This window comes from Salinispora cortesiana, from assembly GCF_000484695.1.
Taxonomy (GTDB): Bacteria; Actinomycetota; Actinomycetes; order Mycobacteriales; family Micromonosporaceae; genus Micromonospora; species Micromonospora cortesiana.
Genome location: NZ_AXVR01000017.1, coordinates 1 through 57,671 on the forward strand (window position 1 = coordinate 1; position 57,671 = coordinate 57,671).

At 68.7% G+C, this 57,671-nt stretch carries 46 protein-coding genes, 1 pseudogene and 1 riboswitch (1 of these 48 running past the window's edge); of the genes and pseudogenes, 18 read left to right on the top strand and 29 right to left on the bottom strand.

The window, feature by feature from the left end; genetic code table 11:
- Positions 1-1,760 precede the first annotated feature (1,760 nt).
- The 3 genes and pseudogenes from K228_RS28250 to K228_RS0110250 form a co-directional block, all read right to left on the bottom strand.
- Positions 1,761-2,000 (bottom strand): annotated as a pseudogene (locus K228_RS28250) (type II toxin-antitoxin system RelE family toxin).
- Positions 1,997-2,296 carry a type II toxin-antitoxin system Phd/YefM family antitoxin gene (locus tag K228_RS0110245; RefSeq protein WP_188116186.1) on the bottom strand — a complete coding sequence of 100 codons (300 nt, stop codon included), beginning with the start codon at positions 2,294-2,296 and terminating at the stop codon, positions 1,997-1,999. The pseudogene K228_RS28250 and the gene K228_RS0110245 overlap by 4 nt, the downstream one beginning before the upstream one ends.
- Positions 2,297-2,490: 194 nt before the next feature.
- Positions 2,491-3,786 (bottom strand): MFS transporter, encoded by a 1,296-nt coding sequence (locus K228_RS0110250; protein ID WP_025618364.1) that lies wholly within the window; start codon positions 3,784-3,786, stop codon positions 2,491-2,493.
- 72 nt (positions 3,787-3,858) lie between these two features.
- On the opposite strand from K228_RS0110250, the gene K228_RS0110255 reads away from it, so the two are divergent.
- The gene (locus tag K228_RS0110255; RefSeq protein WP_025618365.1) at positions 3,859-4,764 is read left to right on the top strand and encodes a LysR family transcriptional regulator; all 906 of its coding nucleotides are present in this window, start codon (positions 3,859-3,861) and stop codon (positions 4,762-4,764) included.
- 58 nt (positions 4,765-4,822) lie between these two features.
- Here K228_RS0110255 and K228_RS0110260 read toward each other — a convergent pair whose 3' ends face one another.
- The 5 genes from K228_RS0110260 to K228_RS0110280 form a co-directional block, all read right to left on the bottom strand.
- A complete protein-coding gene (locus K228_RS0110260) occupies positions 4,823-5,530 on the bottom strand; it encodes a cation efflux transmembrane domain-containing protein (RefSeq protein ID WP_025618366.1) in 708 nt (235 codons plus the stop codon).
- Positions 5,527-5,907 (bottom strand): ArsR/SmtB family transcription factor, encoded by a 381-nt coding sequence (locus K228_RS0110265; RefSeq protein WP_188116187.1) that lies wholly within the window; start codon positions 5,905-5,907, stop codon positions 5,527-5,529. The genes K228_RS0110260 and K228_RS0110265 overlap by 4 nt, the downstream gene beginning before the upstream one ends.
- Positions 5,908-5,989: 82 nt before the next feature.
- Positions 5,990-7,861 (bottom strand): hypothetical protein, encoded by a 1,872-nt coding sequence (locus tag K228_RS0110270; RefSeq protein WP_025618368.1) that lies wholly within the window; start codon positions 7,859-7,861, stop codon positions 5,990-5,992.
- Between the two features lie 214 nt (positions 7,862-8,075).
- Positions 8,076-8,930, bottom strand: coding sequence for an alpha/beta hydrolase family protein (locus K228_RS0110275; protein WP_025618369.1), 855 nt, complete (start codon positions 8,928-8,930; stop codon positions 8,076-8,078).
- Between the two features lie 187 nt (positions 8,931-9,117).
- Positions 9,118-10,392, bottom strand: a complete 1,275-nt coding sequence (locus K228_RS0110280) for an SGNH/GDSL hydrolase family protein (protein WP_025618370.1) — start codon at positions 10,390-10,392, stop codon at positions 9,118-9,120.
- Positions 10,393-10,794: 402 nt separating this feature from the next.
- Between K228_RS0110280 and K228_RS0110285 the strand changes: the two genes are divergently transcribed.
- Both K228_RS0110285 and K228_RS0110290 read left to right on the top strand, forming a co-directional pair.
- A complete protein-coding gene (locus K228_RS0110285) occupies positions 10,795-12,894 on the top strand; it encodes a DNA gyrase/topoisomerase IV subunit B (RefSeq protein WP_025618371.1) in 2,100 nt (699 codons plus the stop codon).
- Between the two features lie 71 nt (positions 12,895-12,965).
- Positions 12,966-15,449 carry a DNA gyrase/topoisomerase IV subunit A gene (locus tag K228_RS0110290; protein WP_025618372.1) on the top strand — a complete coding sequence of 828 codons (2,484 nt, stop codon included), beginning with the start codon at positions 12,966-12,968 and terminating at the stop codon, positions 15,447-15,449.
- Position 15,450: 1 nt separating this feature from the next.
- Here K228_RS0110290 and K228_RS0110295 read toward each other — a convergent pair whose 3' ends face one another.
- Genes K228_RS0110295 through pseB form a run of 6 tightly spaced genes read right to left on the bottom strand, consistent with a single transcriptional unit; the run spans position 15,451 to position 22,025 of the window.
- The gene (locus K228_RS0110295; protein WP_025618373.1) at positions 15,451-16,515 is read right to left on the bottom strand and encodes a PseG/SpsG family protein; all 1,065 of its coding nucleotides are present in this window, start codon (positions 16,513-16,515) and stop codon (positions 15,451-15,453) included.
- Positions 16,512-17,243 (bottom strand): cytidylyltransferase domain-containing protein, encoded by a 732-nt coding sequence (locus tag K228_RS0110300; protein ID WP_025618374.1) that lies wholly within the window; start codon positions 17,241-17,243, stop codon positions 16,512-16,514. The genes K228_RS0110295 and K228_RS0110300 overlap by 4 nt, the downstream gene beginning before the upstream one ends.
- On the bottom strand, positions 17,240-19,003 hold the full coding sequence (locus K228_RS0110305; protein WP_050580972.1) for a class I SAM-dependent methyltransferase: 1,764 nt from the start codon (positions 19,001-19,003) through the stop codon (positions 17,240-17,242). The genes K228_RS0110300 and K228_RS0110305 overlap by 4 nt, the downstream gene beginning before the upstream one ends.
- A gap of 32 nt (positions 19,004-19,035) precedes the next feature.
- Entirely contained in the window at positions 19,036-19,887 is an 852-nt protein-coding gene (locus K228_RS0110310) for a hypothetical protein (RefSeq protein WP_025618376.1), read from the bottom strand.
- A 9-nt stretch (positions 19,888-19,896) separates the two neighbouring features.
- Positions 19,897-21,051 (bottom strand): DegT/DnrJ/EryC1/StrS family aminotransferase, encoded by a 1,155-nt coding sequence (locus K228_RS0110315; RefSeq protein ID WP_025618377.1) that lies wholly within the window; start codon positions 21,049-21,051, stop codon positions 19,897-19,899.
- Complete coding sequence (gene pseB, locus K228_RS0110320; protein WP_025618378.1) at positions 21,048-22,025, bottom strand: UDP-N-acetylglucosamine 4,6-dehydratase (inverting); 978 nt, start codon at positions 22,023-22,025, stop codon at positions 21,048-21,050. The genes K228_RS0110315 and pseB overlap by 4 nt, the downstream gene beginning before the upstream one ends.
- 244 nt (positions 22,026-22,269) lie before the next feature.
- Between pseB and K228_RS0110325 the strand changes: the two genes are divergently transcribed.
- From K228_RS0110325 to K228_RS0110345, 5 genes are read left to right on the top strand one after another with little or no spacing between them, the layout of a single operon-like run.
- The gene (locus K228_RS0110325; protein ID WP_025618379.1) at positions 22,270-22,512 is read left to right on the top strand and encodes an acyl carrier protein; all 243 of its coding nucleotides are present in this window, start codon (positions 22,270-22,272) and stop codon (positions 22,510-22,512) included.
- Complete coding sequence (locus K228_RS0110330; protein WP_025618380.1) at positions 22,493-23,245, top strand: SDR family NAD(P)-dependent oxidoreductase; 753 nt, start codon at positions 22,493-22,495, stop codon at positions 23,243-23,245. The genes K228_RS0110325 and K228_RS0110330 overlap by 20 nt, the downstream gene beginning before the upstream one ends.
- Positions 23,242-24,639: an AMP-binding protein gene (locus tag K228_RS0110335; protein ID WP_025618381.1), complete on the top strand. Its 1,398-nt coding sequence runs from the start codon at positions 23,242-23,244 to the stop codon at positions 24,637-24,639. The genes K228_RS0110330 and K228_RS0110335 overlap by 4 nt, the downstream gene beginning before the upstream one ends.
- Entirely contained in the window at positions 24,633-25,682 is a 1,050-nt protein-coding gene (locus K228_RS0110340) for a LuxE/PaaK family acyltransferase (RefSeq protein WP_025618382.1), read from the top strand. Before K228_RS0110335 ends, K228_RS0110340 begins: the two co-directional genes overlap by 7 nt.
- Positions 25,679-26,902 carry an acyl-CoA reductase gene (locus tag K228_RS0110345; protein WP_025618383.1) on the top strand — a complete coding sequence of 408 codons (1,224 nt, stop codon included), beginning with the start codon at positions 25,679-25,681 and terminating at the stop codon, positions 26,900-26,902. The genes K228_RS0110340 and K228_RS0110345 overlap by 4 nt, the downstream gene beginning before the upstream one ends.
- Positions 26,903-26,914: 12 nt before the next feature.
- Here the strand turns inward: K228_RS0110345 and pseI are convergent, their stop codons facing one another.
- From pseI to K228_RS0110360, 3 genes are read right to left on the bottom strand one after another with little or no spacing between them, the layout of a single operon-like run.
- Positions 26,915-27,967 (bottom strand): pseudaminic acid synthase, encoded by a 1,053-nt coding sequence (gene pseI, locus K228_RS0110350; RefSeq protein ID WP_025618384.1) that lies wholly within the window; start codon positions 27,965-27,967, stop codon positions 26,915-26,917.
- Complete coding sequence (locus K228_RS0110355) at positions 27,964-28,467, bottom strand: GNAT family N-acetyltransferase (protein ID WP_025618385.1); 504 nt, start codon at positions 28,465-28,467, stop codon at positions 27,964-27,966. The genes pseI and K228_RS0110355 overlap by 4 nt, the downstream gene beginning before the upstream one ends.
- Positions 28,464-29,567, bottom strand: coding sequence for a glycosyltransferase family 2 protein (locus tag K228_RS0110360; protein WP_025618386.1), 1,104 nt, complete (start codon positions 29,565-29,567; stop codon positions 28,464-28,466). Before K228_RS0110360 ends, K228_RS0110355 begins: the two co-directional genes overlap by 4 nt.
- A gap of 632 nt (positions 29,568-30,199) precedes the next feature.
- Positions 30,200-30,334: riboswitch (cyclic di-AMP (ydaO/yuaA leader) on the top strand.
- Between the two features lie 227 nt (positions 30,335-30,561).
- Between K228_RS0110360 and K228_RS0110365 the strand changes: the two genes are divergently transcribed.
- Positions 30,562-31,437 carry a C39 family peptidase gene (locus K228_RS0110365; protein ID WP_025618387.1) on the top strand — a complete coding sequence of 292 codons (876 nt, stop codon included), beginning with the start codon at positions 30,562-30,564 and terminating at the stop codon, positions 31,435-31,437.
- A 141-nt stretch (positions 31,438-31,578) separates the two neighbouring features.
- Here the strand turns inward: K228_RS0110365 and K228_RS0110370 are convergent, their stop codons facing one another.
- From K228_RS0110370 to K228_RS0110390, 5 genes are all read right to left on the bottom strand, one after another.
- Entirely contained in the window at positions 31,579-32,904 is a 1,326-nt protein-coding gene (locus tag K228_RS0110370) for a polysaccharide pyruvyl transferase family protein (protein ID WP_025618388.1), read from the bottom strand.
- Between the two features lie 15 nt (positions 32,905-32,919).
- Positions 32,920-34,617 (bottom strand): CDP-glycerol glycerophosphotransferase family protein, encoded by a 1,698-nt coding sequence (locus K228_RS0110375; protein ID WP_025618389.1) that lies wholly within the window; start codon positions 34,615-34,617, stop codon positions 32,920-32,922.
- Between the two features lie 42 nt (positions 34,618-34,659).
- A complete protein-coding gene (locus K228_RS0110380) occupies positions 34,660-36,171 on the bottom strand; it encodes a bifunctional cytidylyltransferase/SDR family oxidoreductase (RefSeq protein WP_025618390.1) in 1,512 nt (503 codons plus the stop codon).
- A gap of 124 nt (positions 36,172-36,295) precedes the next feature.
- On the bottom strand, positions 36,296-37,099 hold the full coding sequence (locus K228_RS0110385) for an ABC transporter ATP-binding protein (RefSeq protein WP_025618391.1): 804 nt from the start codon (positions 37,097-37,099) through the stop codon (positions 36,296-36,298).
- Entirely contained in the window at positions 37,086-37,988 is a 903-nt protein-coding gene (locus tag K228_RS0110390) for an ABC transporter permease (RefSeq protein ID WP_025618392.1), read from the bottom strand. Before K228_RS0110390 ends, K228_RS0110385 begins: the two co-directional genes overlap by 14 nt.
- Positions 37,989-38,144: 156 nt before the next feature.
- On the opposite strand from K228_RS0110390, the gene K228_RS0110395 reads away from it, so the two are divergent.
- From K228_RS0110395 to galE, 4 genes are all read left to right on the top strand, one after another.
- The gene (locus K228_RS0110395) at positions 38,145-38,777 is read left to right on the top strand and encodes a TetR/AcrR family transcriptional regulator (protein WP_025618393.1); all 633 of its coding nucleotides are present in this window, start codon (positions 38,145-38,147) and stop codon (positions 38,775-38,777) included.
- 145 nt (positions 38,778-38,922) lie between these two features.
- Complete coding sequence (locus K228_RS0110405) at positions 38,923-40,032, top strand: DegT/DnrJ/EryC1/StrS family aminotransferase (protein WP_025618394.1); 1,110 nt, start codon at positions 38,923-38,925, stop codon at positions 40,030-40,032.
- Complete coding sequence (locus K228_RS0110410; RefSeq protein ID WP_025618395.1) at positions 40,029-41,048, top strand: Gfo/Idh/MocA family protein; 1,020 nt, start codon at positions 40,029-40,031, stop codon at positions 41,046-41,048. The genes K228_RS0110405 and K228_RS0110410 overlap by 4 nt, the downstream gene beginning before the upstream one ends.
- Complete coding sequence (gene galE / locus K228_RS0110415) at positions 41,045-42,052, top strand: UDP-glucose 4-epimerase GalE (RefSeq protein WP_025618396.1); 1,008 nt, start codon at positions 41,045-41,047, stop codon at positions 42,050-42,052. The genes K228_RS0110410 and galE overlap by 4 nt, the downstream gene beginning before the upstream one ends.
- An 86-nt stretch (positions 42,053-42,138) precedes the next feature.
- On the opposite strand, the gene K228_RS0110420 is transcribed toward galE, so the two are convergent.
- The 3 genes from K228_RS0110420 to wecB are packed head-to-tail and all read right to left on the bottom strand — an operon-like array spanning position 42,139 to position 46,849.
- Positions 42,139-44,274 (bottom strand): glycosyltransferase, encoded by a 2,136-nt coding sequence (locus tag K228_RS0110420; RefSeq protein WP_025618397.1) that lies wholly within the window; start codon positions 44,272-44,274, stop codon positions 42,139-42,141.
- On the bottom strand, positions 44,271-45,767 hold the full coding sequence (locus K228_RS0110425) for a glycosyltransferase (protein WP_029723467.1): 1,497 nt from the start codon (positions 45,765-45,767) through the stop codon (positions 44,271-44,273). The genes K228_RS0110420 and K228_RS0110425 overlap by 4 nt, the downstream gene beginning before the upstream one ends.
- The gene (gene wecB / locus K228_RS0110430) at positions 45,767-46,849 is read right to left on the bottom strand and encodes a non-hydrolyzing UDP-N-acetylglucosamine 2-epimerase (protein WP_025618399.1); all 1,083 of its coding nucleotides are present in this window, start codon (positions 46,847-46,849) and stop codon (positions 45,767-45,769) included. Before wecB ends, K228_RS0110425 begins: the two co-directional genes overlap by 1 nt.
- A gap of 592 nt (positions 46,850-47,441) precedes the next feature.
- Between wecB and K228_RS0110435 the strand changes: the two genes are divergently transcribed.
- The 3 genes from K228_RS0110435 to K228_RS0110445 all read left to right on the top strand — a co-directional run bounded on the left by K228_RS0110435 (position 47,442) and on the right by K228_RS0110445 (position 52,236).
- Positions 47,442-49,007, top strand: a complete 1,566-nt coding sequence (locus K228_RS0110435) for a glycosyltransferase family 2 protein (protein ID WP_025618400.1) — start codon at positions 47,442-47,444, stop codon at positions 49,005-49,007.
- Positions 49,008-49,011: 4 nt separating this feature from the next.
- Complete coding sequence (locus tag K228_RS0110440; RefSeq protein ID WP_025618401.1) at positions 49,012-50,295, top strand: nucleotide sugar dehydrogenase; 1,284 nt, start codon at positions 49,012-49,014, stop codon at positions 50,293-50,295.
- A gap of 192 nt (positions 50,296-50,487) precedes the next feature.
- Entirely contained in the window at positions 50,488-52,236 is a 1,749-nt protein-coding gene (locus K228_RS0110445) for a CDP-glycerol glycerophosphotransferase family protein (protein WP_025618402.1), read from the top strand.
- A gap of 65 nt (positions 52,237-52,301) precedes the next feature.
- Here K228_RS0110445 and K228_RS0110450 read toward each other — a convergent pair whose 3' ends face one another.
- The gene (locus K228_RS0110450) at positions 52,302-52,841 is read right to left on the bottom strand and encodes an acyltransferase (RefSeq protein WP_025618403.1); all 540 of its coding nucleotides are present in this window, start codon (positions 52,839-52,841) and stop codon (positions 52,302-52,304) included.
- 179 nt (positions 52,842-53,020) lie between these two features.
- Between K228_RS0110450 and K228_RS0110455 the strand changes: the two genes are divergently transcribed.
- Together K228_RS0110455 and K228_RS0110460 are read left to right on the top strand one after the other, a co-directional pair.
- Positions 53,021-53,677 carry a response regulator transcription factor gene (locus tag K228_RS0110455; RefSeq protein WP_025618404.1) on the top strand — a complete coding sequence of 219 codons (657 nt, stop codon included), beginning with the start codon at positions 53,021-53,023 and terminating at the stop codon, positions 53,675-53,677.
- 6 nt (positions 53,678-53,683) lie between these two features.
- A complete protein-coding gene (locus tag K228_RS0110460; RefSeq protein WP_025618405.1) occupies positions 53,684-55,189 on the top strand; it encodes a sensor histidine kinase in 1,506 nt (501 codons plus the stop codon).
- Here K228_RS0110460 and K228_RS0110465 read toward each other — a convergent pair.
- The 3 genes from K228_RS0110465 to K228_RS0110475 all read right to left on the bottom strand — a co-directional run.
- A complete protein-coding gene (locus tag K228_RS0110465) occupies positions 55,139-56,092 on the bottom strand; it encodes a TAXI family TRAP transporter solute-binding subunit (protein WP_025618406.1) in 954 nt (317 codons plus the stop codon). The genes K228_RS0110460 and K228_RS0110465 overlap by 51 nt on opposite strands.
- A gap of 84 nt (positions 56,093-56,176) precedes the next feature.
- A complete protein-coding gene (locus K228_RS0110470) occupies positions 56,177-56,848 on the bottom strand; it encodes a hypothetical protein (protein ID WP_025618407.1) in 672 nt (223 codons plus the stop codon).
- A 146-nt stretch (positions 56,849-56,994) separates the two neighbouring features.
- Positions 56,995-57,671 carry the 3' portion of a hypothetical protein gene (locus tag K228_RS0110475; RefSeq protein ID WP_025618408.1) on the bottom strand. The gene runs 937 nt beyond the window's last position, so 677 of the gene's 1,614 nt are visible here — the last part of the coding sequence; the start codon falls outside the window, past its right edge; the stop codon is at positions 56,995-56,997.

A 57,671-nucleotide genomic window follows, 5' to 3' on the forward strand; every position in this document is an offset into this window, starting at 1 on the left:
GGATGCCGCAACCCCCGTAGCCGACGCGGGTCCGGCACCTGCCGCAACCGCCGCATCAGCGACGACACCGCCGACAACGGATCGACACCGTCCGGGGCCGCAGCGAGTTCAGCCTCCCACAACGCCAGATCAGCGAGGTGGTCAACAACAGGGTCGATCAGAGAAGATGACAACACGAGCGCGACTCCCGAAACGATCTTAAGGCGTAGACACCCGAAAGATCATCAGAGTCGCGCTCGTCCCACAACTCCCGCCCGACCGGTCATCAACACGGACAGAACACCTCAAGCCGGAACAACGCCGGGGCCGTGCCTAATCAAGAGCGCCCGGCTACGCCGGACGCACGCGACAGGTTCCGGGGATCAACGCCACGCCGCTACGCGGCACCCACCGAGCAGCCACACTCTCTGCGTCCGAGCTGAGGTTAGATTGCTATATTTAACTACGCGTCATTTTCTGACATCAGCCGTGACAGCAACCGGGGCGCACAGCTACAACCAGCGCCGCACAGTGGAGCGGCATCGTCACGGCAGACCCAAACGCTCGGCGATATACCGAGACCGATTTCAACTAACGCGATGATTGATCTACGGGGAACGGCAGATGGCTAACTAAACGACGCAGATCCTCGGGAGCGTCTGCCAGGAAAGCGTCAACGGCCCGCCGCACCAATCGCGACGCCACAACTACCTCGACATCGGTCCCTTCGTCAAGCGCATCAGACAGAACACCCAGGGGCGTGACGATGGCCGACTCGATACTCTCTGGCAGCGCGTCGAGATAGCCTGTGTCCTCGGTCAAGACCAAGTCTACAAGTTCTTGCGCGCGCAAGCGAATCGCCGAAGCATCAGATTTCCGCGATTCCGCCTCGGCCCCCGCCCAATCTGGTAGCCACGAGGGCAGACCGACTACAGCCATAAGCTCCCACCCTTCGAGCATCGAAAGCTAGGTCCCAGTCCAGTTAGACCGCGCCAGGACGAGGTCGGCTGGCGACACGAACAGCGCCGGCCCGCCGACCCATCCCAAACTAGCATGACCTTACTTTGCCCTAATTCTTAAATATTCAGCAAAGGTTGACACGCATTCGGGCAGGGGCCGATCGGAGTGCCATGTGCGTTGCCTTGCGAATTGAGACCGCGCACTCGTACAGCCCTCATCGATCCACCTAAAATTCCGGCAGCACCTTCAGCAGCCTCCGCCTGAATCAGACACATGACCTCTGCGCATCCACCATGGTGGCCCGAATCCACAAGCGCTCTTTCCAAAGCACCCCCAGGCTGCGGCGACAATCCATGGCCGTTGTGCCCGTAATAGGTGCTACCAGACGGCGAGGTGTACTCCGCCGCTACGTGGGGGCCCTTCTTGGTGGCGCCGGGCCGAAGGGAATCCGCATAGTTCTGTAGCGCGTCCTCACCACAGTTGTGTACGAGCACCGGCGTGTTGCCGGCTATCACATAGTACGTGTGGAACCGGCGGCGACGTCACGCTAGGTAGTGACGGGCCTCACCTGCACGTTCGCCCACGGTTCAAGCCGCCGAATGTCGACATCGTCGATGGTGACAGCAGTCATGACAGCAACACCGACGCACACTCGGCTACAGGTACGAGCCGTTGACCCGGACCACCACCCGTGAGCGCCAAGCAACGGGACCACCTTCCGGCTCAATCGCATCGCCCCGGCGTCACACCCCGCTCGGGTGAGTGGTGGTCCTTGGCCGTGAGCCCATTGCAGCCGGATACGGATGCGGGGCCCGGACGGCTCATGAGTAGACGTCTTTGCGGTGCCCGACGGCGTGGATGGTCAGCTCGTCGCCGTCGAGGCGGTAGAGGACGCGGTAGTCACCGACGCGCAATCGACGCCCGGATCCGTCTCGCATCTCGGTCGAGTTCTGTGGCGCAGGGTCGGGGACCAAGCCGAGGGATCGCGCTCAGGACGGTCAGGAAGGGCGGGGCTGCTTGTGCAGCCACACCAGCACATCCCGGTCGATCTGAACCTTCACGCCGCCGCACCGCCGGCCCGGACGGCCAGCAGCGCCTCCACCTCACGAGGATCCACCCCGAGCGACTCAAGAGCCGCCGACAGCGGCACGAACTCACCCTTGACACGGGAACGAGCGATCACCACAGCGTCCCGACGATCCCGGAACGCCTCGATCTCCTCCCACTCGTCGATACCGACCAGGACGGCCACCGGCCGCTCGTACTTCGTGATGATCACCGGCTCATCGGTGCGCTCAACCCCGTCCAGCACCCGACCCGCGCCATCACGGAACTCCCGCAACGTAATCCTCGTCATGTACCACACCGCACCATGCGGTGCCATTCGGCAGAGAAGAAGCGGTGCAGCCCCGAGGCCCCGGCCAAGTGAACCCGCCGCCGACGGAGCCACTGGGCTAAAAAGTGCTTCACCTAATCAAGAGGGCCCGGCCGACGTCGGGCCGCGCGCGCGGTGACCCAGGTCCTGGCGCCGCGCAGCCAGTTCAGGTGTGCTCAGCGGTGGAGATGCCCGGTCCGGGCTTTGGAGCCCCCGGTCGAAGTAGCGGCCTTGGCCTGGCCAGGGGCCAAGTGGGTCACCGTGACGGGTCTCCAGGCCCACCCGGCCGCGCCGAGTGCGGCGGCGATCTGGAGGAGCCCGGTGGTCAGGAGTACGGCCTCGGATCCTGCCCAGCCGATCAGGGCTCCGCCAGCCAGCAGCCCCAGGGAGGTGCCGCCGGAGTGCAGGACTGTCTCTGCGGTGAAGGCCGCCCGGCGTTCGGGGCCGTGGGTCTGCTCGCTGATCAGAGCGTTCAAGGCGGCGATCCCCCACGGCATCGCGGCTCCGCCCACTGCGGCCACGGCGGCGACACCGGCCAGGCTCGGTGCTACCAGTGGCAAGGCGACGAACACGGCACCGAGCACGACCCAGGAGAGCAGCATCGCCGTCATCCGCGGTAGACGGTCGATGACCATCGGCACCAGCAGGGAGGCGGCCACGGATGCGGCACCGTACCCGCTCATGCCCGCGGCGATGAGTGCGCCGGGCAGGTCGTGCTCGACCCCGAGTACGGCCAGGCCCAGGCTGAATCCGAACCAGCACACCCCGCCAACCCCAGCCATGAGTGCACCGGCCGCGATCTGCGGGCGGGAACGTAGCACCGCCAGAGCGGAGACTGGCCGTCCCGGCGTGGCCGCTCCCGGAACGCCGCCCTGGCCTTCGTGCGGTGTCGTTTCGCGGGCGGGGACGGCCAGGAAGGCGATCGCGGCCAGAGTGACCACGGCGGTCTCGCACCACAGCAGCGCGCCCGCACCCAACATGGTCACGGCCCAGGCCCCGGCGGGTGGGGCGAAGATCATCGAGACCCGGTGGGCGAGGTCCTGCCAGGCCAGCCACTTCGCTGGTCCGGTCCGGCCGCCACGTTCGACGTGTTCGTCGGCGAGGTCGGAGACCAGGGATCGCTCGGCCGGGCCCAGCAGCGCGCCCGCGACTCCGGTCACCAGGCCCGAGGCGCACAGCGCGACCGCGCCGACCTGACCCACCAGGGAGGCCACGGGGACGATGGCGAGCCCGGCGGCGTTCACGCCTGCCACCACCGCCAGGGCTCTCCCATCGGTTAGGCGGTCCCGCAGCCCCTTGCCCCACCAGCCCACCGTCAGCAGGGGCAGCCCGGCCATCCCGCCGACCAGCCCGGTGGTCCAGGCCTGCCCGGTCTCCTCCAGTGCGACCAGGGGCAGGGCGACGGCGGTCATCCTCGTCCCGATCCAGGTCACGAACGTGATCACGGTTAGTAGCAGCAGTCCTCTCCGCACGCACCGATCCTCAACCGCGCTCCTCCGACCGGGTAGAGATCTCTTCGCCTAGCTGGCTCATACACTGGGGGCATGAGACCCAGCCTGAAAGCCGAGGACCTGGTGCTGGTCGAGGCCGTGTCCCGGCACGGCTCGGTCGGAGCCGCGGCCAAGGAACTGCTGACCACCCAGCCCTCGGCCTCGCGTCGACTAGCCGCGCTGGAACGCCGCCTGGGGATCAGGTTGTTTGAGCGGGATACGACCGGGGCCCGCCCGACCCCGGCCGGGCGGGAGCTGGCCCGGCGAGCCGTACGCCTGCTGGCTGACCTCGACGCCCTCCCCGCCCAACTCGCCGCTGCGATGCAGGCCCCGTCGTTGAGCTTGGGCACGATCCAGGCGCTGGCCCCGATCGTGTTCACCGCCGCCCGGATCGAACTCGCCGGCGTGACGCTCCAGGCCGAGGTCGAGCACGGCCCCACCCTGATCGGCCGGGTCCACCAGGGCCTGCTGGACGCGGCGATCGTCACGATCGCAGACCAGGCCGTCCTGCCCCACGGCCTCCAGGTCACCGGGCTCGGGGCCTCCCCGCTGGTCCTCGTCCTGCCCGCGGACACCGCACCCCTGGCCCCGGGGAAGAGGGCGTTGGCGGGAAGGGAGGTGCTGTACTCCTCGATGGACCTGGCCGGCGAGCACCTGCTCGCAGGGTTGACCGGGCTCGGCGCGCTCCCGCAGCCGGGCCCCACGATCGAGGCCACCCTGCGTATCGCCCGGCACCGCAAGGTCCCGGCCGTGGTTCCTGACCTAGCCGCCCGCTGGTGGGATGACCGTACCGATCGCCTGCTGCCCTCCCCGGTGCCGGGGAGGGTCATGCTCTCGCTGGTGACCCGGCCCCCGCGACCATCTCACCTGGCACAGGTGCTGCCTGCCCTGACCGCGCGGATCCTGGGCGCCCCGCAGGACGCACGGGGCAGGCCCGAGCTGGGCGTGGCTCGCCGGTAGCTGTGGCTCGGCAGCCGCTCGTCCCTGGCCTGCCGAGCACGGCACCGCTGGAGAGCGGCTACGGCTGGGGTGCGGCCGCGTCGGACTGGCACCCGTCGGTGCAGCTCGGTGCCGGGTCGGCGGTGGCGGTGGCGCGGGTGGGCGGCGCGCAGTCGTCGCACTGATCGCCCCGCCACGCCGCGATCCCCTCCCGCACCGCGACGGCCGCGATGATGAGCGCGGCGATGGGGTCTGCCCAGGACCAGCCGAGCCCGGCGTTGAGGAGCAGACCCACGAGGAGCACCGCGGAGAGATACGTGCAGAGCGCGGTCTGGGTGGAGTCGGCCATGACGGTGGCCGAGCCGAGCTCCCGGCCGGTGCGTCGCTTGGCGCGGACCAGGAGGGGCATGACGATCAGCGAGGCGACGGCGATGCCGATGCCGACCGGGCTGGGGCTGGCGTCTCCGTCGCTGAGTAGCGAGCGCCCCGCGTCGACGGTGATCCAGGCGGCCAGGGCGAAGAACGACACGCCGATCAGTCGCAGCGCCAGCCGTTCCCGCTCCTCCGGCACCCGGGAGCGGAACTGCCAGATCACCACGGCCGCGCTGGACACCTCGACGAACGAGTCGAGGCCGAAGCCGATCAGTGCGGTGGACGAGGCCGCCGCGCCGGCGGCGATCGCGACCAAGCCCTCCAAGAGGTTGTAGCCGGCGGTGGCGTACGCCAGCCAGAGGCTGCGGCGGGACAGCAGCGCGCGCCGCTGGGGGGTCAGGGTGGAGGTGGTCACGCGTCGTCTCCTCGAACCGTGGACGAGCCGTATGTCGGGCAGAGGGCAACTGCCTCGCCGGTGGCGGCGAGGAGCTGTTCGGCCGAGCGCAGTAGCGCGGGCAGCTCCGGCCGGGCCAGCGCGTAGAACGACTGGCGACCCTCGACCCGGAAGTCGACCAGTTGACAGTCCCGCAGGCAGGAGAGGTGTTTCGAGACGGTTGACTGCGCCAGTCGCAGCTCACGGGTCAGGTCCACCACCCGGGCCTCACCCCGGGTGAGTCGGAGCAGGATGGCCAGCCGGGCTGGGTCGCCGAGGGAGCGGAACAGCGCGACGGCCGGCGCGAGGTCGGGGGAGCAATCAATCGCCACCAAGCGATGATAGCACCGCTGGTGCATCACTCTGTCGGACGGTCGGTCCGGGTCGCGGTGCCCTGGTCGGCGCACCGCGACCCGTGACCGGCGGTCAGCGGCGCGGGGGTCAGTCGACCGGGTATTCGGTGAGATAGACCGGCTCGCCGATGCGGGTGGTGTCGGCCGCCGCGCCGATCCCATTGACCACGTGGTCGATCGTGCCGGCGTTCAGGTTTACCGTCATCACGCGATGTAGCTGCACTCCGGGGCGATCCGGCACCTCGAATCCGTTCTCCGTGTGGATCGACGGGTTGTTTCGGTTGTACACGTACACCCCGCCGCCGTACAGCGTGTGGTGCCGTACCCGGTCGTCGACCTTGTATCCGGCCCAGCCCTGTACGTCGCCCTTCATCCAGTCGGCCTGCGTGGGCGGGTCGTAGGGCAGCTCGTTCTGGTAGAGGATCGTGGTGCCGTGCTCGCCGTTCCACACCGTGTTGTGGCGCTGGAAGTGCTCGACGAAGAGGCCGGTCGCGGTGACCCGGTCGCCGTTGATGATCGCGCCGTACCGCCCGGTATTGGTGCGCCAGCGGTCGGTGTCGCCCTTGACCCCCTCGGTGAAGTCCTCCACGCCGTGGTCACCCCGCCACACCCAGGTGTGGTCGATCAACACGTCGTCGGCGTTGACCTCCAGTGCGGTGTGGGTCCGGCCGATGTGGGGACCACCGACCCGGAAGTACACGTCCGAGAGCGTGATCGGGTTCTGCGGGGTGCTGTGGTTGCGTCCGTGCCGTTTACCAACCCGGAGTAGAACCGGCGACTCGTCGAGCCCCGCATCGATGGTCACCCCGGCCACCACGACACCGGGAACGCCGGCGACGTTGAGCGGCGCGGCACCGTCCACGGCGGTCAGCGTGGCGTGCCCCAGCCCGAGGACGACCGTGTCCGGCCGGCGGATCTCGATGCTGCGGGCGATGTCGTACCGGCCGGGGGTGAGCAGGAGGTGCTTGCCCCGCGCCAACTCCCGGTTGATCGTCCGCACCGAGTCTCCGGGGCGCGCGAGGTAGAAGTCGCGGATCGGGATGGTCCGCCCGGGGGTGAGGCCCGCCCCCCAGGAGATGCCCCGGGTGTCGCGGCGAGCAGCCGGTACCCGTACCTGGTAGCGGCCCCGATCATCGACGAATAGGTATGGCTTCTCTCGGCTCAGCGGGGTGGTGTCGAGCGTCGTGTACGGCGGGTCGGGGAAGCCGTCGTCGGCTGGCGCGCCGTCAACGCCGGTGAAGACCTGGTTCCAGACGCCGTTGGACCAGCTGTCGATCTCGCTGTTGCGGGTCAGCCACTGCTGTTGCGAGCCGTTGACGACCTCGGGGAGCCGGGAGTCGGCGATGAAGCCGCCGCTGGCGTACTGCGGGCCGGCGGTGCAGTAGTCCATCAGGGACAGGGTGCCGCCGCTGACATCCAGGCGGCGCATCGACACGGCCTGCGACACCGCCCAGAAGTTCGCCGAGGAGCGGCAGTCGTCCTGCCCGGCGGGGTCAACCCGTAGTGCCAGGTTGGACAGGGTGCGCCAGAAGTTGACCAGTGCCAGACAGTTGCTGCTTCCCTCGTCGTCGAGGCAGCGGTTGTAGACCTCGATCTTTCCGTTGACCTGGACGTCGGTGGGGGTGGCGCCGAGGCCGGAGACCTGGGTGTAGTAGCCGAGCTGCACCTGCAACGGCTGGTCGGCGCTGCCGTATTCGCCGGGCAGGAAGAGGTAGGCGTGCCGGTCCGTGCCCATCTCGGCGTCCACCTGAGCGGCGTGTCGCGCATCCATGGTGGCCTGAATCTCGTCGATGGGCGTCTCCGGGCTGAAGATCGTCACGTTGGGGCCGAAGTCGGGAGCGCCGGACCGGGGTCCGCCGGCGCTGGCGGCGCCGGGGGCGGTGGCGGTGACGGCGACCACCAGCGCGAGGCTGAGCCCCAGGGCTCGGCGTACGCGTCGTCGTGGGTGGGGAAGGGTCATGCGTTCGTCCTCTCGTCACGCGCTGGGAGAGAGCGCTCTCTCGGTGTTGCGGGGGGACGGCCTGGACGGGGTGGGGGTTGACCCCGTTTCTACCGGGTGAGCAGGCCGGAGGGAAGGGGGTCGATGGCCACCGGTTCACCCGGCTCGGGTGAAGGCCTCACCCGAGCCGGGTGAACCGGCCATTCTTGCTAGCGGGGACAGACCTCTTCCCGGGCTACCCCTGGGTCGCGAACTGGGCGATCCGGGTGGCCAGCGGGCTCGCTGCGGTGCGCGTCCAGCTGAAGTGGTCTAGTCGGCCGCCGCCCGGCTCGGCCCGGTGGCGCTCGCGGGTGATGGGAGCGTTGGTGAGCTTGGCGCAGAGGTGGTCGAGGGTCTCGTGCGGGGTGTACTGATCGTTGTCCACGCTGACCGCCAGCACCGGTGTGTGGAGGTCGCGTAGCGCCGTCTCGGCGTCCACCCCGTCCAGTCGGGGGAAGCGGCCAGTGCGTGCGGTGTAGGCCCAGTCCCGGACCACCCCGCGTGCCAGCCGGCCGCCGAAGCCCCAGCCCGGCCAGACCCCGAGCAGCCGGGTGGTGGCGGCGATCGTCTGGGTGAACGGGAGGACGCCGTAACCCCGCGGTCCGGGCGGATAGGTGCGCCACCAGGGGAGTCCGACGGCGACCAGGGCCAGACCGTCCACATCGTGCCCGGGGTTCAGCGCCAGGTGTAGCAGGGCCGTCTGGCCGCCCAGGGAGTGTCCGAGTAGGAGGGTGCGTCGGCCGTTTCGGTGTTCCTTCAAGGCCGTCAGCACCGCGCCGACGTCGGTGGCCAGCTCCGCGTACCCGTAGCGGCAGCGGCGACTCGGGCGCGGTGTACTCACTCCGGTGCCGCGGAGGTCGGCGACCGCGACGGCGAGCCCGGCGGCGCGGAGCGCGGTGGCGAACGGGCGGTAGTACCGTGCGGAGACGCCCATGGCAGGGGAGATCAGCACCAGTGGGGCGTCGGCGGTCTCCGCCGGCTCCGGATAGATCTGCAGACCGAGGCGGGCTCCGTCGACCTCGACGAACTCTTGCTGGAAATCCGCATTCACCAGCTCAATCTACGACTCGGATCTATCGACAGGTAACCAATCGGTGACTGCCGTCACGTCGATCCGGACCGCCGTCTCCAGGGCGACCGCGAAAGGGGTCGGGTTGGCGTCGGCGGACCGGGAAGCACAGACACCTCGCGGCTCCGTCCGGTGCACGGATCCGCGAGGCGTCGGGCTGGGGTAGGGGTCAGCTCACCGTGATCGTGCCGTTCGGGGAGCGGACACAGGAGACCTCACGGGAGTTGGTGGACGCGGCGCCGGTCAGGCACTGCCCGAGCGCCAGGTGGCCGGCGGCGTTCGGGTGCCACGACTCCTGACAAGTCTGGAAGTAGTCCACGCAGGTGTTGGCGATCCGGCTGATGTCGAGCTTGTTCGCCCCTTCGAGGCTGGTGACGTAGGTGCCGCTGGGTCCATCCATCAGGCGGACGGCGGTGGCGAGGGCCTGCTGCGGACCGCCCGTGGTCTCACAGAGCCGGGCCCCGTCGAAGGCCTGCTGCACGTTGAGCAGGACCACGTCGGCGTTGGGGAACCCGGTGGTGACGTCGGTGTAGACCTGGCTCACCATGGTGCCCAGACCCTGCGAGAAGCGGTGGCCGGGGGCGAGGCTGGCGCGGTGAATCGGACACCCGGCCGCGTACCGCTCGCGGCCGAGGTCGCGGAACTTGTCCCGCGTGTCGTCGCGGTTGTCCTCGGTCCAGTAGGCATGGGCCAGCTCCTCCGGCAACGGGTTCGTGTAGTCCTGGAGGACAACCCGGTGTTCGCCGTCGGCGTCCACCTCGGCGAGCGTGCTGAGGACCTGCTGCACCGCGGCACTGGTCTCCGCGGTCGCCGCGGCGAGCTCCGCGGCGGTTGCCAGGTCGGCGTCGGAGCAGGGATCCTGTTCCACCGCCCAGGGCTCCGCCCAGAACTCCCACCAGCCGATCCAGGCGTCGGCGATGAACCGGTTCGCGCACTTCTCGGCCACCTTGCCGAAGGTGAACGAGCTGTTGTTCGAGCCTACCCCGACGAGGACCAGGTCGATGTCGTGGGTTTCGGCCACCTCGCGGAGCTGGTCGAGCTGGGCGGCGACCTGGCGCCCGTTCGCCCGGTCGGCGGAGGCGTTGGCGAAGTCAGCCGGCTGTCCGCCGGAGCAGGCGAGGTTGAAGCGGTCCTCGATCCCGGGCAGGTTGGCGCGGTGGAGTGAGGCGTTCGCCGAGCGGTGGCAGAAGTAGGCGGCGCTGTTCGGCGCGGACCATCCCGGGAAGGTGCTGGTCTCCCCGTCGATGTCGACCACGGGAGAGTACGCCCCGGCGCCCTCTCCGCTGATGAAGCTGTCTCCGAGCGCTACCGCGGCGGTGGGTGGTGCCTCGGCCGGAGCGGTGGGCGGTGCCTCGGCCAGCGCCGGCGATGCGGCTGTCGCAGAGACTGTGGCCGTGGCGACGGCGATTCCCGCCGCCAGGACGGTACGACCCAATCTGGACATGTAGTGATCACCCCTATCGAGATGTGAAAGATCCTCTGGGTTTGGGATCAGATCACCTTTTCTGCGCGGGCGTCAATGATTTGCGGTCGCAAGGTTTTGATGGTGAAAGATTTCCCCAGTTCGGCGCGGTGGTGTGGGGGTGTCCGGCTGGGTTGGGGCCGCTACCGACCGGAGGCCGCCGGCCGTGCCTAAGATGCCGGGCAGGATGTCGGCCGGTCCGGCGCTCTCGGGTGTCGGCTCCGGCCTGGCGGTGCCCGGGGCGACTGTCGCCTGGGTCACGGCCGGAATCGCCCGGCGGCCCGACCCGTTACTCCGGTTGTGGTCGGGCGAACGGGCCCGGCAGGGCCCGTCGGGGCCTACGGCTAGGCTCGCTGCGGCGTGCCGCGCCGGCCAATACCTGTCGTGCGTGGCACCATACCCGCCGAGACCTGGGAGTTCGACCAGTTGACCGCAGAGCCTGAGACCCTGTATGAGGCCGACGACCTCACGCATCTCGAGGGACTGGACGCTGTCCGTAAGCGTCCGGGGATGTACATCGGCTCGACGGACAGCCGTGGCGTGGGTCACCTCGTCAACGAGATCCTCGACAACTCCACCGATGAGGGGGTCGCCGGTCACGCGACCTCCATCGAGGTGACGCTGCACGCCGACGGATCAGTGCAGGTGGACGACGACGGCCGTGGTATCCCCACCGACGTGCACGCGAAGTCCGGAATTTCGGGGGTCGAGCTGGTGCTCACCCGGCTGCACGCCGGTGGCAAGTTCGGCGGCTCCGGCTACAAGACCTCCGGCGGCCTGCACGGCGTCGGCGCCTCGGCGGTCAACGCCCTCTCGCGCCGGTTCGACGTGACGGTCCGTCGTGGCGGCAAGATCCACACGATGTCGTTCCGGCACGGTGTGCCGGGCGTCTTCGACGGCGACGGGCCGCAGGCGCCCTTCACGGCCGGCCCCGGCCTGCAGGTGATCGGTGCGGCGAAGCGTCAGCAGCGCACCGGCACCTCGATCCGCTACTGGTACGACCCGCGTTACTTCGAGGTCGGTGCCGCGCTGGACGCCGACGCCGTGCGGATGAAGCTGCGCAATACCGCCTTCCTGGTCCCCGGGGTCAGTTACCTGCTGCGGGATCACACCGGAGCGGAGCCGGTCGAGGAGCGGTTCCACTACCCCAACGGCCTGACCGACATGGTGGACTTCCTCGCCCCGGCCGGTGACCGGCCGGTCTCCGGCACCCTGCTGGTCTGCGGCGAAGGGGCATACCGGGAGAACGCCGCCGACGCCAACGGCGTGATGCAGGCCAACGTGCCGCGTCGCGCCGAGGTGGAGGTGGCCTTCCGGTGGGGCACCGGTTACGAGCGGACCGTGGAGTGCTTCACCAACACCATCCGCAATGCGCACGGCGGCACCCACCGCAAGGGCTTCGAGCGGGCCCTGACGCGGACCCTCGCCGAGGCCATCCGAAACACCCGTGGCCTGCTCAAGGCCAAGGAGGACCCGCCAACGCTGGACGACATCCTCGAGGGCCTGACCGCGGTCGTGCACGTGCGCATCCCGGAGCCGCAGTTCACCTCCCAGACCAAGGATGAGCTCTCCACCGCCGGTATCACCAAGGTTCTCCAGCGCCTGGTCGAGCAGCACCTCAAGGCCTGGCTGGAGGAGCGCAAGACCAAGACCGAGGCGCGGACGGTCCTCCAGAAGATCGCCGATGCCGCCCGGGTCCGGCTCACCCAGAAGCAGCAGAAGGAGGCGGCGCGGCGCAAGACCGCCCTGGAGGGCGCGTCGATGCCGGCGAAGCTGGTCGACTGCCGGTCCACCGGGGTGAAGCGCAGCGAGATGTTCATCGTCGAGGGGGACAGCGCCCTCGGCACGGCGCGGTTGGCCCGTTCGTCGGAGTACCAGGCGTTGCTACCGATCCGCGGCAAGATCCTCAACGTGCAGAAGGCGAACCTTCAGCAGGTGTTGGACAACGCCGAGTGCGCCGCGATCGTGCAGGTGCTGGGGGCTGGGTCGGGGCGTACCTTCGACCTCTCCGCCGTGCGGTACGGCCGGGTTCTGATCATGGCCGACGCCGATGTGGACGGCGCGCACATCAGGACGCTGCTGATCACGCTCTTCGCCCGGTACATGCGACCGTTGATCGAGGCCGGCCGGCTGTACGCGGCGATGCCACCCCTGCACAAGATCACCACAAAGGGGCGCAAGCCGCAGACCATCTACACCTACACCCAGGAGGAGATGGAGGCGACCGTCCGGCGACTGGAGCAGGCGGGCAAGCAGATCGTCACTCCGATCCCACGGTTCAAGGGTCTGGGCGAGATGGACGCCGAAGAGTTGTGGGAAACCACGATGAACCCGGCCGGCCGGGCGGTCCGCCGGATCACTCTGGAGGACGCCGACGAAGCCGAGCGGGTCCTCGAACTGCTGATGGGGGAGAAGGTGGAGCCTCGCCGGAACTGGCTGATCGCCTCCGCCGACCGCGTCGACCGCGAGGCGATCGACGCATGAGACCCGGACCGGCCGCGGATCGCGCGGGCACCGGCACGAGCACGGAAACAGTCCGAGGGGAAAGCTGAGTCATGGCACGCCGCAAGGGCCCGAAGGTCGATCTGTCCGCGTTCGACCAAGCGGGCGCCCGGGTTTTCGACAATCCGCTGGTCACCGAGGTCTCCGACTCCTACCTGGAGTACGCGTTCTCGGTTATCCACTCCCGTGCCCTGCCCGATGCCCGAGACGGGCTCAAGCCGGTGCACCGGCGCATCCTCTGGTCGATGTATGAGTCCGGCCACCGCCCGGACCGGGGGCACGTCAAGTCCGCTCGGGTGGTCGGCGACGTGATGGGCAAGTACCACCCTCACAGCGACGTGGCGATCTACGACGCGCTGGTCCGGCTGGCGCAGGACTTCTCCCTGAACGCACCCCTGATCGACGGGCACGGCAACTTCGGCAGCCCCGACGACGGGCCGGCCGCGGCCCGCTACACCGAAGCCCGGATGTCGCGGGAGGCGATGCTGCTCGTCGGTGAGTTGGGCGAGGAGACAGTTGACCTGGGGCCGAACTACGACGGTTCGTTGACCCAGCCCACCGTGCTGCCGGCCGCCTTCCCGAACCTGCTGGTCAACGGTGCTTCGGGGATCGCGGTCGGGATGGCGACCAACATGATCCCGCACAACCTGGGCGAGGTGGTCTCCGCCGCCCGCTGGCTGATCAACCACCCGGACGCCACGCTGGACAAGCTGATGGAGTTCGTTCCGGGGCCGGACCTGCCGACCGGCGGGCTGCTGCTCGGCCTGGACGAGGTAAGGCGGGCATACGAGACCGGCCGTGGCGTGGTGCGGATGCGCGCCAAGGTGGAGATCGGCCCGATCGAGGGCAGCCGCGGCCGGCAGGCGATCACCGTCGTCGAGCTGCCCTACGGCATCGGTGCCGAGAAGGTCATCGCCGCCGTCACCAACGAGGTCACGAAGACCAAGCGGCTCACCGGGATCGCCGATGTCAAGGACCTCACCGACCGGGAGAACGGCACCCGGCTGGTCATCGAGTGCAAGGTCGGAGTGAATCCGCAGGTACTCCTCGCTGACCTCTACCGGCTGACCCCGCTGGAGCAGTCGTTCGGCGTAAACAACCTGGTATTGGTGGACGGGCAGCCGCAGACCCTGGGGCTGAAGGCCCTACTGGAGGTCTTCCTGTCCCACCGGTATGAGGTGGTGACCCGACGCAGCGCATACCGGAAGCGTCGGCGGGAGGAGCGGCTGCACCTGGTGGACGGGCTGCTGGTCGCGTTGCTCGACATCGACCAGGTGGTCCGGCTGATCCGGGGCAGCGAGGACGCGCAGGCCGCGAAGGAGGGGCTCATGGAGCGCTTCGGGCTCTCCGAGATCCAGGCGACCTACATCCTCGACACACCGCTGCGCCGGCTCACCAAGTACGACCGGTTGGAGTTGGAGGCCGAGCAGGAGAAGCTGCGCGGCGAGATTGCCGAGCTGTCCCGGCTCCTGGACGACCCGAAGGTGCTGCGGAAGGTTGTCTCCAGCGAACTGGGCGCGGTGGTGAAACAGTTCGCCGCAGCGCGCCGCACCACCCTGGTCGACGGGGATCTGAAGGAGGTGCTCGCCGCGTCCGTGCCGGCCGGCCCACTGGAGGTCGCCGACGACCCCTGCCAGGTGATCCTCTCCTCAACCGGACTGGTCGCCCGGACCGCCGCCGAGTCGGAGGAGGCGGTCGAGGGACATCGCCGACATGGCCGGGTCCGGCACGACGCGGTACGCGCCGTCGCCCACTCCACGGCCCGCGGCAAAGTTCTGCTGGTCACCAGCGGCGGCCGGGCGTTCAAGGTGGACGTTCTACCGCTGCCGGTGCTACCCGAGCAGTCCGGCACAGTCTCCCTGCGCGGCGGGATGTCCGCGGCAGAGCTGGTGCCGCTGGAGCCGGGGGAGACGGTGGTGGGGATCGCGCCGCTCGGTGCCTCCGCGGAGGGGTCGCCGGGGTTGGCTCTCGGCACCCGGCAGGGCATGGTGAAGGTCTCCGCGCCGGACTGGCCGGTGCGCGCCGACGAGTTCGAAGTGATCAGCCTCCGGGATGGGGACGAGGTGGTCGGGGCGACCTGGCTGACCGACGGAGCCGAGAGTCTTGCCTTCGTCACCTCGGAGGCGTCGCTGCTGCGCTACCCGGCGGGGTTGGTCCGTCCGCAGGGGCTGCGCGGCGGTGGCGTCGCCGGAGTCAGCCTCCCCGGTGCCGCGCGAGTGGTCTATTTCGGCGCGGTCCGCACCGACGATCCCGCCCACGGTGAGCCGATGGTCGTCACCTCGACCGGCGCCACGGTGAAGGTGACACCGTTCGCGGCCTATCCGGCGAAGGGGCGGGCGACCAGCGGCGTACGCTCCCAGCGCTTCCTCAAGGGGGAGACCGAGGTGGCCGTCGCCTGGGTCGGCCCGCGCCCGATCGGTGTGACGGCGAACGGTGAGCCGGTGGAACTGCCCGCGGAGGACCCGCGCCGCGACGGCAGCGGCTTCGCTGTGCTGCTCGGCCCCGCCGTGATCGGCCATCAGATCGACCGCGACTGAGCTACCGTTGGTCGCCGAGGGCGGGCACCCCGACCAGCGCCTGGATAGCATCAGCCACGCGGGCCCGCCCTCGTCCATCCACCATGGCCCAGGCTCGGGCGGCGAGTTCGGCCCGGTGCTCTGCGCAGGTGAGCAGCTTGCGCAGGGTCCGGACGGCACTGGTGCGGGCGGAACTTCCGGCCGGTCCGGTGACGGTCAGCTCGGTCAGCTCGCCGAGCCCGGCCGCGATGCCCTTCCGGATCACCCGGTGGTACGAGTCGCGTTGGTTCTCCACCACGCAGACCAGCGCCGCGGGGGCACCGAGGCAGCAGAGCTCCCAGGTGGCGGAGCCGGCGGCGGAGACCACCAGGTCCGCGGTGGCGATCAGGTCTGGCAACGCTTCGGTGGGGGGCACCGTCCGCACCGTCTGCTGGGGGCCAGGACGGAGCATCGCCAACTCCGTCCCGATTGATTCGCGGGCGACCACCACGGTCAGGTCCAACGGCTGTCCGGTGGCGAGTAGTAGCCGGGTCTGCGGCGGGGCGGCGCCGAACGCGTCGGTGCCGCCGAAGAAGGCGAGCACCCGGGGCCGATCGGTCGACCTCGGCGGTGGGGGCGCGGCTGGCCGCCGGTCGAGTATCTCCCGGCGGAGCAGGGCGTAGCTGGTGCCCGCAAGCAGCCGGTGGGCCGCTGGGCTGTGGTCGGCGCCGAGGTTCTGATCCAGGTACAGGTCGGCGTCCTGACCGCGGGTGTCCCCGTCCACCACGGCGAGGGTACGAATGCCCGCCGCCCGCAGTGCCCCGGCGCAGGCCGGGTCCAGCTCGTACGAGTCCAGGACCAGCACGTCCAACTGATGCTGGCGGGCCACCGCCACCAACTCGTTCGGGGTGTCCGGTCCGGGGTGGCGTGGGATGCCCCGGTCGGCGAGTTGGCGGGCGGCCCAGCCGACGTCGGCCACGCTGCCGAGCAGCTCGACGTGGGCGTTTCGGGCGAGCAGCTCCTCGCCCAGGGCGAGGCAGCGGATGAGGTGGCCGACGCCGCGACGCGGGCCCGCATCGCAGCGCAGCCCGACCCGGAGCGTCCTCACGCCTCCTCCAGTCGCTTCTGCCGGACATCGGCGTTGAGGGTCCGCAGCGCTGGTTGGCCGGCCAGCCAGTCGGCGAGCGTGGCCAGCGGCACGGTGACATCACCGAAGTGGTCGGCTACCGCGCGCACCAGGGCCAGGTCCTGTTCGGTGTCGAGGGTGAGCCTCAGGTCGGAGCGGTCCGGGGTGAGGGTCACCCCAAGCACCCGGAACATTTCCGGATGGGTGTACGCGTACGAGGTGACGTGGACCCGGTGATGGTCGGTGGCGATCCGGTGCAGGGTTCGAAGCGTGTCCGCGTGGATGATTTCGACATCCATGCCCCGGGGCAGGGTGCGGGCGATCGAGGTACTCACGTAGTCGAGGCCGGGGAGCGCCTGGTAGACGCCGGCGACGAGTCGGATGATCTCCGGGTCGAGTAGCGGACAGTCGGCGGTGAAGCGGGACACCGCGTCCCCCGGGTGCGCGTTGAACGCGCCGACGAAGCGGCCGAGGACGTCGTTCACCGGTCCGCGGTGGCAGGCGACATCGAGCTTGGCGCACTCGTCCGCGACCGCGTCATCACCGGGCTCGGTGCTGGTGGCCACCACCAGGTCGGACAGCTTTTCGCTTTCCCGGGCGGCCCGGACCACTCGGCCGAGGACGCTACGTCCGGCGAGTGGACGCAGCACCTTGCCGGGAAGCCGGGACGAACCCATCCGAGCCTGGACGATACCGACGATGCGGGTCACCGCTGCCCACCCCGCGCTGCCCGCTGGCTCCGCGCCCTACGGAGGCGCCGCTTCAGCGCCCTGGCGGCACGTCTGCCCCAGCGTGCTGGGGTGATGACCAGTCGGCCCAGCCGGAAGCTGACCGATCCACTCAAAATTTTGATCATGCTGTCAGCCTGGCGTAGCGCCCGTTCCCGGCTGGTGATCAGGTTGTCGGTCCAGCGCAGCACCGCTTCTATCCGGCCCAGCTCCTCCCGTTGGCGTAGCCACGCTTCGTGTAGCTGTTGGTAGCTTTGCGGACCGGGTGGTGGCGAGCTCGGCTCCAGCGCCTCCAACTCGGCAAGGAGCTCTTCCTGGCCCGCCGGGTCCAGACCTGTCAGCGCCGCCTCGGTCTCCACCGCCATGCGCACCGTGGCCCGGTCGAGGTCACGACCGGCCACTCCGCCAAGAACAACGGTGAGCCCAGCCAGGTCGAGAGTGGAAGACCAGGGGTGGGAGTAGCCGCCGGTCAGCAGGGTGGCGGCGAACCGCCAGAGACCGCGGGCCAGCGCGACCTCCACCGGAAGCGGGTCGGCGGTCTGCCAACTTCGGTCGAGTACGGCAAACCGCTCTCCGTCCACCACCACGTTGTCGACCCCGGCCAGTGCCGGCGCGCCGGAGATCCGGCCGGCAACGGCGAACGAGTAGAGCCAGTGGGCGTATCCGGAGAGCAACGCACGCAGCCGGTCCAGGTCCTGCCGTAGGCAGGCGTCCAACAGCAGGGTGCGCAGTAGGCGCCCAGACGGAACCGGCCCGGTCAGCGCGGTGGGATCCCGGTATGTCGGGCCGGTATCCGGCGCGGTTCGCAGCGGCGGCCGAGTGACCTGCCAGTGCCAGTCCTGCCCGACGGTCACCACCTCGATTCCCCCTATGTCGGGCGGACCGGTTTGGAACAGCGCCACCGGCAGGTCGGTCGGCTCCGCCGCCGGGAGCGGGGCGCGCCGGGCCTGCACCACCCACGCCGGGGCGAGTCGCGAGGCCAGCCCGGCGTGCAGCGCGTCCACCGCGAGGCGGGCCGGGTCCTGCAGTACCGACTGGTCGGCGTACCCGTCCGAGCAGGAGTTGTGGAGCACGGCGTCGAGCAGGCCGACGGAGGTCCCTTGGTGGAGTTCTCCGGTGGCGATCAGGGCGGTTACCGCCTTCGGGTGCGGATACGCCGCGAAGATGGCGTCTGGGATAAGGCCGATGTCGGCCAGGCGGCGGCACAGCTGCTCGAGGTTGGCGGGGTGGCCGGCGTCCAGAACCCCTTCCACGGTCCACTGGTTGTCGTCCCGGGCGACGTACCAGGGGGACAGATCAACGAGCCGGTGCAGACCGACGGGGTTGTCCATGCGTAGTAGCAGGGTTCCGCCCGGACGTAGCCGGGTGGCCAGTACGGCCAGCACCCCGTGCCAACCGAGCCGGGCTCCCTCAATGGACTCCACCGAATCCAGCCCGGACGTGGCGACAACCACGTCATACGTCTCGTTGGCGGGCAACCCTGCCGGGCCGCCGACGATCACTCGTGCCGCGAGACCGGCCGCGTGCTCGGCCAGCGCCACCCCGTCCAGGTGGCTGCGGAGTAGGCAGGTCACCTCGGCGTGGGCTAGCCGATCGAGGAGACCGGGCGCGTGCGGTCCGGCCAGTAGTACCCGGGCGCCGGCTGGCACCACCCGGGCGCCGAGGGCGCCGAGGGGCCCGCCGTCGGTGGGCTCCTCGGTACGTAGGTCGGACCACGCCAGCATCTCGCCGCCGGGCAGCATGATCTGCCGTGCCTGGTGGTCGGTGTCAGTCGTCAAGGCCGTTCTCCTGAGGTGTGCGCCCAGCCGAGTAGTTCGCGTAGCTCGGCTGGGGCGCAGCGATGGTCGGTGCCCAGTTCGGCGCGGGCGATCTCGACGGCGGTGGACAGCTTGACCGACTCGCCGTGAAGCTCCGGCCACTGTCTACGGATCCGGGCGGTGCCGCCGAAGGTTGGATCTTCGTCGGCGAGGACCATCGGATCCCCGTAGACCGCCGGCTCACATCCGGCGGCGATGCCGTAGAAGATGGCGCTGGTCAGCCGGTTGGAGGCGACCCGCTTGTGTCGGCGCAGTTCGGTGAGCAGCTTGTCGAGGAAGAGCGGGTCGGTGTCCCGCCACCAGTGCCCGCGGTAGCCGTGGCAGATGACTCGGAAGCCGGCCTTCTCGTAGAGGTGACGTACCCGGCGCATGCCGTACTCGTGCCAGTAGAGGCACACCGTCACCGGGCCGGGCTCGGTGTCCCGGATCCGGGCGATCAGTTCCTTGTGGTCGCCCTTGACGTGCTGTCCCTCCCAGCCATGGAACGGGTACCAGATGGTGCCCTCCCGTACCGCCGGCTTGGCCTTCGCCGGTGGGGGATCCTGCGGACGCAGCGCGAGGAGGTAGGTGAAGGGCGCCCCGACAACCACGACGTTTCGTCGGCCCACTGCCCAGGCCCGGCGACGGGTCTGGGCGGACCAGAGCAGGCTCGGTGTTCGCTCGACGTACGGGTGGCCGGGGGCCAGTCCGTCGCCGATGTTCCAGCCGTGTTGGACGTAGCCGTTGATCCGGGGCGGGTGCCGGTCGCCGAACCCGCAGTATCGGGCTAGTACGTGGGCGTGGCCGTAAAAGTGGTTGGCGTGATGCATCGGTCCGTCTCAGGCAGTGCTCGGCGCCGGTGCCCGCAGCGCAGTGGTGAGAGCGTCAACTACCCGTTCCTGGTCGGTGTCGTTGAGCCCCGGGTACAACGGAAGGGAGAGCTGCTGGTCGTAGAACGCCTCGGCGACCGGACAGGATCCGCGCCGGTAGCCGAGGTCGGCGAAGACCGGGTGCAGGTGCGCCGGAAGGTAGTTGACCTGTACCCCGATGCCGGCGGCCCGCATCCGGTCGTAGACTTCGCGCCGCCGTCCGTCGAGCACCCTGATCGGGTACAGGTGCCAGGCTGGGCGGGCCCAGAAGCGGCGGGTCGGAAGCAGCACACCGGGCAGGTCGGCGAGAGCCGCATCGTACTGTCGCACGAGTCGTTCTCGGGCGGCGAGGAAGTCACCGAGCCGGCGCAGCTGGCTGCGGCCAAGCGCGCAGAGGACGTCGGGTAGTCGATAGTTGAGGCCGAACTCGGGCACCTCCTGGTGCCAGCCGCCCTCGTCCGGCCAGCGCTGTTCGGCCCGGTTCCGGACCAGGCCGTGGTTGCGGAACCGGCGGGCACGCTCCAGCACGGCCGGGTCGGTGGCCGCGACCGCGCCGCCCTCCGCGGTGGTGAGGTGCTTCGTGGGGAAGAAGGAGAACGTGGTCAGGTCAGCCAGCGAGCCGACCGGCTGGCCGCGGTAGGCGGCTCCGATGGAGTGTGCGGCGTCGGCGAGTAGGAGTGCGTCGCTGCCGGACAGGGCCGGACGGAGGGCGTCGTAGTCAGCCGGATGGCCGGCGTAGTCCACTGCCGCCACCACTCGGGTCCGGGGCGTGACCGCGGCGGCGGCCGCCGCCGGGTCCAGGGTGAAGGTCTCCTCCTCGACATCGGCGAAGATCACCTTGGCGCCGAGGGCCACGGCGGTGCTCGCGGTGGCCACGAAGGTCATCGGCGGCACGACCACCTCGTCGCCGGGACCGACCCCCGCCGCCGCGTAGGCGGTGTGCAGCGCGGCGGTGCCGTTGGCGACCACCGCGCAGCCGACTCCGCCGGTCCAGCGCGCCAGGTCGTCCTCGAACGCCGTCACCTGGGGGCCGGTGGTGAGCCAGTCCCCACGGAGAACGGCGGCGACCGCGGTCACGTCGTCCTCGACGACGGACTGCCGGCCGTACGGGAGCAGCGTCGTCACGGGGTGGTCCCGAGCAGCTCGCGCATCTGCTCCGGGGTGAGCCACCGGTCGTTGCTGTCTGACTGGTAGGCGAACCCGTCCGGCACCGGCTCGCAGTCACTCGGAGGCTGGTAGCCCCAGGTGGCGATGGTCGGCTGCACGATGAACCGGTCGGCGGTCCGCAGCGTGCGCCGGCTGTCGTCCGGCGCGATCATCTCCTCGTTCAGCTTCTCGCCGGGGCGAATGCCGATCTCGTGCGTGGTGGCCTCCGGGGCGACCGCCTCGACCAGGTCGAGGATGCGCATGCTGGGGATGCGGGGCACGAACAGCTCCCCGCCCTGCATCTGCTCGAACGACTCCAAGACGAACCGGACGGCCTGCTCCAGCGAGATCCAGAACCGGGTCATGCGCTTGTCGGTGATGGGCAGGCTCCTGCCCTCGGCGGCGAGTCGCCGGAACAGCGGCACCACCGAGCCACGGCTGCCCATCACGTTGCCGTAGCGGACCACGGCGAAGCGGGTCGGGTGCCCTGCGGCGTAGTGGTTGGCCGAGATGAAGAGCTTGTCGGCGACGAGCTTCGTCGCGCCGTACAGGTTAATCGGGCTGGATGCCTTGTCGGTGGAGAGTGCGATGACCTTCTGCACTCCGGCCTCGATGGCGGCGTCTACGACGTGCTGAGACCCGGTGACATTAGTGGCTATGAACTCTGAGGGGTTGTACTCGGCGGTATCGACCTGCTTGAGGGCGGCGGCGTGCACCACAAAGTCGATGCCATGCATCGCCCGGGTCAGCCGGTGTCGGTCCCGGATGTCACCGATGAACCAGCGCAGTCGCGGGTCATTGCCCAGTTCCCGACGAAATTCGTACTGCTTGAGTTCGTCTCGGGAGAGCACCACAATCCGAGTCGGTGTTGTCTGGGTGAGAATGTTTCGGATAAATGCCTTTCCGAAGGAGCCAGTTCCTCCGGTGATCAAGATGGACGAATCGTCCAACACGCTCAACTTGCTACTCCGTTCCTGCTCATACGGCTGCCGCGCCCCGGGGTCTATGGTTGACGCTGGGTGTTGTCGGTCGGGCGCCGTCGTTTCCCGGTGCTGCACTTCGCGGTTAGCCGTGCGAATGCTAGCAGCTTTTCGGCCAGTCGCGGCAGTCCGGTTTGGCGTCCAGGTTGGCGCAACTTTCTCAGCTACACTCGGCCGTCGAACCGGCTGTGTGTGCCGGGTGGTGAGGAGTGTCGCGGTGGAACTCGGACGGCTTAAAAGTGTCTTTCATGATTCCCTGGAAATTCCGAAGGAAACTCCGGTAAGTGACTTGGAGTATCGGAGCAGCGCGCAGTGGGACTCGCTCGCGCACATGTCCCTGGTCGCCGCGATCGAGGACGAGTTCGGGGTCATGCTCGACACCGACGAGGTGATCGACCTCAGCTCCTTCAACCGCGCGCGGCAGATTCTGGAGAAGCACGGTGTCGTCCTCGCCGACTGAGCTGCCGGACACCCGACACGCGCTGATCACTGGTTCGACTCGGGGCATCGGCCGGGCCATCGCGACCCGCCTGGCCTCGGCGGGCTACGCTGTCGCCGTTCACGGCCGGACCATCGGCGACGCCGAGCAGGTTGCCGGGGGGCTGCCAGACGGCCCGCATCTGGCGGTGCACGGTGACGTCGCGGATCCGGAGCAGGTCCGCGCGCTGACCCGGCTCGTGTTCCAGCGCTGGCGTCGGCTGGACGCCCTCGTGGTCAACGCCGGTGTGCATGCGGCGGGTCTGCTTGGTTCCATCGCCGATCCGACGATCGAGCGGCTCTTCTCGATCAATGCGGCCGGTGCCGCGCACACCCTCCAGCAGGGAGTTCGGCTGCTGCGGTGGGGACAACATCCGGCGGCGGTGCTCACCGCCTCAGTGGTTGGCACGGCCGGCGCGGCCGGCCAGTCCATCTACGCCGCCAGCAAGGCGGCGGTTGAAGGGCTGACCCGGGCCGCCGCGAAGGAACTCGGCCCGGCGGGGATCCGGGTCAACGCGGTGGCGCCGGGCTTCATCGGTACCGACCTGCTTGCTGAGCTGGACACCGAAGGTCGCGCGGCCAGGATCGCGGCCACCCCGCTGGGCCGGCTTGGGGAGCCGGAGGAGGTCGCCGAGGTGGTGGCCTTCCTACTGGACCCGGCGGCGGGCTTCGTGACTGGTCAGGTGGTCGGGGTGGACGGCGGGCTCACCCCGTGATCGGCCTGCTCCACCCCGACGCTCGCCTGGTTGACGCGGCCAACGGTGTCACGCTCGGCGGCGGTGACCTACATGACCGGGTCGCCGACCTTGCCGCCACGCTGGACCGGGAGCCGCCCGGAATGGTGCTGGCCGCCATGCCCACCACGGTCGCCGCGGTTCTGCGGTTCCTCGCGGCGCTGCACGCCAGCCGGCCGATCGCGCTGGTCGATCCGCGAACCAATGGGGAGCGGCTGGCCGAGTTGGCCGATCGCTTTCGTCCGGCGGTGCTGTTCGGCGACGCCGAGTTGATGCCCGGGTATCGCCTCGGGCCGGACCGGCGGCTGGGTGGCTACCAGCGCCGCACCGGGGAGGCCGGGCCGGCCCCGCACCCCGATCTGGCACTGTTGCTGACCACCTCCGGCTCGACCGGCAGCCCCAAGCTGGTCCGGCTCTCCCGGGCCGCGGTGCTGGCGAACACCGCGGCAATCGGGGTGGCGCTTGGACTCGACGGCGACGAGGTCGCGCCGACCAGCCTGCCGCTGCACTACACCTATGGGCTGTCGGTGCTCACCAGCCACCTACGGGTCGGGGCTACCGTGGTGGTCGAGGCGAGTCCCCTCACCACCCGGGACTTCTGGTCCAGCATGGACCGGAATCGGATCACCTCGCTGGCTGCGGTGCCATACCAGTACGAGGTGCTGCGCCGGCTCCGCTTCGCCCCGGATCGGCACCCCCGACTGCGAACGTTGACCCAAGCGGGTGGACGGCTGAACCCCGACCTGGTCGAGGACTTCCATCGCCGGATGGCCGCGGTTGGTGGGCGGTTCTTCGTCATGTACGGGCAGACCGAGGCCACTGCGCGCATGACTGTGCTGCCCGCGGAGCGACTACCCGCGAAGCTCGGCTCGGTGGGTGTTCCGGTGCGCGGTGGTGCGATCGCCATCGACCCCGGTGACGGGTCCGAGACCACTGAGCCAGGGCGTACCGGCGAGATCATCTACCAGGGTGCCAACGTGATGATGGGGTATGCCGAGACCGCTGCTGACCTGGCCCGGGGCGATGAATTGGGCGGGGTGCTGCGTACCGGCGACCTCGGCCGGCTGGATGACGAGGGTTTCCTCTACCTCACCGGCCGGACCAGGCGCATCGCCAAGGTTTTTGGGGTGCGGGTCAACCTCGAGGACGTCGAGCGGTCCCTTGCGCAGCATGGACCGCTCGTGGCCGTGGCCGGCTCAGACCGTCTGGTGCTGGTCGTCGAAGGCGCTGACGACGACCGACTGGCTCGAATCCGGGCCGAGGTCGTGTCGTTGCTGGGTACCCACTCCTCCGGCGTCCTGGTACGTGGCGTCGATGCGCTACCGCTGACGCCCACCGGAAAGCCGGACTATCGAGCCCTGGAGGACCGGTGCTGACCGACGTGTTCACGCTGCCCCAGCCCGACAAGGAGAAGCAGCTACGGGACGAGCTGAACGCCCTGGTGTCGCAGCACCGGCAGACCTGCCCGCCGTACGCCCGGATCCTGGACGCGCTCGGGGCCAGGGGCGAAGCGGCGACGTTGACCGAGCTGCCCTGGCTGCCGGTCCGGCTGTTCAAGACCAGGAAGCTGGTGAGTGTTCCTGAAGATCAGGTGATCCGGGTGCTCACCTCCAGCGGAACCACCGGCGAGGTGAGCCGGATCCACCTGGATCGCGAGGCGGCGGCCGCCCAGTCCCGGATGCTCGCCCGGACCCTCGCGACCGTGCTCGGCTCGCGCCGGTTGCCGATGCTGGTGGTGGAGGGCCGTGGCGTGGTCGGCGACCGTCGCTCCTATTCTGCTCGGGGCGCGGGCGCCCTTGGCCTGGCGAACTTCGGTCGGGACCACCATTGGCTGCTTGACGCCGACGACCGGCCGGATGTCGAGGCGCTGCGGGCCTTCCTGGACCGGCACGGCCATGCGCCCTTCTTGATCTTCGGGTTCACCTTCATGGTCTGGACCCACCTCTACGAGGTGGCTCGCGAGCACGGACTGGACCTTTCCCAGGGCATCCTGGTGCACTCCGGCGGCTGGAAGAAGCTCGCCGACCGGGCGGTCGACAACGCCGAGTTCCGTCGTTGCTTTGGTGTGGACACCGGCCTGACCCGGATCCACAACTTCTACGGCATGGTCGAGCAGATCGGCACGGTCTTCCTGGAGGGGCCGGAGGGCGGCACGCTCTACTGCCCGGACTTCGCCGACGTGATCATCCGGGATCCGGTGACCTGGCAGGAGGCGCCGGTGGGCACGCCGGGCGTCATCGAGGTGCTGAGCACCCTGCCCACCTCGTACCCGGGGCATGTGCTGCTCACCGAGGACCTTGGCGTGGTGCACGGGATCGACGACGGGCACTGGCCCGGTAAGCGGGTCAGCGTGCTCGGCCGGTTGCCCCGCGCGGAGGCGCGTGGCTGCAGCGACACCTATCCGGGAGGTACGTCATGACACCACGGATGCGCTTCCCCGTCGGCGGGGCCGTCTCGGTGGCGGACCTACTGGCTCCAGCCGAGGTGGAGCCGTTGGCCGTCGGCGATCCGCGGATGGTGGACTTCCTGGCTGCGGTCGCCAAACGGCTACTCACCCCGGCGCTGGCCCGGCGGCATCCGGAGCTGGGCTCACTCGGCTTCTTCCTCCGCCGTCGGGAGCTACTGGGCGCGGTCGCGCGGCTGCACTCCACGCTCGGGCCGGACACGCTCGTCTTCCCTCGTGGGCGGGTGTTCCACGTCCCGCCGGCCAACGTAGACACGATCTTCGTCTACTCGTGGGCGCTGTCCGCGCTGGCCGGCAACACCAACGTGGTCCGGGTGTCGCCGCGTTCCGCGGCAGCCGCCGAGGCGGTGATCGAGGTGCTCAACGCCAGCCTCGCCGAAGCCGACCCGGTGGTGGCCAGCACTCAGATCATGATCACCTACGGCCATGACGACGCGGTGACCGCCCAGTTGAGTGCCACCAGCGACCTGCGTGTCCTCTGGGGCGGGGACCGGGCGGTGCAGAACCTGCGCCGGCATCCGCTCGCGCCGGCAGCCCGGGACCTCACCTTTCCTGACCGGTCGTCCTTCGCCATGTTGTCGGTGCCCGGCTGGGCGGCGGCGTCGCCGCAACGGCGGAGGAACGCGGCTAACGCGTTCGCCAACGACGCGTACTGGTTCGATCAGGCGGCCTGCGCCTCTCCACGTACCGTCTTTCTCGTTGGCGTGGCGGAGCGGGCTGAGGAGGTCCGAGCCGAGTTCGTCGCCCTCCTGGACGACGTGCTCCGGGAGCGCGGCTGGGATGTGGACGCGGCGATGGCGGTGGAGAAGCGGGTCGGCGCGTACGGGCTGGCTGCCGACGGGGGAGTGCGGCGGATGGCCTTCCACCGCAATGCCCTGGCAACCCTGGAACTGGCCGAGGTCTCAGCCATCCCGCGGCACTGGCTCGGCGCCGGCACCTTCCCCTTCGTCACTGTGCCCGACCTGACGGAGTTGGTGCCGTTCGTGCGCCGGCGTGACCAGACCCTCACCCACTTCGGCTTTGGCCGCGATGAGCTGACAGCACTGGCCCGGAGCCTGGGCGGGCGGGGAGTCGACCGCATCGTGCCGTTCGGCGGGGCGTTGACCTTCGCCCCGGTGTGGGACGGTCACGACCTGCTGCGGGAGTTCGTTCGGCTGGTCACGGTCAACGACTGAGGACAGTCGTGGCTAAATCTGCTCCCAGGCCAACGGGGTGCCGCGCTGCACGTCCCGGGTGAAGGTGCGTCCGAGCACCCGGTCCAACTCGTCCGGGGGTAGCCCCCCGGCCGGTCGGATGGATCGGATGTTCGCGCGGGTCACCGGGTCTCCGGCCCGCACATCGGTGACCACCTGCAGGGAACGACGAAAGCGCAGGCCCTCACGTTCGGTGGGGGTTGGGCCGACCACAGCGCTGCCCATCGCCGCCCAGGCTCGCTCGGCTTCCACTCGTAGCGCGGCCAGCTCGGCCGGTTCCAGGGAGAAGCCCGAGTCCACGCCCCCGTCGGCCCGGGCTAGCGTGACGTGCTTCTCGATCAGGCAGGCACCCAACGCCACCGAGGCCACCGATACGCCGATCCCGGGGGTGTGGTCGGAGAGGCCGACCGGCAGGCCGAAGGCGTCGGTCAGCACCGGCACCCGGCGCAGGTTGCTGTCCTGCGGAGGTGCTGGGTAGGCGGCGGTACAGGCCAGCAGTACCACGCCGTCGGCGCCACCCTCGCGGGCCGCCCGGACCGCGGCGTCGATCTCCCCCATCGTGGCCATCCCGGTGGAGATGACCAACGGTTTACCGGTGCTCGCGACCAGCCGAATCAACGGCAGGTCTACCAGCTCTGAGGAGGCGATCTTGTACGCCGGAACGTTCAGCCCCTCCAACAGCTCCACCGCGGTGTGATCGAACGGCGAGGAGAAGACGGTCAGTCCGTGCCGGCGGGCCCGCTCGAAGATGGGTTCATGCCACTCGTACGGCGTGTGCGCCCGCTGGAAGAGCTGGTAGAGGTTCTCACCGCCCCACAGGTCGTGCCCGTCGGAGATGCGAAAGGCCGGGCTGTCGTGGTCGATGGTGATGGTGTCGGGCGTGTAGGTCTGCAGCTTGAGTGCTTGTGCGCCGCTCGCCGCCACGGCGTCCACGATCTCCAGCGCCCGGTCCAGGCTGCCGTTGTGGTTACCGGAAACCTCGGCGACCACGAGTGGCGGCTCGCCTGGGCCCACCAGGTGCGGTCCGATCTTCACTGTGCTGTTCATGTGCTTCTGCTCAACTCCGTCCATACCACTTGGTGTGTTCTGCCATTAATGTTCCGTTCGTAGCGTCGTACGACCCGGAACCCAAAGCGCTGGTGTAGCGCCAACACTGGTCGGTTGTCGGCCAGGGTCTCCCCGCCGAGAGTCCGGGCCGCGAGCGGCCCAAGGGCGTGGTTGATCCCCGCTCGCTGGAGTCCCAGCCAGGCCCACAGCAGCTCCCCGCGCTCCTCAAGGCCCTCGATGTCCAGGTAAAAGCCCCAGGTGACGGCCCGGTCCGGGGAGGTCACACCGGTGAAGGTCAGCACGCCGGCCGGTCGGCCGCTGTGTAGGTAGATGAGTACCTGGCGGTCGGGTTCCGCCCGTACGGCCGACCACCAGGCCTGGTGCTCCGCCGAGCTGATCTCGTGCTGGGTCAGGCTCATGCCGCGTACCTGGAGGTGGTTGCGCCAGCGCCGCATCCGGTCGAGGTCTCCGGCGCCGGCCGGACGTAGCGTCGCGGTCATCGCGAAGCCGTCAGCGGGTCGGGCCGCTGCTCGGCGGGGACCGCCGGAAGGCCGGTGGACGGGACGGCGTCGGGCCCCGACGGAGGCCGCCTGGCGAGCCGATGCGCGGTGCGCAGCGCGGCGTAGAGCAGGTAGCTGTTCGTCGCGAGGAGCCGATGCTTCAGACCTCTCACCCCACGGGGGCGAGGATAGCCGCCGGCCGGCTGGTAGCGCTGATACTGGGCGGACGCCTTACGGAAGAAGGGGCGGCGTAGCTGCGCGGGCAACCGACGGTCGTTACCCACCACCACGAGCAGGTGGCTCACCATCAACTCGAACAGGTCGGCGTGCAGCCTGGTTCCCTGGGGGTAGGCGGTAAACAACCATTCGAATAACCGGTCGTACTGGTTGAATGCGTCGAAGTGTCGTTCGCTGGGGGTGGCGGTGATTGCGCCGGGTCGGCCCAGTCGGTAGCGGTAGCAGATCCGATCAAGTACCGCGATCCGTTCCGCCGCAATGAGCAGCGGGTGGCTGAACGGGATGTCCTCATACCAACCGGGGAAGAAAAGCAGGCCCAGGTTGTCGAGGAAAGCTCGGCGGATCACCTTGTTCCAAGCGGTGTGCTGAACCCGGAGCAGCTCGGGGCGCTCGGTCAGCCGGACGCAGCCCTCCAACCCCCGTGGTAGTGGGCCGCCCGCGTCGGTCTCTTCGCGGCCGTCGTGGTGTACGCGGAGATGGTCCAGTAGCAGCACGTCCGGCTGGTCCGTGCGCAGTCGCTCCAACACCGCCGGCACCGAGCCCGGCGGCAGCCAGTCGTCGCTGTCTACGAACCAGACGTATCGGCCGGTCGACGCCTTCAGCCCAGCGTTCCGGGCCAGGCCGAGCCCCACGTTGTTCGGCAGGGTAACGGTACGCATCGCCGGTCGGCGGGTGGCATACGCGTGCAGCAACTCGCCACACCGGTCCGGTGACGCATCGTCAACCGCGACTACCTCCACGTTGGCGGCAGCGGCGTCGGTCAGCCCGCCCAGGATCGAGTCGAGGCACTGATAGAGATAGTCCTCAACGCAATACACCGGGACTACTACGCTCAGCAGTGGTTGTCGAGGTTTGGTGGCCACCCGGAAAGGTTAGCGGGAACGGGTGGCCGATTCTCGACCTTTGGGGTGTGAGTTCCTTGAATGGCTTTCAGGCTTAGATAGGAAAAAGATTTCTCGAGATTGGCCCGCTGGGTCGATGAGGGTGTCTGGGATGGCCTGCCTGGTGCCAGAGCTCTGTCGGGTGCGTAACCCGACGCCATCGGCGATCTCCAGTTTTTCGATGGCTCCCCCCGCTGCGCGGGCCCGGGCCGGGAGGGTGAACCGAAGGGCGCCTTCCGTGTTGGTAGATTGCCGGCTGGTTCCCGGGGCCGTCCAGTGGCTGAGCTCGGGCGAAGCTGTAGCCGGTGCTCCTGTTGTTTACAGCCTGCACGTAGCCGATTTCTATGAGGCCGCTCATAGTTGGGTTGAACCGGTCAAGCAGCGCAGACTGTTCGATTAGCCCAGTAAGTCGGTAGTGAATTTCGGCGAACTGTCCTGTTCCCTGGCCCGGCGTACCGTGACCGCCCACCGTCCCATTGATTCAGAGTCGGGAGTGCTGTCCGAAAATTCCTGCCATGATCGATGTTTCAGCAGGTCAGGGTGGGTTGGCGGCGCTGTGGTTGGCCAGTAGTGTCGGCGCGTCCGGTGCGGTCGACGATCGCAAAAGGCGACGCCGTGCCGACCCGCTAAATTGCCGAAAGGTGAACCGGGGACCCGTTCTATCTGGGGTGAATCCACGAGTTTCGTGGTAGGGCGCACTTCCCGTCCGAATCCGTCAGCTAACCCGGTCAGCGGTATCGGAAGGAGTCCCGTTTCCCGTGCAGTCTTATTCCGCCCAGCGGGCGTTCCGCCGCCTCCACGGGGCCGCGGGGTCCGCGTCCGTCCAGCCCGCCGCCGGGCGCTGACCCATCCCGCCTAGCCCCAGTACCGGGCCGGGCGTACTCCCCTCGTGGCCACCGGCGCGCGAATTCCGGCTTCGTGCGGCCTACCTCTGCTGCCCGCCCAACGGCGCGGTGCGCCACAGCCCCGACAGCTTGTGGAGGATCCCGTGAAACATCGCCTCAAACGACAGCTCGGCCGTCTGACCACCGAGCGCCCGTACCAGCTGGCTGCCGCCTCGGCTGCCGTGCTCGTGCTGGCCACTGGTGCCGGTGCCCTCGCCGTGGGCAGCGACGAGGACTCCACCTCGCCGCAGCCGGTCCCCGCCGCCTCCGCGGCCGGCAGCGGCGTCGCCGACTCGAGCTCCGAGGCGGTCGCGTTCAACGCCGCGCCATCGGGCACCGAGTCGTCGAGTGCCGCGCCGTCGAATGCCGCGCCATCAAGTGCCGCGCCGTCGAGCGCTGAGCCGTCGAGTACGTCCGCGGCGGATCCGGACCTGACCAAGGAGGCAGCGCCGGCGCCACCGACCTCCAAGGTGCTGGAGTACGACTACCAGGCGCAGATCAACTTCTATTACTGCGGCCCGGCCGCTGTCCGGAACGCCCTCAGCGCCACCGGCATCGAGCGGACGCAGGACGAACTAGCCGGCCCGCTCGGCACCGACCAGTTCGGCACCGACTCGGCCGAGGACGTCACGCGGGTGCTCAACGCCGAGGTGGAGGATGGGCCCTACCAGACCCGGATGATCTCCGGCGGTTCGGCCACCCCGGCGCAGATGGACCAGCTCCAGGCTGACGTGGTCGAGGCCATCACCGAGGACCGGAGTGTGGTGGTGAACATCGCCGGCTCCGCCACCGACACCGCCGGGGGATGGCACTCCTTCCCGGGCGGCCACTACGTCGCCGTGGTCGGATACGACGACGATGGTCGCCTGGTGCAGATCGCCGACTCGGCGAACCCGGCAACCAGCTCCTACTGGATGACCACGATCGCCTTGGCGAACTGGGCCGCGACGCGCGGCTACTCCGCCTGACCGACGGTTTGCTACCCGGGCGTCGGTCCCCCGCCACGGGGGACCGACGCCCGTCCTCGTCCCGGGTCGTGCTGACACCCGTGGTCGCCGTCCGGATCTGTCCCCCTGGGGTGGACGTGTGGTCCAGCGCCGCCGGATCAGTCAGCGACTGAGCAGCCTGCGCACGCGGCCGCCGACGGCCCGCTTTACCCGGGCGGGCAGCTTCGCTTCCTGCTGGGCCCGCACCTTGCGGCGGAGCCCTTCATTCTGGTCGCGTAGCCAGTGCATCCGGTCCAACAGTTCCTCGCCAGTCATCGCGGCGGCAGGTCGAACCGCAGGCGGGAAGGGGGTGGCACGGACCTTCTCGTCAAAGTGGGTCGCGCTGTCCCCGTCCGCGAAGGAGTGCCCCAGATCATGCTTGTCAAGGAATGAGAGCATGGTCTCGTAGCGGGCCTTGTGTCCCTTGTTGAGCGCCGTGTAGTCCGCCTCCTGGTACAGATCAGCGGCATCAATGTCGGCGGGAACGTCCGGCATGATCCGGTGCGGGATGTCGAAATACCGGGCGAGCTCCAGGGTCCGGGAGTCGTGCGCGAAGAGATAGCCAGGGGTTCCGGCGAGCAGCGAGGTAATGGTGCCGTGGATGCGGGTGCCGAAGTTGAAGTCGAACCCGGAGAGGTAGTCCATCCACGTCCACGGATCCACGAACATTCGTACCTTGTCCTCGACGAACAAGGAGTGCGAGGTGTAGATGGGAATCGGGCTGGTCTTGTCCCGGTCGCTCGGTACATCGCCGTAAAGGAGGAGACCCAGGGTCTTCAGGTCCTGGGGGATGTACCGGAGGTTTGGGTAGTTCCGGTGGTGGTTGGTGACCACCGAGGCCATGGACGTGACATACGGGGAGATCGTCATCGCGATCCGGTCGTCCGGTTCGAGGGCCGGTTTGCGCTTCTCTACCTGTAGGTCGTGGCCGTGCAGGAACATCGACGGACAGCCGATGACGTCGACCGCGGAGAAGCCCAACGCCTTCAGGTAGTCCGCAGTGATCTCGCCGCGGACGCCGATGGTGTGCGAACGGTCGAGTACGGCCCGGACGAACCGCTTCACCACGTCGTCCAAAGGCCGAAGGTATTCCCGGTCACCATGGATATTGGTCTGGGCGCCCACCCCGAGCACCACGACCGGGATCTTCAGGCGCTCGATCAGGCGGGTCATCAGGGCGACCCGATGTGTATAGCTGCGCCGGAAGGCATTGGCCAGTGGGACCACGAAGACGTCGAATTCGTCGTTGATGCGGTCGGCGTCACGCAGGTCGACCGTGAACCCGGTCGGGGTGATCTGGACCGTTGAGGTCTGCAGAAGCTTGTGCGCGGCGTGGCTGAACACCAGGTTGCCGCTGTTTTGCCCGATCAGGTTACGCTCGAATGTCTCCTCCGGCGAGTTGACGGCCAGAGGCCCTTTCTTGGCCCGCATGAGGATCCGTTGGTGCATTTTGGCTCCGTCTCACTAGGTAATGGCGGCATCGACCGATCGGGGTGAACGGGCGGTTGGTGGCTTTCCGCGATCCAGTTCCTGTCGGGCCGCATTCAAAAACGCTGCCCCGTACGAATCATCCGGAAAGTCACCGAGGTAGTGCCGTCGTGTCGCCCAACGTTGCGCTGCCAGGGGGTCGGTACCGAGTAGTTGGTCCAGTACCTCGTCCAGGTTCACCATGTCCCGGCGTAGCCGGTAGCCGGCGGCGGCTAAGGGGAACTGCTCGGCGAACGCGTCGCCGTCGATGGTGGTCATGTCGGTCACCGCGAACGGTTTGCCGGAACGTAGGTAGTCCGAGATGACTCCGGACACATCGGAGATAAGAGCATCGGAGCGGTTCATGCATTCCGCCAGGCTGAGCTTCCGGCTCGCCTCCGAGCCCCACACGTGCGGTCGGCGGCTTCGCTCCCGGTCGGTCGCCAGTAGCTCGGTGAGTCGCTTGAGCTGCCGGGCGGAGGCGGGGTTCTGACTGGTGTACGGGTGCGCCCGGAGAATCACCGTGACACCGCGGTCCAGGAGCTGACGCAGAATCGGCTCGGCCACCGCCAGCGAGCAGTAGTCCGCATGCGCGTTGTGGCCCGTCCAGGTTGGGGTGTACAACACGGTGGCTGGCGCATCGGAGGGCACCGATTGGTGGCGTACCTGGATCGATTCGACCTGCGGACGGCCGACTACCCTGAACTTCTCTACCGGGATGTTGATGCCGGCGCGGGCGTACCGCTCAATCGCCGCCTCCCCGGCGACGAAGATTCGGTCGAAGAGTGCGGTGACCGGGTTGGCGCTCGGCGCCTTGTCGCTGTCGCCGTGGTGCAGTTGGATGTGGGTCAGCTGGGTGAACCCGATGCAGTGACTGTTCTTGGCACCGTGGTTGACGTAGAACGCCACCTTTAGGCTCGGCACGAGCACTTCGTCTAGGGACCGCAGTGTGGGGCAGTAGATTACCGGTGCGGTGGTGGCCGCGGCGATCGGCGCCAGGAACTGCGGCTCGCGGAGCACCACCAGGAACTTTCGGTTGAGCCGTTCCAGGTAGGGCAGCCACATGGTGACTTGGTATTCCGAGCCGGGGGGCGCGGAGAAGTGCAGCAGGAACTCCGGCTGATGCGTCTGCACCGCCTGCCGTACGGCCCCGTCCGCTGTGGTTGGGCGCAGCCGCCGACGGGTGAGACCCAGCCCGGCGGTACCGGCGACGGCGGCCACCAGTAGCGTCGCGACCAGCGCGATCAGCGTCGGTGCGCTGGTCGCCGCAGCTAGCGTCAGCACGGCCAGCAAGCCAAGCAACACGGTCTCGAGCCGCGTGGCGACCAGCGGTTCCCAGGCCCGCGCGGGCAGGTTCGCCGTCTGGGGCTCCAGCCCGCCGGCCTGCCGCAGCGGGCCGGTCAGCAGCACCAGCCCGAGGAGAACCAGGCCCATGGCGGCGAGCGCCGGCTCGAATCCGGCATCCAGCTGTCGGGAGTACGCGACCAGGACAGCCGCGGCGACCAGCGCGGTCTCGGCGGGCGTGTCCACGCTGGTGTGGATCCGCCGTTCCAGGGCGATCGCGCCGAGGGCCGCTGCCGCCAGGACCAGTCCCCAACCGGGCGCAGCGGTCAGCGCGCAGACGAGGAAGGCCAGGAGGGCCAGCCCGACACTCAGGAATCGGGCGACCAATTTACGGATCAGAACGCCGCGCATGTCGCTCCGTTCACCTATCGTCTGGTCGCGGGGAATCGGCGGTCAGTGCCCGGCCCCTGCCGCGGCGACCGGGCGCGTCAAGGTGGGTCCGTGCTGGGCCGGCACCGGTGCGGTGTCACCGGGTTCCCGGCGTACGTCGATGACCTGCCCGGTTAGTTCGGAGATCAGCACATCAAGCGAGGCCTGCGCCACTGCGGCCGAGGAGAGCAGGGTGTGCTCCGGTTCCACGCCGAAGGCGCGGGTACGCATCGGCGTGGCGGTTCGCTCCGGGTTGATGCAGTTCACCCGTACCCCAAAGTCGGCCCACTCGTCGGACAGCGCCTGGGTGAGGTTCACCAGTGCCGCCTTGGTCGCCGAGTACAGCGCGTAGCGTGCCCGGCCTCGAGTGTACGAGCTGGAGGTGTAGAGCAGCAGTTGGCCCTTGGTCTGCTGCAGGTAGGGCAGGGCCAGGCGGGCAACGGTGACCGGTCCGACGAAGTTGACCTGGAGGAGGCGGTCCATGGTCTTCTCGTCCATCTCGGCGAGGCTCCCCTTTTCCAGGACGCCTGCGGTCACCACCACGTGGTCGATGCGGCCGGTCGCCTCGAATGCGGTTGTCAGCGCCGCCGCGACCTCATCGGCCCGTTCGACATGGGTTCCCGTGCCGCTCCGGCTGAACGCGAAGACCTGGGCGCCGTGCCCGCGGGCGATCTCGGCCAGATCGTGCCCGATGCCGTAGCTACCCCCGAAAACCACCACTGTTCGGCCGCTCAGCTCCTCGCGGTAGCTGCCGTGGTCGGCGACAGGGGGTACCCGCGCGGCGGCGAGTTGGAAGAGCTTGTCGGCCAGGTGGACATCAACGGGATGAGTCACCTTGATGTTCTCGTCCGACCCGTTGATCACCTTGATCGCGGTGTCGGGCAGGTAGCGAAGCACCACACCACAGTCGTCGGTGGCGGCGAAGTGCGGATCGCCCTCCGCCCGTCGGTAGGCCTCGCGAATCGTGCCGGAGCGGAACGCCTGCGGGGTCTGGCCGCGGCGTAGCGTGGAACGGGCCGGGATGTCCGTGATGCAGTCGTCGTCGTCTACCTGGATGATGGTGTCCGCGGAGGGGATGGCCACGTCGACCGCGGCATAGGTCCAGAGGGCGTTCACGCACTCGCGGACAATCCGGTGGCTGACGAGGGGGCGGACCGCATCATGGAAGATGATGTTGCAGTCCTCTTCGCCGATCGCTTCGAGGGCGATCCGAGTGGTGGCGTTCCGGGTGTCGCCTCCCTCGATCACTTTGCTGACCTTGCTGAGGTCGGCTGACTCGACGATCCGCAATGCCTGCTGGACGTGGCCGGCGGCCATGAGCACGATGATTTCGTCGATCTCTGGCGCGGCTTCGAAGATGGCCAGGGTGTGTTCGATGATCGGCTTTCCGGCGATCTTCAGGAGCTGCTTGGGGATGCCGAGCCCGAGGCGTTCACCGGTCCCACCGGCGAGGACCACCGCTACCGTCCGCGAAGGGCGCCAGGATGCCGGACTCGGCGGCGTGGCGCCCGGTGCAGTGGTGCGGTCCTGGGTCATGTCCGTTCCTCGCTTCTGTCGGGGGTGATTGGGGCGGGGTGGGCCGACGCTCACGGAACTCTAGCGTCTGCGACAGAGCGCATCGACCAGCCGACGACGCTGCTCGATGCGCTCCGTGGCGGCGTTACCTGCCCTCGTACGCGTTGCAGACCTCATCGGTCGGGCCGTCCATCTTCAGGACGCCGCCCTCCAGCCAGATGGTCCGCTCACAGGTGTCCCGGATCGAGCCGAGCGCGTGGCTGACCAAGAAGACCGTGCCGGCGTTCGCCCGCAGCTCCCGCACCCGCTGTTCGCTGCGGGCCCGGAACTTTCGGTCGCCGGTGGCCAGCGCCTCGTCGATGAGTAGCACGTCATGGTCCTTCGTGGCGGCGATGGCGAAGCGCAGCCGTGCGCCCATCCCGGAGGAGTAGGTGCGCATCGGCAGCGACGCGAAGTCACCCCGTTCGTTGATTCCGGAGAATTCGATGATGTCGGGAGTGACGCGTTTGACTTTTTCTGGAGACATGCCCATCGCTAGACATCCGAGCACCACGTTTCTCTCGCCGGAGAGATCGTTCAGTAGGGCTGCATTTACGCCGAGTAGCGATGGCTGTCCGTGCGTGTAGACCGCGCCCTGGGCCGGTGGGAGTAGCCCAGCGATGGTCCGTAGCAGAGTCGACTTGCCGGAGCCGTTGCTGCCGATCAGGCCGATAGCCTCACCCTGGTATGCGGTGAAGCTGACTCCCTTGACCGCGTGCACCTCGCGGATGTTGGGGGTTTTGGTGCGGGACACGATTCGTTTGAGGGCGGCGGTGGCGCCGTTGTTCGCCGCGGCGCCTTTGTGAATTCGATAGATCACATGGACGTCGTCGACAATGATGGTCGGAACCCGTTCCGCCGCCGCAGGAGTGGCGTTGGCCTTGGATTGGGTCTGCTCAGCCACGTCCATACTCCTTCTCCCCACGCCAGAAGTAGACAAATCCCCCGATGCCCATGGCGACTGCCCAGGCCAGGGCCATTCCCCAGAGCTGCGCTGGCGGGCTGACCAGGTTGTCCTGGTTTGACTCCAGCAGCGAGTACCGGGCCAGCTCGATGTAGATCAGCGCCGGGTTGGCCTCCAGCAGGGTTGCGGCCCACTGCGGCAGATGATCGCGGAACAGGACAACCGGGTAGAGCACACCGGAGGCGTAGAGCCAGGTGCGGAGTACGAACGGCATGACCTGTTTGAGGTCGGTGACCTTGGCGCCGAACCGCGCCATCACCATGGTGAGTCCGATGTTGAAGATTGTTTGCAGGAGCAGTGTCGGAACGATGAGTAGCCAGCGGAGGGTGAGCGGTTCACCGGTGGCCAGCACGATGACCGCCAGGACCACCATCGACATCAGTAGCTGCTGGAACTGCACCAGGGTGACCGTGACGGGCAGCGCGGCCCGGGGGAAGTGCAGGGCCCGGATCAACCCGAGATTGTTGGTGATCGCACTGGTGCCGTTTGCCACCGTGCTCTGGGTGAACATGAAGACGAACACGCCCGTGCACAGGTAGGCGATGAAGTTGTCCACGTTGCGGTCCTGGGACAGGATCACACCGAAGATCAGATAGTAGACCGCTGCGTTGGTGAGCGGGGTCAGCAACTGCCAGAGTTGGCCGAGCTGGGTGTTGCTGAATGACGAGGCGACCTTCGCTCGTGAGTACGCGGTGATGAAGTGCCGGTACGCCCACACCTGGCGGGTGTACTCGCGCAGAGGGGGCCTTGCGCCAGCGACCCGTAGTCCGTGCCGCTGCGCGAGTTCGGCGGGGCTTGGCCTGGAGTCGAGGTCGGCCACCGCGGTGTCGGCCATGATCAGGCGCTCCGATCTATCGTGTCGATGGGAGGGAAGATGTCGCGGTGCTATGAGCCGGCGTGTCCGGTTTCCGGGGTGTCACGTCGGTGCCTGGAAGTTAGTGTATTACCCGTCGGGACGCAACCGTAGCGTCGTTGCGTTACATTGTTCGGCGTGACGACCGAGAAGAAGCGCCCCCCGGCAGGCGCCGCGGTGCTGCGCGACGACATCACCTCGGCCATCCGCCGTGCGGTCATGGCGGAGCTGGCTGAGGTGGGCTACGGGCGTCTCTCCATTGAGGCGGTGGCGCGTCGGGCCGGTGTGAGCAAGACCGCCATCTACCGCCGGTGGCGCTCCAAACTTGATCTCGTCCTGGACCTGGTCTCCGCCACGGCTGGCCGCAGCCTCCCGCTACTCGACACCGGTAGTCTCCTGGGCGACCTGGAGATTCTGCTCCACGTCCTGGCCAAGGCGCTGCGGCATCGGATGGCCTCCCAGATCATTCCAGACCTGCTCGCCGAGGCCGCACGTACCCCACAGATCGCCGAGAAGCTCCACCAGACGCTGGAGGACTATCAGCGAACCATCGGGGTCATCGTGATCGGCCGGGCTGTCGAGCGCGGTGAGCTGCCGGCGGACACCGACCAGCGCCTCGCGGTTGACCTGATCGTCGGGCCAGTCTACTGGCGGCTGGCGATCGCACGGGCTCCGCTGCCGGCCAGCGAGGTGCGCCGGGTAGCGGAGACGATCGTCGCCGGCCTGCGGGTAGCATCCACGGGGTCCGACTCTGGCGAGTTAAAGCACTAAGTTCGATTAGCTGGTGAACGTCTTGATCTTCGCGGAAATCAGCCCGAGCCCTTCAATGACCCCGGCGCCGATGCCGTCTTGACCCGGACCCATTAGCATCGCCCCGGACCCCCCGAATGATCATTCGTAGACAGGAGGACGCCCCATGGCCGGGCCGCACCCAGATTTCATCCCCCCAGCACGACCAATCATCGGTGAGGCCGAAATCGACGCGGCGGTCCGGGTGCTGCGGAGTGGCCGGGTCGTGCAGGGCCCGGAGGTAGCGGCGTTCGAGGAGGAGTTCGCCGAGCTGACCGGAGGGTCGCACTGTGTCGCTGTCAACTCCGGGACCTCGGCGCTTCAGTTGACTCTGATGGCGCTCGGGTTTGGCCCGGGCGACGAGGTCATCGTTCCGTCGTTCTCCTTCGCGGCCACCGCTAACGCGGTTCGGCTGGTGGGGGCGGAGCCAGTTTTCGTGGATATTGAGCGGGACAGTTTCTGCCTGGACCCGGAGGCCGTGGCGGCCGCCGTCACCCCGCGGACCGTCGCCGTTATGCCAGTGCACCTGTACGGCCACCCCGCCGCGATGGAGCGGATCACCGCCATCGCGGAGCAGCATGGTCTCGCCATCGTCGAGGACGCCGCCCAGGCGCACGGGGCGAGCCTGAACGGCACCCCTGTGGGCGCCCTCGGTACGGCCGGCTGCTTCAGCTTCTACCCCACAAAAAACATGCACTCGCTCGAGGGTGGCATGATCAGTACCGCGGACGCCGAGCTCGCCCGCACCCTTCGGTTGCTGCGTAACCAGGGTATGGAGCAGCGGTACGCCAACGAGATCGTGGGCGCCAACATGCGGATGACCGATGTCGCAGCCGCCGTCGGTCGGGTCCAGCTCACGCAGTTGGCCGAGTGGACCGAGCAGCGTTGTGCCAACGCCAAGTTCCTCGACGCCGCGATCACCAGCATGGTCACCCCGCCGGTGGCCGACGGCGCGCGGCACGTCTACCACCAGTACACCGTCCGGACGAAGGGCAATCGGGATGCCGCCCAGCAGCGGCTGACCGAACTGGGTGTGGGCAACGCCGTCTACTACCCGACCCCAATTCATCGACTCAAGCCGTACCTCACCGAGAATGGTGAGCCGGGTCCGTGGGACTTGCCGGAGACCGAACGTGCTGCCGCCGAGGTGATCTCGTTGCCGGTGCACCCGTCGCTTACCCAGGTTGAGCTCGAGCGGATCGCCGAGGGTGCGAACCTGGCCGGGGGTGCGCGATGAGTGGGGGGCGTAAGCTGCGTGCTGGCCTGATCGGTCTGGGCGCCATGGGGCGGAACCACGCCCGGGTGCTGTCCAACCTGGATGGCGTGGAGCTGGTCGGGATCGTGGACCCGGCTGGCGGCGCGACTGGCGCGCTGCCCGTGCCGGTCGTGCCCGAGGTGGGCGACCTGCTGGCGATGGGCGTGGACTACGCGGTGGTAGCCTGCCCGACGGTGCTGCATGAGCCGATTGGCCTGGAACTTGCGGCCAACGGCGTCTCCGCGTTGATCGAGAAGCCCCTCGCCCCGTCGATCGAGAGCGCGACCAAGCTGGTCGAGGCGTTCGAAGCTGCGGGCCTGGTCGCTGGCGTGGGTCATATCGAGCGTTACAATCCCGCGCTGCAGAGCCTGCGTGCCCGCCTCGAGGCCGGTGAGTTGGGTGAGGTCTTCCAAGTCGTGACGCGGCGGCAGGGGCCATTCCCGCACCGGATTGCCGATGTCGGTGTGGTGATGGACCTGGCGACCCACGACATCGATCTGACCGCCTGGGTCACCGACCAGAAGTACAGCTCGGTCGCGGCGCACACGGTCTCCCGCAGCGGTCGGCTGCATGAGGACATGGTCTCCGTGGTCGGTCAGCTCTCCGGTGGGGCGATGGTCAATCACCTGGTCAACTGGTTGAGCCCGCTCAAGGAGCGCTCGACCGTGGTCACCGGTGACCGGGGCTGCTTCGTGGCCGACACCCTCACTGCTGACCTTACCTTCCATGCGAATGGGGCAATCGACACCGAATGGGAGGTGCTGCGCGCTTTCCGGGGCGTCGCCGAGGGGGACATGGTGCGGTACGCGATCCCCAAGCGGGAGCCGCTGCTGGTCGAGCACGAGCGGTTCCGCGATGCCGTTGAGGGTAAGGAGAGCGACATTGTCACTCTCCGTCAGGGTCTGCGCACCGTCGAGGTCGCCGCTGCCGTGCTCCGCTCGGCAGCCGAGAACGTTGCGGTTTCGGTGCCTTCGGCCGGCCTGGGTAGGCCTGAATGAAGGTTCTGATCGCTGGTGGAGCCGGCTTCATCGGCAGCACCATCGCGTCGGCCTGCCTCGACACGGGTATCACCCCGGTAATCCTCGACAACCTCAGCACCGGCCGTGCCGAGTTCGTCAAGGACCGGATCTTCTACCGGGGCGACATCGCCGACCGGTCCCTGATCGATCGGATCTTTGCCGAGCACCCGGAGATCGAAGCAGCAGTCCACTGTGCTGCGTTGATTGTGGTGCCGGAGTCGGTGGCGCACCCATTGCGCTACTACCAGGAGAACGTCGGCAAGTCCATCGACTTCCTGTCCGCGTTGGTCGCCAACGAATGCGAGCGGTTTCTGTTCAGCTCGTCCGCGGCGATCTACCAGCCGGGGGAGGACTTCGCCGTGGACGAAGCCTCCCCTATCTCGGGAACCAGCCCGTACGCGGAGAGTAAGGCGATGGTGGAACGCGTGCTGGCCGACGCCGCCCACGCGTACCCGTTGCGGGTTCTCTCGTTGCGCTACTTCAATCCGGTCGGGGCCGACCCCAAGATGCGGACTGGCTTGCAGGTGGCCCGGCCCTCGCATGTGCTCGGCAAGATGATCGAGGCGGCGCGGACGGGGGCGCCGTTCCAGGTCACCGGCGCCGACTGGCCCACCCGAGACGGCTCCGGAATCCGTGACTACGTGCACGTGTGGGACCTCGCGCAGGCCCATGTCGAGGCCCTGCGCCGGTTCGACACCGTCATCGACGGTAGTCAGCGCCCCTATCAGGTGATCAACCTGGGGACCGGCAACGGCACTACCGTCCGGGAACTCCTAGACGCGTTCACCGCGGTGCTCGGGCGGCCGATTCCCACTGTCACTGCCCCGCGTCGTCCCGGCGACTCGGCCGGCACCTACACCCGCAGTGACCGGGCTCGTCGATTGCTCGAGTGGGAGCCGACGTTGTCGCTGAAGGAGGGCCTCCAGCACTCCTTGAGCTGGGCTGAGCTGCGGGACGAGGTGCTGGGGAGCGATCCCGGCTGACCCGGACTCCCCGGTAGTCAGATATAGCGACGAGCGGGGCCCCACCAGCTGGTGGGGCCCCGCTCGTCGCTTATTGCCCGTGGCTGTCAGACCACGTGGTTGCCGAGGATTAGCCGGTCGAAGTGTTGCTGGACCACCGGCCAGTCCCACTCACCCAGCGCGTGAGCCGAGGCTTCGTTGCCGGCAGCACGCCAGGTCTCCTCCGTCGCCGTTGTCTGGAGGATTCGCTCCGCTGCCTCTTCAGGACTACCGACAACCCAGCCCTGCGGGTACAGGGTGCGGGCACTGCTTGGCCGGCCGGCGAAGAAGGGCCAGTCCCGGACGACCGGCACCGCCCCGCTCGCGGCGCCCTCCATCAAGCCGCAATGGCAGCCCTCGCGTACCGAGGAGCTGAGGATGACACCAACGTCGGCGAGTGCCTTCGGCACGTCTTCGGTCGGGCCGAACCGCCGCACCGCGCCAACCGCCTCCAATTCCTCCAACTCGCGGTTGAGCGTATCCAGGTACTTGCGGCTGGCGACGCTGACGTTCGGGTTCATGTCGCCACCTACCAGCAGCAGCTGGTATCGGTCGTCATGCCGCCGTACCTGTCGGAGAACCTCCACCGCCCAGAGCGGGTCCTTGGCGACCTGGCTGATTCCGACCATGCCCAGTTGGAACCGGGCGTCCGACGGCTTGTCGATTTGGAAACCGCTCAGATCCATCGCGTTGTCGAGCACGTGCATCCGCGGCGCATCCGGGCCCTGCAGGTAGGGGACCAGCGTGGTGGTCAGGTCCTTGATGTGATCGGCGACGAAGACGAGGTCATCGATCCGCGAGAAGTCGACCATGTACGGCCAGCGGGACAACGTCTCGTAGCTGTGTAGGCGCACGATGATCCGGGTGGTGCCCGGATCAAGAATCGTAAACAGCGCGGCCGGCGCGACACACCAGTCCACGAACACGGTGTCGGCCCAGTCGAGGTGCGGTCGCAGCTGCTCCTCGGCGTTTGCCCCGTACGGTGTCTCCTCCGCCGACAGCCGTTGCTCGAGCATCTGCGTCGCGGCCCAGGTGACACTCTTGAGTTTGCTGTCGGCCGCCAGGTCGAGGTAGCGGATCTCCACCTGCGGGTGGGACTCGTAGTGGGCGCGGATCAGCTTCAGGAAGTTGTCGTTCGCGCTGGTGGCGATCAACAGCCGTAGCGGCCGATCGGTCGGCGGCGGCGCGGCCGGCTGCTTGCGGCCGCGAGGGGCCGCGACAGTCGTCGCCGCGAGCGAGTTACGGAACGGTGCGGTGAAGCCCTCCGGGTCCTCCGCCAACGGCGATGTGAGCCGGTCGATGTGCAGCACCCGGTCGAAAGCCAGCTTCATGGCCCGGTTGAGTAGATTGGCTGCCGCCGGTTGCTTGCCGGCTCGGTGCCGCTCGTCAGCGATGGCGAGAAGCGCGTCGACGGCGCTGTTCAAGTCCTGTGGCGGAATTCCGGCCTTCAACTCGCGGCTGGCCGCGTCACCGAGCATCCGCGCCCGGGAAACTGGGGTGCGTAGCTTTTCTGCCGTGGCCGTAAGGATCAGCGCCTCGCCCTCGGGCCGGTCAGCCCAGTCCATCCCCTTGGCGACCTGACGGGCGACCTTTGTCCGGAGCCGGTCGGGAATCTTCGGCGTCCGTACGGCGGCCAACCAGAGCTTTGTCCCGGCCTTGCTTCGCATGATCGGCCGGGCGGTGACGGCGTCAATCGCTGCCCGGGGTGCGGAGTTGATGATGTGAGTGAGGTTTCGCCGGACCATTCTCCTGGACGGCAAGTTGTTGGCCAGCCGCTGTAGTGCCCCGGGGGGCGGGGTCCCTTGCCGCCCGATGACAGCCTGCACCGCGGGCTGGACACCGTACCGCGCGTCCGCGCCAAGGTTGCGCTGTGCCATCCGCCAAACGGCGTAGATGGCGTGTGGGTCGAGCGCCACCAGGACATCCGCGTTCCGGGCCTGCTCCCTCGCCCATCGTTCGCGGCGGATCCTTGTCCAGACCCGCTCGGCCGGCGTGGCCCGGGCGGCTGCGCGTGCCGGCAGGGCCTTGGCGATGTCGCCGGGGAGCGCGCACAGCCCGTCCAGCCGTACGTCGGCCGGGAGGTCCTCCGTGTCGACCGCGCCGACCAGGTGCACCCTCGCGCCGGCCTTCTGCAGCCGGTGCACGGCCGAAGACAGAAACCCTGGCTGCGGCGGTACGCCGGCCACCAGCAGAACGTCGCTCATGCGCGCACCTCACCGGCTTGTCGAGAATCGTCGGTCATTCGTGGTCTCGGCGGCGGGGGCGCGACGCCGGTTGAGTCAGCCCCGCTGCGGACAACGCCTTCGGCGAGCTGCTCGACGGCCCGCCGCATCAGGGTCTCCCGGGTGAACGGAGCAGCGTGGGCACGTACACCGGCCCGCTCGGCCTCGGTGGCCTCGGCGGTCATCCGCGCGGCCGACCGGAAGCTGTCAATCAGGCGTTCCTCGTCCAGGCCACACGCGCCGGTCCAGAGCGGATGCCCGTCCAGGACCCGGGTTGCGTCATGATCGACCTCGTGCACCGATACGATCGGTAGGCCGGTGGCCATGTATTCGTACACCTTGCCGGAGGTGACGTAGCGGCCACCGATGAGGATCAGTACGAGGGCGTCCCAGCTGGCGTACGTCTCGGCCACCTCCGCCTTGAGGACCGGGCCGCCGAACGAGACGCCATCAGCTGCGGCCGTGCTGATCAACTCCGTGAGACCGTTGGCCTCCCGGGCGGCGCCGGCGCCGATATGGCCGCGGATCTCGAGCCGAGCGTTGCGCATCAGCGGCTCCAGCTCTCGCGCCTTCCGCCAGGCGGTGATCACGGCCCCGAGCTGTCGGGCGTTGTAGTTGACAGTGCCGAGGTAGCCGAAGACGAGCCCCTTCTCGGGGTCCGGGCGGCGTGGCTGGACCGTTGCCACGCTGTCCTCGTCGTACCCGTTACGCACCACGTGCACCCGTTCCGCAATGTGCGGGTAGCGGTCCCGGTAGTGCTCGGCGATCGGATCGTTGACGACCCAGAGCGCCTGGCAATCGTCGAGGATGCGACGCTCCCAGACTCCGGCCTCGGACTCCTCGGTGAAGGCGACGCCGCCGTTGACCACGTCGATCGACCAGCCATCGCGGAAGTCGACCGCGTACGGCACGCCGTGCGTCTCCCAGAGTCGCCAAGCGGCGGCCAGGTTTACGTACGGGACGCAGCTCGCGAGCAGTAGGTCGGCCGGATGCTGACGGTGGAGGCCGAGCACGGCGTTTTCGATCGTCTCCCGCCAGCCGCCGAAGACCGGCTCCGGGAAGACCTTTTTCTCCCGCTTGCGTAGGTTGGTCACCCACTTCGCGGGCCGAAGCGCGCGCTCCTCGCTGAACTTCCGGATGTCCGTCTCGAGGTCCTCCCGGGCCAGCGGCAACTCCAGCACCGTGATCCCGGGGTCGACCTGTTCCAGGAGGCTGTAGTCAACGCCCGAGTCGCGTTCCCAGGAGGTGGAGGCAATCGTCACCACGGTCACGTCCCACCCGATCCGACGGAACTGGTTGGCCGTCTCCCGCATCCGGTACGCGCAGCTCTTGGCTGCGGGCGGGAAGCCAATGGCCAGGTAGATCAGATGAGGGCGGCCGTCTCGTCGGCCGCGGCCGGTGGCTGAGGAACTGGACAAGTCGCGGGAAGTAGGCATGGCCGGGGTGTACTCCGCTTTCTTGATGGCCGTCGACATCACTTTTCGGTAAGCTTTTCGACCACTCGATGAGCGGCGTGCCCGTCGCCGTACGGCGTGCCAGGCGCATCGGTAGGAGCAGGGCGGGTGGCGATGCCGGCCCACTCCGACCGTGGGTAGGCCGACGGGTCTGGCACCAGCTGGTTCCAGCCGTCCGCGAGAGTCTCGATCCACTCCGTCTCCGGTCGCAGCGTGGTGCACGGCCGGGCCAGCAGGTAGGCCTCCTTTTGCAGGCCGCCGGAGTCGGTGACCACCCCGGTCGAGCCGAGGACCGCGGCGACCATCCCGGCGTAGGGCAGCGGACGACCGACGTGGACGGCGCCGCGGCTGAGCCGCACGCCGTGCTCCTCGGCCTTCGCGGCCAGCCGTGGGTGTGCCAGTAGCGCCACCGGTACGGGCAGGTCTGCCAGCGCGTCAACCAGCATCGCCAGTCGCTCCGGCGAGTCGGTGTTCTCAGCCCGGTGCAGCGTCGCGAGTAGGTACGGTTCGTCGGGCTGGATGCCCTCCGGCAGCGCTGGTGCCGGGTGGTCACCGGAGAGCACGGAGTCGCGGATCCGGAGGCAGACGTCCACCATCACGTCGCCGACCAGAGTGGAACGTGCGGCGAGGCCCTCTGCTGCGAGATGGCGCATCGCTTCGTTGGTGGGGGCGAGTAGGAGATCAGCCGCGTGGTCGGTGAGGATGCGGTTGTGCTCCTCCGGCATCGCCCGGTTGAAGGACCGCAATCCCGCTTCCAGGTGCGCCACCGGTAGGTGTAACTTGACCGCGGAGAGCGCCCCGGCGAGGGTCGAGTTGGTGTCACCGTAGACCAGCACCCAGTCTGGCTTCTCCGCCATGAAGACCGGGTCCAGCGCCGCGAGGGCCTTGCCAGTCTGAACTCCGTGCGAGCCCGAGCCGATGCCGAGGTGGACATCCGGGGTGGGGATGCCCAGACCAGAGAAGAACACATCCGAAAGGTCGGCGTCGTAGTGTTGACCGGTGTGTACGATTTGGTGCTCGTGCTCCGTGGACGCGAACGCCGCAGCGATCGGAGCTAGCTTGATCAGCTGGGGGCGAGCCCCGACCACGCTGATGACCTTCACCTGTTGACTCCCGTGATGATCGTGTGAAGGGCAGCCGCAGGTCGGCCGGCGCTGTCCCTTGAGTCAGACGAATTGTGCCTCAGGCGGAAGTGGCTGCCAAATCCCACAAGACCTACGCCGCGTCACTCCTGACCTCTTCGGAGGACTTGTCCGATCGCCGGTTGGGCGGAGGTCGGTCTCATCGCTCTCTTCGTCGGTTCACCCTACCTGCTGGATGCAAGGTGGTGCAGCGCCCAGGGCTGGCGTGACAGTGGTGCCGCCTACTCCGTGGGCGGATGTCAGTACGTACGGTGATGTGGCTTGGATCTCTCGTCTGCGCCGAGGGCCGGCCGGAGGCCTCGGACCGGAACCGACGGCGGGGCGGGTGGGCTTCGGGCAGGGCGTAAGCGGTGCCGACCGGTCACTCGTCGGGTGGGCATGGGTGCAGGCGTGGGCGCGTCCACCGCGCGCTACGGTGCCGTACACTCGCGGGGGTTCTGCCCGAAGCGCCGGGGAAACCTGGTTGCGACAAGTCGCTGAGGGCGCGGCGATGGCCCCTGACTGACGGCGGGTTTCCCACCAACAGCGAGCAGGGTGACTCGGAAGGGAACGGATGGGAACGCCGGATGTCAGTGTCCTCGTCGCTGTCTACAACACCATGCCGTACCTGAGGACCTGCCTGGATTCCTTGATTGGGCAGAGTATCGGGCTGGACCGGCTCGAGGTGATCGCTGTTGACGACGGCTCCACCGATGGTGGCGGCGCCGTGCTGGACCAGTACGCCGAGCGTTACCCCGACCAGGTCCGAGTGTTCCACCAGCCGAACTCGGGCGGTCCTGCGGCGCCGAGCAACAGCGCTCTCGACCAGGCACGTGGCCGGTACGTCTTCTTCATCGGCGCTGACGACTATCTTGGTGTCGAGGCGCTGGAGCGACTGGTCGACGCTGCCGACAGGTGGGGCTCCGATGTTGTGCTCGGGCGAATGGTCGGCACCAACAAGCGGTACGTACACCAGGACGTCTACGCCGAGACCCGAGAGCGGATCGATCTCTTCGACAGTGCGTTGCCATGGTCGCTGTCGAATACGAAGCTGTTCCGGCGGGAGCTGCTCGAGCGACATGGCCTGCGCTTCCGCACCGACATGCCGATGGGCAGTGACCAGCCGTTCACGCTGCAGGCCTGCTACCATGCGGCGAAGGTCTCCGTCCTGGCCGACGACGAGTACTACTACGCGGTGAAGCGGGACGACGCACAGAACATCACGTACGCGAGCAACTTCGAGGAGCGCTTGCGTTGCGCCGAGGAACTGGTGAGTTTCGTCGCCGGGCTGATCGAGCCGGGCTCGCGGCGGGACGCCGTCCTGCTGCGTCACTTCAGCTGGGAGGTGGCGAAGCTCCTGCGGGCCGAGTTCCTCGACCTCGCGGCGGATGCCCAGCAGCATGTCCAGGAGCGGATTCGGGCGCTGGCCAGGGCATACCTCACTGACGGCATTCTGGCTGCCATGGCGCCCGCGCTCCGGCTGCGACTTGCGGTCGCGCGGGACGCCGAGTTGGAGCGGCTGCGCGAGTTGATCGGGCAGCAGGCGGTGAAGACCCTGCCGGAGGTTGTCGTTGAGGATGACCGCTGGTACGCCCGCTATGTCGGATTCCGGGACCCGTCGCTCGGCTACCCGGACGAATGGTACGACGTCTCCGGTCAGGCGGCGAAGGTGATGGCCGGGATGGACGCGACCGGGCTGGAGTGGGGGCGGGATGCCTCTGGTGCGCGGGCACTCGGGGTCACCGCACGGAGCCGCTGGATGGCCCTGGCCGACATCGGCACGACGGTGCGGGTGAGCCTCGGCGGGGTAACCGGCGCGACGTCCGTCCAACCGGATGAATCGGGTATGGTCGTACGGACGAACTTCGTGGTTGACCGCCTGCTCGTGGAGGCCGCGGCGAATGGGGTGCGGCAGGCGGTGACAACCCATGTGACCGCCCCGACGGGGACCGGCTCGGCGCTGCTACGCGCGGGCCGGGGGCTCGCTGCGCCCCGCCTTCTGGCCTGGCGTGGCCTCCGGTGCTACCTCGTTTCCCCCATCATCAATCGCAAGGGCCAGGTGGTCGTCGCGATCGCTCCGGTGACACCCCGCCGGGTCCTTGCCCGTCTGAGCCGAATCTGGCCACCTGGAGGAAAGTAGTTCCATGAACATCTGTGTCGTCGCGCTCGGCAAGATCGGTCTACCGCTCGCCGTGCAGTTCGCCTCGAAGGGGCACACGGTGATCGGTGCCGACGTATCCGATCGAGTCGTCCAGCTGGTCAACGACGGTGCCGTTCCGTTCCCAGGCGAGGCCGACCTGGACGTCAAGTTGAAGGAGGCGGTGTCCGCCGGGCTGTTGTCGGCCACCACGGATACCGCCGCCGCCGTCGCCGAGTCGGAGGCGGTCGTCGTGGTTGTGCCGCTGTTTGTGGACTCCGAGGGGGTGCCGGACTTCGGCTGGATGGACGACGCCACCCGCGCCATCGCCCGTGGCCTCAAGCCCGGCACGCTGGTCAGCTACGAGACCACCCTGCCGGTCGGCACCACCCGCAATCGGTGGGCGCCGATGCTGGAGGAGGGCTCCGGCCTCACCGCCGGCACGGACTTCCACCTGGTCTTCAGCCCGGAGCGGGTGTTCACCGGTCGGGTCTTCGCCGACCTACGTCGCTACCCGAAGCTGGTTGGTGGCATCGACGCCGCGTCGGCGGAGCACGGCACGCGCTTCTACGAGGCGGTTCTCGACTTCGACGAGCGGGATGACCTCGGTGGCCAGCAGGGTGTCTGGGACCTCGGTTCGGCCGAGGCCTCGGAGTTGGCCAAGTTGGCCGAGACTACCTATCGGGACGTCAACATCGGGTTGGCGAACCAGTTCGCTCGCTTCGCGGACACCGTAGGTGTGGACATCACCAAGGTCATTGCGGCGTGTAACACCCAGCCATACAGTCACATTCATCAGCCGGGCATCGCCGTCGGCGGACACTGCATCCCGGTCTACCCGCGGATGTACCTCTGGAATGACCCGGCCGCCACCGTTGTTCGGGCCGCCCGCGAGGCCAACGCGATGATGCCGCAGTACGCCGTTGACCTGCTCGCGGCCGCCTACGGAGAGTTGACCGGGGTCGGTGTCCTCGTGCTGGGGGCGTCCTACCGGGGCGGCGTCAAGGAGACCGCCTTCTCAGGGGTCTTCCCCACGGTCGCGGCGCTCCGTGAGCGGGGCGCGATCCCGTATGTCTCCGACCCGCTGTACACCAACGAGGAGCTGGCCGCGCAGGGTCTGCCGGCGTACGACGGCGAGTCGCTGGGGGCCGCGATCGTGCAGGCCGATCACGCCGAGTACCGCACTCTGACCCCAGCCGACCTGCCGGGGGTCTCCGTCCTCGTGGACGGTCGCCGGGTGACCGACCCGGCCAACTGGTCCGGTGTTCGACGGGTCGTCATCGGCGGCTAGTGGCTTTCCAAGGGCCGGCTACCGAGGCCGTCCGGCGCCGTGTTGACGGCCCCTGGTCGACCAGTCGAGGTACGGCGTCCGTGTCACCTCGGACACGGACGCCGTTTCCCGGCCGGCCACCCCGGCAACACCGGGTGTTCCGTTTCCCGTTAGGGTCGCAGCGGTCGATCTGGACTGGACAGGGGTGGCGCAGTGTTCCGCATTATTCGGGGTGAGCGGGGTCTCGCTGTAGCCGGTGTGACCCTGCTGGGCTACGGGACCATGGTCCTGAGCGGGATGCTCGGTTGGGTGATCCTATTCGCGGCTTCCGCGTTGGTCGTGATCGTTGGCGAGGTCGCACTCGCGACCCGGTTCGCGTCGGTCGGCGTGTTGGTGGAACGGGCGGGCCTCGGCCCGACCGTCCGCTGGCTCTTCCGCGACCTGTCCGTGGTGTTGTTGGTCATCAGTACCGTGGATCCCGGCATCGCCGGAGCAGTGATGACCCTGCTCTTGCCCGCCGGGCTTTGGGCGCTCGCCGTCGGCACCACGACGTTGCAACGGTTTGCCGAGCGGACGCCCTTCCAAGCGCAGACCCGAAACATTGATCTCGGAGTGTCGGGGCGGAGGCCGGCCCCGCCCCGGTGGGCCCAGCGGGTAGCGGGATTGCGGATGCCGCTGCTCAACTTCCTGCTCCTGCCGGCGGCAGTGGCGGCGGCCCTGACTGATGGTGCCGCGCCGGTGGGCGCAACCGGCCTACTCACCCTGACCGCTGGGTTGGTCGTGGCGGGAGCGTTGGCGATCAACTGGCGGCGTGGCCGTGGCGGCGCCCTCGAAACGCTGCCTGCCCTGCACTCCTGGATGACGCGAGTGCAGCCGGAGGTGGCCCTCTACTTCGCCGGGCCGGCGAAGGACGTCTACCAGGTCAACATGTGGCTCGCCCCGGTGGAGGCCAGTGGTCGTCGGGCGGTGGTGCTGCTCCGCAACGAGCAGGCGTTCGCCGCGTTGGCCGACACCCGGCTGCCAGTGGTCAGTGTGCCCGCCGGAGTGGACTTCATGAACCTGGAGTTCACCTCGCTGCGGGTCGCACTCTACGTAGCGAACGTGGGTGCCAACATCCACCTTCTCCGGGAGCCCGGCGTCCGGCACGTCTTCGTGGGGCATGGTGACAGCGACAAGCAGGCCAGCGTGAATCCGTACAGCAAGGTCTACGACGAGGTGTGGGTGGCCGGTAGGGCCGGCCGTGAGCGGTATGAGCGGGCCGCCGTCGGCGTACGGGATGAGGACATCGTCGAGATTGGACGACCGCAGCTCGCTGGCGTGCGCACGTTCGGTTCGGAGGCTGTCACGCGGCCTTTCACTGTCCTCTACGCTCCCACCTGGGAAGGCTGGCTCGACGACGATCTGTACCACACCTCGCTGGTCCTGATGGGCGAGCGAATCGTCCGGGGTCTGCTGCAGAGCCGGCCCGAGGTTCGGTTGATCTACAAGCCCCACCCGCTGACGGGCTCCCGTTCGCCAAAGGCCAAGGCCGTACACGAGCGGATGGTGGGGCTGATTCGCGCGGCCGGCGGCGACCCGGAAGCGACCTCATTGGACGGCTCTCGGCACCTCGTGGTGACCGGCCGGGTGCCGGCGCTTTTTGACTGCTTTAACCAGACCGACCTGTTGGTAAGTGATGTTTCCAGCGTGGTGTCCGACTTCGTGCAGAGTCAGCGACCGTACGTTGTGGCTAATCCCGGTGGACTGCCGGAGGACGAGTTCCGCCGGAAGTACCCCACCGCACGGGCTGCGTACCTGCTCTCCAGCGACGCCGGCGAGCTGGAGAAGGTCCTGGGGTTGACCCGGGCCGGCGACGACCCGATGGCCGAGGCGCGACGGGAGCTGAAGACCTACCTGCTCGGCCCGGACGAGCCGAACGCGATGGAGCGGTTCCGGGCTGAGGTCGCCCGCCTCTGTGCCTGAGTCGAGGTAGCGGACGGAGCGGGGGAGGTCGCCGATGGCCCTCCCCCGTTCGTCATCGGTGGAGGTCAGCCCTGCTGTGGCGGGTTGTCCACATCGCGCGAGACGACCTCGCCCTTGGCGTTCACCCAACCCCTCGGGCGGGCTGGGTTCCCCACCACCAGCTGGTACGGCTTGACGTCCTTCGTCACCACGGAGCCAGCGGCGATCATGGCGTACTCGCCGACCTCGATCCCGCAGACCAGGGTGGCGTTGGCGCCGATGGAAGCTCCACGGCGCACCGTCGTCTCGGTGATCGTCCAGTCGGGGTTCTGGGCCCGGGGCCGGAAGTCGTTGGTGAAGACCGCGCAGGGGCCGACGAAGACCTCGTCCTCGAGGGTTACGCCCTGGTACACCGAGACATTGTTCTGGATCTTGACAAGGTTTCCGACGGTGACCTCCGCGTCCACGTACACGTTGCGTCCGATGACGCAGCCTGCGCCGACCCGCGAGGTGGCGCGGATGTGGGCCAGGTGCCAGACCTTCGTGCCGTCGCCGATCTGGGCGCCGGCTTCCACGTCGGCGGTGGGGTGGACAAAGACCGGCGTACGGTCGTTGGTGTCAGTCATGTCAGCTCACATCGTCTCGGGTCTCAATCGCGTCGTAGCATAGCCACCCCACCGAGCCTCCCCGCCGGGCCGCCGCGTCGCCGTCGGCGCGACTGGGTTGGTGGGGAATCCGCTCTCCCGTCAACCGCCGACGTCTGCGACCATTCGTGGTCAACGAAGGCGAGAGTTGGGGGCACTGGGTGCGGATCCTGCTAGTCGAGGACGACCACCGGGTGGCCGCCGCGCTTACCGGGGCCCTGACCCGGCGCGGTTACGAGGTGGAGCACGCGGCGACGGTCGCCGCCGCGCTCCGCGCGGCCCCGTGTGACCTGGCCCTGCTGGACCTCACCCTGCCCGACGGGGACGGCACCGACCTGTGTCGGGAGCTGCGGCGGCGCAGCAACCAACTCGGGATCATCGCGGTGACCGCGCGGGGGGAGGAGCGCGACCGGGTACTGGGGCTGCGGATCGGTGCGGACGACTACGTGGTCAAGCCGTTCTCGATGGTGGAGTTGCAGGCCCGGATCGAGGCGGTGCTGCGCCGGGCCGCCCAAGCCGCGCCAGAGCGCAACCTGATCGAGGTCGGTCCGGTCCAGATCGATGTGGCGGCCCGTACGGTGCGCATCCATGCCCAGGAGGTGGCGCTGACCCGTAAGGAGTTCGACGTACTTCTCTCCCTGGCCCGCCAGCCCGGGTCCGCCGTGCCCCGCGATCGGATTCTGCTCGACGCCTGGGGAACCACTTTCGCCGACCGGCACACCGTCGAGGTGCACGTCGGCTCCCTCCGCGGCAAGCTGGGCGACCCACGCCTGGTGGAGACCGTTCGCGGGATCGGCTACCGGCTGCGGAACGGGTGAGGCGCGGTGCGTCGCCGCCTGGTGATCAGCTATCTGCTGCTGATGGTTCTGGTCCTGGTCGCCCTGGAGACCCCGCTCGCGGCCACCCTGGCCAGCCGGGAGACCGAGCGGGTACGTGCCGACCGGCTCGCCGACGCCACCCGCTTCGCGTCGTTGGCCGACGTGGCGCTGCGCGGCGGCAGCGCCGCCCCGATCGGCAGTGAGTTGGACCGCTACGACGAGCTGTACGGCATCGGCGCCGCGGTCGTTGACCGGGACCGGCGGATGATAGTCGCGTCGCCGAACTGGCAATCCGCCCCGGGCACCCAGGGGGCGCTCGACGTGGCCCTCTCCGGGCAGCAGGCCAGTGGGCCGGATTCGGTGCTGCCGTGGGTGGACGGACCGATCGTCGTCGCGGTGCCGATCAACGATGGCGGCGAGGTGCTCGGCGCGGTGGTCACCATAACCCCCACCGACCGGATCCGGGAGGCCGTCACCCGCTGGTGGCTGCTGCTCGCCGGTGCCGGCCTGCTCGCGGTGCTGGCCTGCGTCTCGACCGCGTTCGCTCTGGCCGGGTGGGTGCTGCGACCGGTCACCGAGCTGGACGCGGTCACCCACGAAGTCGCCGAGGGTGATCGGAACGCCCGCGTGCAGCATCGGCAGGGCCCACCCGAACTACGCCGCCTGGCGGCGAGCTTCAACCACATGGCCGATGCCGTCTCCGACGTGATGGATCGACAGCGGGCGTTCGTGGCGCACGCCAGCCACCAGCTTCGCAATCCGTTGACGGCACTGCGGCTGCGGGTCGAGGAGCTGGGGCCCAGTCTGGGCGACCCGCAGGGCCAGGCCGAGCACCAGCTCGCCCTAGCCGAGACCGACCGGCTGGCGCTCGTGCTGGATGCTCTGCTAACCCTGGCGCGGGCCGAGCGGACGGAGAATCTACGCCTGACCGTTGACGCGGCGGCGGTCGCCGCGAGCCGGGTGGCGGCGTGGGAGCCGCTCGCACGTCGCCGCTCGATCACGCTGCGGCTGGACACCGATGCGGCTCCGGCGTATGTGCGGACCGTGCCGACCGCCGTTGACCAGGCGCTTGATGCGCTGATCGACAACGCGGTGAAGTTCAGCGGCGCGGGGGGTGAGGTGACGGTGCAGGTCCGGGGTCGGGACAACGGGACGACGCTGCAGGTACGTGACACCGGCCCGGGTATGACGGCCAGCCAGCTCGACCAGGCGACCGAACGGTTCTGGCGGGCGCCGGAGGCACAGAACATCGACGGTGCCGGGTTGGGTCTGGCCATAGTCGCCGTCCTGGTGGACGCCTCCGCGGGGCGGCTCAGTATGCGTCCGAATCAGCCCCACGGTCTGGTCGCGGCCCTGTGGTTTCCCGCGTCGCGGCCCTGCGGTTTCCCGCGTCGCTGCCCAACTCCGTCGACGACGGGGAGCAGGAAGTGTCCTGTCCTTCCCCCCGGCGCTGACCGGTGGCTACGGTTTGACCGCGTTGTACCAGGCCACTGCCCCGGGGTGCAGTGGTAGGGGCGTGGTGTTGATGGCCGAGCGCTGACTCGTCTGGCCGGCAGCGGGGTGTGCCGATGCCAACTCCTCGCGCCGCTCCATGAGGAGCCGGGTCAGCTCCCGGACCAGCCACTCCGGCAGGTCGGCGCGGACGATCAGGTAGTTCGGGTTGGCGACGGTGGTCACCGGGTCCACCCCGTACACCGAGTGAGGAATGTCCCGGGAGACGTAGAAGCCGGGGTGCTGGGCGCGAAGCGGCGTACTCCACGAACCCAGCTCGATCAACTGGACGCGTCGTTGCGCGGCCAGCGTCGTCACCGCCCCCACCGGTAGGCCGCCGGAGAAGAAGAACGCGTCAATTTGGCCGGTCCGCAGTGCCTCGACCGAGTCGTCCAGGCCGAGCCGCTCCCGGCGTACCGCATCCCCGGCGAGCTGGGCCACGTCGAGCAGTCGGGACGTGGTGATCTCGGTGCCGGAGCCTGGTGCCCCCACGGAGACCCGTCGGCCCCGCAGGTCGGCGAGGGTGCGGACGCCGCTGGTCGGGGTGGTGACGAGATGTAGGAGGTCATCGTAGACGCGGGCCACCGCGGCCATGGTCGGCGCGGCCGGGACGGCGGGAAGCACGTCGGCCTGGGTAAAGCCGAGTTCTGCCTCGCCCGCGCCCACGAGTTGGATGTTCTCCGCCGACGCGGCGGTCACCAGTACCTCAGCCTCAACGTTCGGTAGCTCCCGATTGAGGATGGTGGCCAGTGACTGCCCGAAGGCGTAGTAGACGGCGGTGGGACTGCCGGTGGCGATTCGGATCTGCACGGCTGGCGGAGGGCCGTGCTGGCATCCGGTGAGGCCCGGCAGCGCCATCGCCAGGAGCAGTACCGGCAGCACCGCGTCGCGTCGGCGACCTGGGATTCTGATCACGCGCTGCACTGTGCGTGGTACGAGTGGCCGGGCGCAACCCCGGTTGTCCGTCGATGCGGTCCCGGCGTTTGCCTCGCCTGCCCACCGAGGAGATCAGACGGCCACTATTTCGGGGGGCGGTGGCCCCAGCTTCGTGGCCTGCATGATCCGTTCGCGGGCCGGTCCGTGCGGCACGCTCACCAGATAGCAGCCGGTCCCGGGGCGCAGTATCGCCGGCGCGTCCAGCAGGGCGGCGCTCCGGACAAGAATCGCCGCCAGGTCCCGGTCGGTCACCCGGATCCCAAGGATGTGCCGGCGGATGTGTCGGCCGCCGGCCAGCAGCGCGGCCCGCCAGGCTGCTGCGGCCAGCCGGGTCCGCCCCACTCGTCGGGCGCCGGACGCGCCGCGCACCGGCGCACCGATGAGTTCCCCGCGTCCGCGGTGCCAACTGGCGTCCAGCATGGCGGCGTACCCGGACTGTTGGGCCGGTGCGACGGTCAGCCGGTGCAGCTCGTAACGGCGGCGCAGGCCGCCGACGGCGCGTTCATGCGTGACCGGAACCTCGAGCTGGTAGAGCAGGTGGCGGAGCCGCTGCGCCGCGTCCTCGCGGTTGAATTCCACCCACTCGGGTGGGTGGACGGGGACGCCGCGCTGGCGTCGGGCCGTCGTCGGCGCGGTCACACAGCGCAGGAGACAGGCGGCCTCGAACCCGGCGGTCAGGGTCAGCCAGTCCAGCGGGTGCGGGGTCGACGCTGACCGGGGACGGTCCAGAAGGGTCGGGTTCACCTCGGGACTCCTTATCGGCGTCGGATTTCCTCTACGGTGACGGCTGTCACAGGGGTAGGGAACCGATTGGGCCAAGCCTTGAGGAAATCTTGCGGGAGTGGCGGCGGGGGCGGGCGGCGCGGCCGGCGGGCGCGATGACGGTCGCCCTACCTCCAGGGCCGGAGCGGTGTCTGTGGGTGATACACCCGATACCCAGCGAGGTCGGCGATGAGGGCGGCGTCGGCTCGCCCACCCAGCAGTTGACGCAGCCGCTGTTCCTGCGGCGATCCGGTCTCCACCACATACCCGGGCCGGCTCGCCGCCGCCACCCGGGCCCAGTAGGCGGGGTAGCGGTTCTGTCCCGGGGCGAGCCCGTCGTCCAGGACTCCGCAGGCCACCCGCTCGCCCGTGTTGAAGATCAGGCGATTGCAGGTCCAGTAGGTCCCGTAGACCTCGTGGGGTCCGGCTGCGCGCAGCGTGTCCGCCAGTTCCCGGGCGGCGCGTTCGTCAGCCCGGGGAGCGCCGGTGTCGGTGGCGACGAAGAGCACCGTGACCAGCGCAGCGGCGGCGGCGAGGGCAGCGAGGAGCGCTGCGGCGAGCGTGCCGGCCAGCCGTTCAAACAGGCCGGCTGTACCCCGCAGGGCCGCGACCGCCACCTGCCAGAGCGGCCACAGCACCGCGGGTAGGGACAGGTGCAGCAGCGCCAGGTAGCGGGCGTTGGAGAGGGGGTCGGTGGCGGCGAGTGGGCTGCGCGCGTACGACAGGAGGGTCAATGCCGCGCCGACGACCAGCGCGAGGTGCACGATCGGGGCGACCCGCGCGGCGCGTCCGGTGGCCCGCCGAT

Bases quoted from the DNA above. Each gene is read 5' to 3' on its own strand.
- K228_RS0110440 (WP_025618401.1), top strand. From the start codon at position 49,012: ATGAACATCTGTGTCGTCGCGCTCGGCAAGATCGGTCTACCGCTCGCC.
- K228_RS0110385 (WP_025618391.1), bottom strand. From the start codon at position 37,099: ATGGACGTGGCTGAGCAGACCCAATCCAAGGCCAACGCCACTCCTGCG.
- K228_RS0110420 (WP_025618397.1), bottom strand. From the start codon at position 44,274: ATGAGCGACGTTCTGCTGGTGGCCGGCGTACCGCCGCAGCCAGGGTTT.
- pseI (WP_025618384.1), bottom strand. From the start codon at position 27,967: ATGAACAGCACAGTGAAGATCGGACCGCACCTGGTGGGCCCAGGCGAG.
- galE (WP_025618396.1), top strand. From the start codon at position 41,045: ATGAAGGTTCTGATCGCTGGTGGAGCCGGCTTCATCGGCAGCACCATC.
- K228_RS0110405 (WP_025618394.1), top strand. From the start codon at position 38,923: ATGGCCGGGCCGCACCCAGATTTCATCCCCCCAGCACGACCAATCATC.
- K228_RS0110270 (WP_025618368.1), bottom strand. From the start codon at position 7,861: ATGACCCTTCCCCACCCACGACGACGCGTACGCCGAGCCCTGGGGCTC.
- K228_RS0110310 (WP_025618376.1), bottom strand. From the start codon at position 19,887: ATGCATCACGCCAACCACTTTTACGGCCACGCCCACGTACTAGCCCGA.
- K228_RS0110450 (WP_025618403.1), bottom strand. From the start codon at position 52,841: ATGACTGACACCAACGACCGTACGCCGGTCTTTGTCCACCCCACCGCC.
- K228_RS0110380 (WP_025618390.1), bottom strand. From the start codon at position 36,171: ATGACCCAGGACCGCACCACTGCACCGGGCGCCACGCCGCCGAGTCCG.
- K228_RS0110265 (WP_188116187.1), bottom strand. From the start codon at position 5,907: ATGCACCAGCGGTGCTATCATCGCTTGGTGGCGATTGATTGCTCCCCC.
- K228_RS0110255 (WP_025618365.1), top strand. From the start codon at position 3,859: ATGAGACCCAGCCTGAAAGCCGAGGACCTGGTGCTGGTCGAGGCCGTG.
- K228_RS0110390 (WP_025618392.1), bottom strand. From the start codon at position 37,988: ATGGCCGACACCGCGGTGGCCGACCTCGACTCCAGGCCAAGCCCCGCC.
- K228_RS0110410 (WP_025618395.1), top strand. From the start codon at position 40,029: ATGAGTGGGGGGCGTAAGCTGCGTGCTGGCCTGATCGGTCTGGGCGCC.
- K228_RS0110280 (WP_025618370.1), bottom strand. From the start codon at position 10,392: ATGTCCAGATTGGGTCGTACCGTCCTGGCGGCGGGAATCGCCGTCGCC.
- K228_RS0110375 (WP_025618389.1), bottom strand. From the start codon at position 34,617: ATGCGCGGCGTTCTGATCCGTAAATTGGTCGCCCGATTCCTGAGTGTC.
- K228_RS0110345 (WP_025618383.1), top strand. From the start codon at position 25,679: ATGACACCACGGATGCGCTTCCCCGTCGGCGGGGCCGTCTCGGTGGCG.
- K228_RS0110305 (WP_050580972.1), bottom strand. From the start codon at position 19,003: ATGCTGCCCGGCGGCGAGATGCTGGCGTGGTCCGACCTACGTACCGAG.
- K228_RS0110425 (WP_029723467.1), bottom strand. From the start codon at position 45,767: ATGTCGACGGCCATCAAGAAAGCGGAGTACACCCCGGCCATGCCTACT.
- K228_RS0110435 (WP_025618400.1), top strand. From the start codon at position 47,442: ATGGGAACGCCGGATGTCAGTGTCCTCGTCGCTGTCTACAACACCATG.
- K228_RS0110370 (WP_025618388.1), bottom strand. From the start codon at position 32,904: ATGCACCAACGGATCCTCATGCGGGCCAAGAAAGGGCCTCTGGCCGTC.
- K228_RS0110245 (WP_188116186.1), bottom strand. From the start codon at position 2,296: ATGACGAGGATTACGTTGCGGGAGTTCCGTGATGGCGCGGGTCGGGTG.
- K228_RS0110355 (WP_025618385.1), bottom strand. From the start codon at position 28,467: ATGACCGCGACGCTACGTCCGGCCGGCGCCGGAGACCTCGACCGGATG.
- K228_RS0110290 (WP_025618372.1), top strand. From the start codon at position 12,966: ATGGCACGCCGCAAGGGCCCGAAGGTCGATCTGTCCGCGTTCGACCAA.